The 49,323-nt window shown below is 60.9% G+C and carries 44 protein-coding genes; 15 read left to right on the forward strand and 29 right to left on the reverse strand.

What is annotated here, in order from left to right; all coding sequences use genetic code 11:
- Positions 1–230: 230 nt before the first annotated feature.
- Positions 231–1,607, forward strand: a complete 1,377-nt coding sequence (dbpA, locus tag F451_RS0114025) for an ATP-dependent RNA helicase DbpA (RefSeq protein ID WP_026291770.1) — start codon at positions 231–233, stop codon at positions 1,605–1,607.
- Positions 1,608–1,729: 122 nt separating this feature from the next.
- Positions 1,730–2,395: a 2OG-Fe(II) oxygenase gene (locus F451_RS0114030; RefSeq protein WP_240476482.1), complete on the forward strand. Its 666-nt coding sequence runs from the start codon at positions 1,730–1,732 to the stop codon at positions 2,393–2,395.
- 30 nt (positions 2,396–2,425) lie between these two features.
- On the opposite strand, the gene F451_RS0114035 is transcribed toward F451_RS0114030, so the two are convergent.
- The 4 genes from F451_RS0114035 to F451_RS0114050 all read right to left on the reverse strand — a co-directional run bounded on the left by F451_RS0114035 (position 2,426) and on the right by F451_RS0114050 (position 7,139).
- Complete coding sequence (locus tag F451_RS0114035) at positions 2,426–3,970, reverse strand: carbon-nitrogen hydrolase family protein (protein WP_020682016.1); 1,545 nt, start codon at positions 3,968–3,970, stop codon at positions 2,426–2,428.
- Positions 3,971–4,114: 144 nt separating this feature from the next.
- On the reverse strand, positions 4,115–5,215 hold the full coding sequence (locus tag F451_RS0114040) for an ABC transporter permease (protein WP_020682017.1): 1,101 nt from the start codon (positions 5,213–5,215) through the stop codon (positions 4,115–4,117).
- Positions 5,215–6,183, reverse strand: a complete 969-nt coding sequence (locus F451_RS0114045; RefSeq protein WP_020682018.1) for an ABC transporter ATP-binding protein — start codon at positions 6,181–6,183, stop codon at positions 5,215–5,217. Before F451_RS0114045 ends, F451_RS0114040 begins: the two co-directional genes overlap by 1 nt.
- Positions 6,180–7,139: an HlyD family secretion protein gene (locus F451_RS0114050; RefSeq protein ID WP_020682019.1), complete on the reverse strand. Its 960-nt coding sequence runs from the start codon at positions 7,137–7,139 to the stop codon at positions 6,180–6,182. The genes F451_RS0114045 and F451_RS0114050 overlap by 4 nt, the downstream gene beginning before the upstream one ends.
- Before the next feature lie 167 nt (positions 7,140–7,306).
- Here F451_RS0114050 and F451_RS0114055 point away from each other — a divergent pair, with 167 nt between their 5' ends.
- The 4 genes from F451_RS0114055 to F451_RS25595 all read left to right on the forward strand — a co-directional run bounded on the left by F451_RS0114055 (position 7,307) and on the right by F451_RS25595 (position 11,077).
- On the forward strand, positions 7,307–8,131 hold the full coding sequence (locus F451_RS0114055; protein WP_020682020.1) for an ATP-grasp domain-containing protein: 825 nt from the start codon (positions 7,307–7,309) through the stop codon (positions 8,129–8,131).
- A 418-nt stretch (positions 8,132–8,549) separates the two neighbouring features.
- Positions 8,550–9,437: a DMT family transporter gene (locus F451_RS0114065; RefSeq protein WP_020682022.1), complete on the forward strand. Its 888-nt coding sequence runs from the start codon at positions 8,550–8,552 to the stop codon at positions 9,435–9,437.
- A 50-nt stretch (positions 9,438–9,487) separates the two neighbouring features.
- Positions 9,488–10,405 (forward strand): DMT family transporter, encoded by a 918-nt coding sequence (locus tag F451_RS0114070; protein WP_020682023.1) that lies wholly within the window; start codon positions 9,488–9,490, stop codon positions 10,403–10,405.
- A 156-nt stretch (positions 10,406–10,561) separates the two neighbouring features.
- The gene (locus F451_RS25595) at positions 10,562–11,077 is read left to right on the forward strand and encodes a disulfide bond formation protein B (protein WP_020682024.1); all 516 of its coding nucleotides are present in this window, start codon (positions 10,562–10,564) and stop codon (positions 11,075–11,077) included.
- 53 nt (positions 11,078–11,130) lie between these two features.
- On the opposite strand, the gene leuA is transcribed toward F451_RS25595, so the two are convergent.
- A complete protein-coding gene (leuA, locus tag F451_RS0114080) occupies positions 11,131–12,813 on the reverse strand; it encodes a 2-isopropylmalate synthase (protein WP_020682025.1) in 1,683 nt (560 codons plus the stop codon).
- 677 nt (positions 12,814–13,490) lie between these two features.
- Between leuA and F451_RS25600 the strand changes: the two genes are divergently transcribed.
- From F451_RS25600 to F451_RS0114090, 3 genes are all read left to right on the forward strand, one after another.
- Positions 13,491–14,261: a LysR family transcriptional regulator gene (locus F451_RS25600; protein WP_240476483.1), complete on the forward strand. Its 771-nt coding sequence runs from the start codon at positions 13,491–13,493 to the stop codon at positions 14,259–14,261.
- Positions 14,258–14,437, forward strand: coding sequence for a hypothetical protein (locus F451_RS28445; protein ID WP_240476484.1), 180 nt, complete (start codon positions 14,258–14,260; stop codon positions 14,435–14,437). The genes F451_RS25600 and F451_RS28445 overlap by 4 nt, the downstream gene beginning before the upstream one ends.
- Before the next feature lie 75 nt (positions 14,438–14,512).
- Positions 14,513–14,710: a hypothetical protein gene (locus F451_RS0114090; RefSeq protein WP_156826489.1), complete on the forward strand. Its 198-nt coding sequence runs from the start codon at positions 14,513–14,515 to the stop codon at positions 14,708–14,710.
- Between the two features lie 505 nt (positions 14,711–15,215).
- On the opposite strand, the gene F451_RS0114095 is transcribed toward F451_RS0114090, so the two are convergent.
- The 22 genes from F451_RS0114095 to F451_RS0114200 all read right to left on the reverse strand — a co-directional run bounded on the left by F451_RS0114095 (position 15,216) and on the right by F451_RS0114200 (position 40,455).
- On the reverse strand, positions 15,216–15,920 hold the full coding sequence (locus F451_RS0114095) for a GMP synthase (protein ID WP_020682027.1): 705 nt from the start codon (positions 15,918–15,920) through the stop codon (positions 15,216–15,218).
- A 142-nt stretch (positions 15,921–16,062) separates the two neighbouring features.
- A complete protein-coding gene (locus F451_RS0114100) occupies positions 16,063–17,232 on the reverse strand; it encodes an iron-containing alcohol dehydrogenase (protein ID WP_020682028.1) in 1,170 nt (389 codons plus the stop codon).
- 59 nt (positions 17,233–17,291) lie between these two features.
- Positions 17,292–18,683 (reverse strand): aldehyde dehydrogenase family protein, encoded by a 1,392-nt coding sequence (locus F451_RS0114105; RefSeq protein WP_020682029.1) that lies wholly within the window; start codon positions 18,681–18,683, stop codon positions 17,292–17,294.
- Positions 18,684–18,763: 80 nt separating this feature from the next.
- Positions 18,764–20,143, reverse strand: coding sequence for a glutamine synthetase family protein (locus F451_RS0114110; protein WP_020682030.1), 1,380 nt, complete (start codon positions 20,141–20,143; stop codon positions 18,764–18,766).
- 90 nt (positions 20,144–20,233) lie between these two features.
- The gene (eat, locus tag F451_RS0114115; protein ID WP_020682031.1) at positions 20,234–21,667 is read right to left on the reverse strand and encodes an ethanolamine permease; all 1,434 of its coding nucleotides are present in this window, start codon (positions 21,665–21,667) and stop codon (positions 20,234–20,236) included.
- Positions 21,668–22,192: 525 nt separating this feature from the next.
- The gene (locus F451_RS0114120; RefSeq protein ID WP_020682032.1) at positions 22,193–22,654 is read right to left on the reverse strand and encodes a hypothetical protein; all 462 of its coding nucleotides are present in this window, start codon (positions 22,652–22,654) and stop codon (positions 22,193–22,195) included.
- A 65-nt stretch (positions 22,655–22,719) separates the two neighbouring features.
- Positions 22,720–24,186: an NADH-quinone oxidoreductase subunit N gene (locus F451_RS0114125; protein WP_020682033.1), complete on the reverse strand. Its 1,467-nt coding sequence runs from the start codon at positions 24,184–24,186 to the stop codon at positions 22,720–22,722.
- On the reverse strand, positions 24,183–25,703 hold the full coding sequence (locus F451_RS0114130; protein WP_020682034.1) for a complex I subunit 4 family protein: 1,521 nt from the start codon (positions 25,701–25,703) through the stop codon (positions 24,183–24,185). Before F451_RS0114130 ends, F451_RS0114125 begins: the two co-directional genes overlap by 4 nt.
- Positions 25,700–27,514, reverse strand: coding sequence for an NADH-quinone oxidoreductase subunit L (gene nuoL, locus F451_RS0114135; RefSeq protein WP_026291773.1), 1,815 nt, complete (start codon positions 27,512–27,514; stop codon positions 25,700–25,702). The genes F451_RS0114130 and nuoL overlap by 4 nt, the downstream gene beginning before the upstream one ends.
- Before the next feature lie 129 nt (positions 27,515–27,643).
- Entirely contained in the window at positions 27,644–27,964 is a 321-nt protein-coding gene (gene nuoK, locus F451_RS0114140) for an NADH-quinone oxidoreductase subunit NuoK (protein WP_020682036.1), read from the reverse strand.
- Positions 27,965–28,477: an NADH-quinone oxidoreductase subunit J gene (nuoJ, locus tag F451_RS0114145; protein ID WP_020682037.1), complete on the reverse strand. Its 513-nt coding sequence runs from the start codon at positions 28,475–28,477 to the stop codon at positions 27,965–27,967.
- Positions 28,478–28,651: 174 nt separating this feature from the next.
- Positions 28,652–29,167, reverse strand: a complete 516-nt coding sequence (gene nuoI / locus F451_RS0114150; protein WP_020682038.1) for an NADH-quinone oxidoreductase subunit NuoI — start codon at positions 29,165–29,167, stop codon at positions 28,652–28,654.
- Between the two features lie 32 nt (positions 29,168–29,199).
- Complete coding sequence (gene nuoH, locus F451_RS0114155) at positions 29,200–30,144, reverse strand: NADH-quinone oxidoreductase subunit NuoH (protein ID WP_020682039.1); 945 nt, start codon at positions 30,142–30,144, stop codon at positions 29,200–29,202.
- Positions 30,137–32,911, reverse strand: a complete 2,775-nt coding sequence (nuoG, locus tag F451_RS25605; RefSeq protein ID WP_020682040.1) for an NADH-quinone oxidoreductase subunit NuoG — start codon at positions 32,909–32,911, stop codon at positions 30,137–30,139. Before nuoG ends, nuoH begins: the two co-directional genes overlap by 8 nt.
- Positions 32,912–33,038: 127 nt before the next feature.
- Positions 33,039–34,325: an NADH-quinone oxidoreductase subunit NuoF gene (nuoF, locus tag F451_RS0114165; RefSeq protein WP_020682041.1), complete on the reverse strand. Its 1,287-nt coding sequence runs from the start codon at positions 34,323–34,325 to the stop codon at positions 33,039–33,041.
- Positions 34,326–34,328: 3 nt separating this feature from the next.
- Complete coding sequence (gene nuoE, locus F451_RS0114170; RefSeq protein ID WP_020682042.1) at positions 34,329–34,853, reverse strand: NADH-quinone oxidoreductase subunit NuoE; 525 nt, start codon at positions 34,851–34,853, stop codon at positions 34,329–34,331.
- A 43-nt stretch (positions 34,854–34,896) separates the two neighbouring features.
- A complete protein-coding gene (nuoC, locus tag F451_RS0114175) occupies positions 34,897–36,678 on the reverse strand; it encodes an NADH-quinone oxidoreductase subunit C/D (RefSeq protein ID WP_020682043.1) in 1,782 nt (593 codons plus the stop codon).
- Between the two features lie 12 nt (positions 36,679–36,690).
- Positions 36,691–37,260, reverse strand: a complete 570-nt coding sequence (locus F451_RS0114180) for an NADH-quinone oxidoreductase subunit B (RefSeq protein WP_240476485.1) — start codon at positions 37,258–37,260, stop codon at positions 36,691–36,693.
- Positions 37,261–37,319: 59 nt separating this feature from the next.
- Positions 37,320–37,481 (reverse strand): hypothetical protein, encoded by a 162-nt coding sequence (locus tag F451_RS27785; protein WP_020682045.1) that lies wholly within the window; start codon positions 37,479–37,481, stop codon positions 37,320–37,322.
- Positions 37,478–37,891 carry an NADH-quinone oxidoreductase subunit A gene (locus F451_RS0114190; protein ID WP_020682046.1) on the reverse strand — a complete coding sequence of 138 codons (414 nt, stop codon included), beginning with the start codon at positions 37,889–37,891 and terminating at the stop codon, positions 37,478–37,480. Before F451_RS0114190 ends, F451_RS27785 begins: the two co-directional genes overlap by 4 nt.
- A 343-nt stretch (positions 37,892–38,234) precedes the next feature.
- Positions 38,235–39,407 carry a Glu/Leu/Phe/Val family dehydrogenase gene (locus F451_RS0114195; protein ID WP_420835277.1) on the reverse strand — a complete coding sequence of 391 codons (1,173 nt, stop codon included), beginning with the start codon at positions 39,405–39,407 and terminating at the stop codon, positions 38,235–38,237.
- A gap of 211 nt (positions 39,408–39,618) precedes the next feature.
- Positions 39,619–40,455, reverse strand: coding sequence for a LysR family transcriptional regulator (locus tag F451_RS0114200; protein ID WP_020682048.1), 837 nt, complete (start codon positions 40,453–40,455; stop codon positions 39,619–39,621).
- A 130-nt stretch (positions 40,456–40,585) separates the two neighbouring features.
- Here F451_RS0114200 and F451_RS25610 point away from each other — a divergent pair, with 130 nt between their 5' ends.
- Positions 40,586–42,355, forward strand: coding sequence for a SulP family inorganic anion transporter (locus tag F451_RS25610; RefSeq protein WP_020682049.1), 1,770 nt, complete (start codon positions 40,586–40,588; stop codon positions 42,353–42,355).
- Between the two features lie 131 nt (positions 42,356–42,486).
- Complete coding sequence (locus F451_RS0114210; protein ID WP_020682050.1) at positions 42,487–43,413, forward strand: L,D-transpeptidase family protein; 927 nt, start codon at positions 42,487–42,489, stop codon at positions 43,411–43,413.
- A gap of 179 nt (positions 43,414–43,592) precedes the next feature.
- Here the strand turns inward: F451_RS0114210 and F451_RS0114215 are convergent, their stop codons facing one another.
- Entirely contained in the window at positions 43,593–43,868 is a 276-nt protein-coding gene (locus F451_RS0114215; protein WP_020682051.1) for an Lpp/OprI family alanine-zipper lipoprotein, read from the reverse strand.
- A gap of 102 nt (positions 43,869–43,970) precedes the next feature.
- Positions 43,971–44,528: a L,D-transpeptidase family protein gene (locus tag F451_RS28090; protein ID WP_169434516.1), complete on the reverse strand. Its 558-nt coding sequence runs from the start codon at positions 44,526–44,528 to the stop codon at positions 43,971–43,973.
- Between the two features lie 216 nt (positions 44,529–44,744).
- On the opposite strand from F451_RS28090, the gene F451_RS0114225 reads away from it, so the two are divergent.
- From F451_RS0114225 to F451_RS0114240, 4 genes are all read left to right on the forward strand, one after another.
- A complete protein-coding gene (locus tag F451_RS0114225) occupies positions 44,745–45,638 on the forward strand; it encodes an AraC family transcriptional regulator (RefSeq protein WP_020682053.1) in 894 nt (297 codons plus the stop codon).
- A gap of 163 nt (positions 45,639–45,801) precedes the next feature.
- A complete protein-coding gene (locus tag F451_RS0114230; protein ID WP_020682054.1) occupies positions 45,802–46,689 on the forward strand; it encodes an AraC family transcriptional regulator in 888 nt (295 codons plus the stop codon).
- Positions 46,690–46,830: 141 nt separating this feature from the next.
- Positions 46,831–47,865: an NAD(P)-dependent alcohol dehydrogenase gene (locus tag F451_RS0114235; protein ID WP_020682055.1), complete on the forward strand. Its 1,035-nt coding sequence runs from the start codon at positions 46,831–46,833 to the stop codon at positions 47,863–47,865.
- A gap of 446 nt (positions 47,866–48,311) precedes the next feature.
- On the forward strand, positions 48,312–49,323 hold a 1,012-nt coding region (locus F451_RS0114240), incomplete at its 3' end, for an ABC transporter substrate-binding protein (protein WP_020682056.1).

Below are 49,323 nucleotides of genomic sequence, written 5' to 3' on the forward strand. Positions count from 1 at the left end.
TCGCCCGATTCGGCTATTCCATAAAGACCGCTTTCTGACCGGCTGCCGAAGCGATCCGTTAACTACCACGGGTACGGCACTGGTCGCCCGTTTCGGCTATTCCATAAAGACCGCTTTCTGACCGGCTGCCGAAGCTACCCGTTAACTACCCGTTAGCTACCACGGGTACGGCACGGATCGCCCGATTCGGCTATAATGGCCGCTTTCAGACCGGCTACCGAGGCTACCCGTTGACGCCACTCCCCTTTTCCGACCTGCCACTGCCCAAGGCGATGCTCGATAACCTGAGCAGCATTGGTTATCACGAGATGACGCCCATCCAGCAACAGAGCCTGCCCCTGCTGCTGGAAAACCGCGACCTGATTGCCCGCGCAAAAACCGGCAGCGGCAAGACGGCGGCCTTTGGCATTGGGCTTTTGCTCAAGCTGGAACCCACCAGTTTCAGCCCCCAGGCACTGGTATTATGCCCGACACGGGAACTCGCAACGCAGGTCGCCAATGAGCTGCGCCGGCTGGCACGCTTCCAGGCCAACATCAAGATCATCACCCTGTCAGGCGGCATTTCGATTGGCCCGCAGATCGGCTCGCTGGAACATGGCGCCCATATTGTCGTCGGCACTCCCGGGCGCATTCGCGATCACCTGAGCAAGAAGACCCTCAGGCTCGATCGCATCAAGACGCTGGTACTGGACGAAGCCGACCGCATGCTGGACATGGGCTTTCGTGACGAAATCAAGCAGATCGCCCAGATGACGCCAACCAGCCGCCAGACCCTGCTGTTCTCGGCCACCTACCCGGATGGCATCCAGGCCCTGAGCGGTGAATTCCAGCGCGACCCCGAGATGATTTCCATCGAGGAGCAGCAGAGCCCGCTGAAAATCCAGCAGAGTTTCTTTGAAACCGACCGCGAAGGACGCATGCAGGCGCTGCACCGTCTGCTGCTGCACTATCGCCCGGAAGCGGCGGTGATCTTCTGCAATACGCGGCAAAGCTGTAACGAACTGGGGGCCTATCTCAATAGCGAGGGTTTCACCGCCTCAGTACTGCACGGCGAGCTGGAGCAACGTGACCGCGACCAGGTACTGGTGCTGTTTGCCAACCGCAGCTGCCCGATCCTCATTGCCACCGATGTCGCCGCACGCGGTCTGGATATCGACGACCTGCCCTGCGTGATCAACTACGAGCTGACCCGCGACGCCGACACCCACACGCACCGTATTGGCCGCACCGGTCGTGCAGGGCGGGAGGGGCTGGCACTGAACCTGGTGATTCCCTCCGAAGGTTACAAGGTCAACGCCATCATGGAAGCCCAGCAGGCCAAGGATCCCGACTTCCTGCCCCTGCCCGAGCTCAGCACAGAGCGGGCCGCTCCCGCGAGCATGGTGACCCTGGCCATCAATGGCGGTCGCAAGAACAAGGTGCGTCCTGGCGATATTCTCGGTGCGCTGACCGGTACCTCGGGCATCGCCGGCAGCAGCGTGGGCAAGATTTTCATCTTCGACTTCGTGTCTTACGTGGCCGTTGAGCGAGCAGTCGCTTCCAAGGCTCTGGGTCAACTGCAAAACGGTACCATCAAGGGACGCAAGTACCGCATCCGCAAGCTCTGAGCCTGCGCTGCGGACGTTGGCGTCACCCGCAAAGCCGGGTGACGCCACAAAACGCGCTCCACCGATAGAAAAGGATAGACAAAGGCCTTCTTCAGGCGTAAATAGTGCGTTTTGATCGAATATTGAGCACTTATTTGAACGCCATCTCCCCGCCCGACAGCACGCTTCTGTTCGATCGAATCGCCGATTCCCTGGCGACCACCGGCTACTGCATTTATCCACAGGCTCTGCCTGGCGCTCTGACTGACCGCATGTACCGTTATATGCAGGAACTGGAGCGGGAGGAATTTCGTCGCGCCGGTATCGGCCGGGATCAGGAGCAGCAGCTCAACCGCCAGGTGCGTGGCGATCAGATTCGCTGGCTTTCGGCGGGTCAACCCGACGAGGCGGCCTACCTGGAGTGGATGGAACGCTTACGCATCGGCATCAACCGGCGCCTGATGATGGGGCTGTTTGACTACGAATGTCACTTTTCCCGTTATCCACAGGGCGCCTTCTACCGCCGCCACATGGATGCGTTTAAGGGACGCACCAACCGCGTGCTTTCGACCGTCTGCTACCTGAACCCGGACTGGAAAACATCCAGTGGCGGCGAGCTGCTGATCTATGCCGATGAACAGGGCCAGGAGCCCATCGAGAGGGTCGAGCCCTGCTACGGCACCCTGGTGGTATTTCTGAGCGACCGCTTTCCCCACGAAGTACTGCCAGCGCAGCGCGAGCGACTCAGCCTGACCGGCTGGTACCGGGTCAACAACAGCCTGGGCGGTATTGTCGACCCGCCACGCTAGCCGCGCGGCGGTCCCTTAAGGACTCCGGCCTCAGACGTCTGCCTTGCCGCCCTTGTTGCGCATCGTCACCCGATAGAGGTCATGCCGACGATCGCGCAGATTGGTCACGGATCCTTCGGCGCGCACGACCTTCAGCTTGTCCAGATCCAGGTCCGAGAACATGATCATCTCGGTATTTGGCGTGGTCTCGGACAATACCGCATCGTGCGGGAACATGAAGTCCGACGGCGAGAATACCGCCGACTGGGCGTATTGCACGTCCAGGTTATCGACACTGGGCAGGTTGCCGACGCTACCCGCGATGCAGGCATAACACTCGTTCTCGATCGCCCGTGCCTGGGCACAGTGGCGTACCCGCAGGTAGCTGTTCTTGGTATCGGTCCAGAAGGGCACGAACAGAATCTCCATGCCTTCTTCGGCCAGCAGGCGGCCCAATTCCGGGAACTCGACGTCATAGCAGATAAGAATGCCGATCTTGCCGGCATCGGTATCGAATACCTTCAAGCCTTCGCCGCCCTCGATAACCCAGTCGCGCCGTTCATGGGGCGTGATATGCAGCTTGCGCTGCTCCTCACAGGTGCCGTCGCGGTGACAAAGGTAGGCCACGTTGTAGAGCCGTTCATTTTCAATCAGTGGCATGGAGCCGGTGATGATATTGATGTTGTAGCTCACCGCCATCTGCAGCATGGCTTCGCGGAACTGCTCGGTATAGCCGGCCAGGTAGCGGATAGCCTCGGTACGCTGTGACTGATTGGTCAGCCCCATCAGGGCACCGTTGAAAAACTCGGGGAAAAGCACGAAGTCACTTTCATACTCGGATACCGTATCGACGAAGTATTCCACCTGCTGCAGAATGTCCTCCACCGACTCGATCGTACGCATCTGCCACTGCACCACACCCACCCGAACCTGGGTCTTGCGCACGCTGATCGGACGCGCTTCGGGCTCATACAGTATGTTGTCCCACTCCAGCAGGGTTGCATAGCCTGCGGACTTTTCATCCTCTGGCAGGTAACGCCGCAGAAGGCGCTTGACGGTAAAGTCGTTGGCCAGCTGGAAACTCAGGATCGGATCATAGATTTCCTTGCGTGCCACCTTGCCAATGTATTCCTTGGCCGACAGCTCATCACTGTATTCGTGGTACTTGGGAATGCGCCCGCCGGCAAGAACGCTGCGCAGGTTGAACTGGCGGCACAACTCCTTGCGGGCATCGTACAGTCGCCGCCCCAGCCGATAGCCGCGGTACTCCGGGGTGATCAGCACATCAAGCCCGTAGAGCGCATCACCTTCCGGATCGATATGGATTTCCTGGCCCCGACCGATCAGGTCGTCATAGGTATGGGGGTTACTGAATTTCTCGTAACTGACCAGCGCGGTCAGGGCGATACCCACCACCTGCTCGTTATCGACCACGCAGATCTGGCCTTCGGGAAACTCATCCACCAACTGGTGGATGGTGGATTCGGGCCAGGCACCGCCAATATCCGGGTACACCCGATCCATCAGTACCTGAATCTGGGGATAATCACTGTGGGTGATATTGCGCAAACCTAGCTTGAGATCTTCAAGGCTCATAGGGACTCCATTCGATTCGACCAGCACTCAGACTAACGACTGCACCTGAAGTTGCAACCCTGCAGGCCACTGCCATCACATTTAGACCCATCACCAAGACGCGTAACCTTAATCCGCCTAACAGCCGGTGACCCTGTTCCGATTCTAATCCAGCCGCTTGCGAAAACGCAGCACAGCCAGTGTCATGGTGAGCAGAAACATGCCCAGCAACACCAGCACATCCGGCCAGAGCTGGCCGAGTTCGGCCCCCCGCAGCATCAGCCCCCGAATAACCCGAATGAAATGGGTCAGCGGCAGAGCCTCGGCAATCAGCTGCGCGACCCGGGGCATGCCGTCGAACGGAAACATGAAGCCCGACAATAGAATAGACGGCAAAAAGAAGAAAAACGCCATCTGAATGGCCTGAAACTGGGTGCCCACCAGGGTTGATATCAACAAGCCCAGTCCCAGATTGGCGGCAATAAACAACAGGGCCGCCAGATACACCTCCCCCAACGCGCCGTTGAGCGGCACATCGAACAACTGCGCCCCCAGCAGCACAATCACAGTCACCTGTACCAGGCCAATAAGAATATAGGGCAGCACCTTGCCCAGCATCAGCTCGAGAGAACTGACCGGGGTATTGATCAGCAGCTCCAGATTGCCACGCTCGCGTTCACGCACGATGGCCACGGCGGTAAACATGACCATGGTCATGGTGAGGATCACGCCAATCAGTCCCGGCACCACGAACACCGCCGAGCGACGCTCGGGATTGTAGAAATTACGCACTTCGAACAGCCGTACCACCGGCTCGAGCCGGGCCGCCGTGTCCATCGTCAGGGGCATGGACACCAGCTGCCTGGCGGACGCCAGTATGATGGGGTCGCTGCCATCAACCAGCAGCTGTGCGGCCGGGCGCGTTGTCTGCTGCAGACGGCGCTCGAAGTCCGGCGGGATAAGCACCCCCACATGTATCTGGCCGCGGTCGAGCAGCTCGCGCAGCGAGGCGGCACTGTCAACGCGCGCCACGATGCGCAGTACCTGGGAGGCTTCAAGACGCGACTGCAACTGACGCGACAGCTCGGTACCGGCCTGGTCTGCCACGGCGGCACTGAGCTGGCGCACATCGGTGTTGATGGCATAGCCAAACAGCATGATTTGCAGCATCGGAATGCCAAAGATCATGCCAAAGGTCAGACGATCACGCCTGAGCTGGCGGATCTCCTTGGTCAGAATGGCCCACAGCCGCTGCAGCGCGGCCATCAGGCAGCCTTCTCCGACCGGCTGGCCTGTGTTACCGCCACGAAAACATCTTCAAGGCTCGGCGCCGTATCGTCGCACTGCGCCTCAATGCCCACCGCCAGCAGCAGGCCACGCACATGTTCGGCGGGCCGGCCAACAGTATGGGGCACCAGCACGCGCTGGCGCATGCCTAGCTGGGTAATGCTGCGCACCGTCTCCTGCGCTGCCAGTGCCCGTTGCACCTTCCGGGGCACAGAGGATTCCACCAGTACCACCGCACAGTCCATGTCGGCCATCAGCTGCAGAGGGGCCCCGTCTGCCACCAACACACCCCGGTCCAGTATAGCCAGCCGGTGGCAGCGCTCAGCCTCGTCCATGTAATGCGTCGACACCAGAATGGTGGTGCCCTGTTCGACCAACGCAAAGAGTGCATCCCAGAAGTCACGCCGGCTCTGCGGATCCACCGCACTGGTCGGCTCATCCAGCAACAGCAACTGCGGGCGGTGCAGGGTCGCCGCGGCCAGGGACAGGCGCTGGCGCTGGCCTCCGCTCAAGGTCCCGGCGAAGTGGTGCTGCAGTTCGCCAAGGCCATACTGCTGCAGTGCATCGCTGATACGCGCGCGGCGCAGCGCGCGTGACAGGCCATAGATACGGGCAATAAAGTCGAGATTTTCCAACACCGTCATGTCTTCGTAGAGCGAGAAGCGCTGTGTCATGTAGCCAATCTTGTGTTTCAGCCGTTCGGCATCACCGGGAACCTCATGCCCGAGTACCCGGGCGCTGCCGGCGCTTGGCAGCAGCAGGCCACACAGCAGACGAATGGTCGTGGACTTGCCGGAACCGTTAGGTCCCAGAAAGCCGTACACCATGCCTTTAGGTACCTGCAGGTCGAGCCCGCTGACCGCCACCACATCGCCAAAACGCCGACTCAGCCCCCGCGCCTCGATCGCAAGCTCACTCGTGGAATTCCCCTGCTGTGCGCCGGTCACAGGCCCAGGCCCTCGAAACTGACCTGTACCGGCAGCCCGCCCGGCAGAACGTCAACACCGGCACCGTTAAGCTCAACCTCAGCCAGATAACTCAGCCGAGAACGGTCGCGTTCGGTGAGAGAATTAAATGGCGTAAAGCTGGCGGCGGCACTGATATAGCGGATCTGACCATCAAAGGGACTGGCAATACCGTCCACCTGAATGCGCGCGCGGCTCCCCGTTTGCAAGCGGGCCCGCAGCGGTTCGGGTACATAGACCCGGGCATAGGGCGCCTCGCCTGCCAACAGCACCGCAACCACCTTGCCCACGGGCGGGCGCTCGCCCAGCTCAAAGGGGAGCTCGTCCAGCACGGCGTTACGCGGCGCCTGCAAACGCAGCCGTTCCAGTGTTACCTGCAACTGTGCCAGGCGCGCCTCGGCCTGCTGTACCTGGGCTTCGCCCTGCACCAGCTCTTCCGGCGTACTGCCGTGCAGCAATTCGTCCAGCTGGGCGCGACTCATGCGCAGCTGTGCCTGAGTGCTGCTGGCCCGTGTTCTCGCCCTATCAACAGCCTCAACACTGGTCAGGCGCTGGCGCTGCAACGCCTCGATACGACGCAGCTCCGACACCGCATTCTCCGCTTCGGCCTCGGCCCCTGCCAGACGAGCCCGTGCCACTTCTATACGCTCGCTTCTGGGGCCGCGCCGCAGCTCGGCCAGCCGCCCCCTGGCCTGGACCAGCACTGCAGCCGCCTCGTCCAGACGCGCCCTTACCAGACGGTCCTCCTGCTGCAGGATAAGGTCACCGGCCCTCAGGCGCTGCCCTTCACGCGCCTCAATATGCACTATGGGCTCATTCAGATCAGCAATGAGCTCAACCCGGTCCCAGGCCAGCACGCCATTAATACCAGCGTCCTGCTGCCATTCGCATCCGGCCAGACTCAACAGCAACAGCGCGCCCGCTGCAGTCAATTTCATCCTTAATTCCCCTGTCTCGCTGTCCTTGAATATCGCCTGCGACAGCATCACCCGAGCCGCGCCCGAGGCGATGAAAAAATAGTCTCATACGGGCGTCTCGGACTATTCCCGCGCCCCACGCTCGAGTTTAGAATGCGCGCAACTTTTGCCATTGAGCTTGCCCATGTATGAAACTGGTGTCGTTCGACGCTTTTCGCACTCTGCGCCTTCCTGAGACAAACTACATCAAACCGGAACTCTTCTTCACCCACCTCGCCAGGGTGAAGGAAGCTGACTGGGTCCTGTTCCCGGAGTACTGGCAGGTCAATCCGGTGGTGTTCGCCCTGAAACGGCGTATCTTCCCGAGTCTCGCCTCCTACCTGCTCGGTCACAACAAGATCGAGATGACCCGCGCCTTCATGAGCGTAGCACCCGAGCACGTTCCCTGGACTCTCGTGGCGCCCAATGAGCCGGTCTCGGCTGAGCATCTCTGGCAGCAAATGGCCCTGCCTTTTGTCGCCAAGATCCCGAAAAGCTCGATGGGCGACGGCGTGTTCCTGATCGAAAACCGCGCCGACTGGCAACATTACCTCAACCTGACGCCCAGCCTCTACGTACAGGAGTTTTTGCCCATTGATCGCGACCTGCGCATCGTATGGGTAGGTGACCGGGTGCTGGGCGGCTTCTGGCGCCGGCAGTCCGAACAAGGGTTCCACAACAACCTGTCCCGCGGCGGTCAAATCGACAACAGCCCGCTGCCCAGAGCTGCCGTGGAACTGGTCCGGCGTCTGGCCACGGCTTTGGAGATCGACCATGCCGGTTTCGATATTGCCATGGTGGACGGCTACCCCTTCGTACTGGAGTTCAACCGGCTGTTCGGCAATCGCGGACTGGGGGCCATCAATCACGATATCCCCGGCGTGATTCTCGACTATCTGCAGCGTCGCGCCCGCTGCGACGATCCTGACGACGACCCATTGCGACCGACGCCAATCTGGCCGCTCGCGGTCTGACACCCCGTCGCCGGCCGTCGCACCCGCTACGGCCGACGACGTATCCTGCATCGCAAGACCCAGCCCGTTGTTCTAGTCTTAATCCTGGTTTCACCCGCCGCACCAATAAAGGGCGCAACGACCAGAAAGAGTGCGAACGAGGGTTGACCAAGCAGTCAGTAAAAGCGCATGATTCGGTTCCACTGAACTGGATTGCCCATGATCACGCACTCGATCGTCCGAAAGCTCGCATCCTTCCGACTGGCCTGTGTGGCCCGCTGGATGCGGCCGTCTGCGGTCGGGAACTGAACGGTTTCAGTCAGTAACCGGGGTTCCGAGGCCGCAGCGTTCACGCTTGCGGCCTTTTCATTTTGTGGGCTGCGGGCGCCGTCAACGGCTTCGGGAACAGGGAGTTTCCGTAATCGACAAGGAGAAACAGATGTCCGTGCCAAGCGCTTATCTGGCCGTACTGGCGATCTGGGCCACCACCCCGCTGGGGGTAGCCTGGAGCAGCGAAACCGTCAACCCACTCATGGCCGCCTGGCTGCGCATGGGCATTGCCGCAGTACTGGGCTGGCTGCTGGTGCGTGGACTGCGACTGGACATGCCCTGGCATCGCAGCGCCCTGAGGTCCTACGCTTACGCGACCCTTGGCATCTTTGGCGCCATGAGTGCCACCTACATGGCCGCGCGTTATGTACCCTCCGGCCTGATATCGGTGATCTTTGGCCTGTCACCGGTCATTTCGGCCGTGCTGGCGCAGGCGCTTTTGCGCGAAGCTCCGCTGGCACCGCACCGCTGGCTGGCCTGCGCCATTGCGCTGCTCGGTCTGGGCTGGATCTTTATGGACGACGCGACCCTCAGCCCCGGGACCTGGCCGGGTATTGCGCTGCTGTTACTGGCGGTGATGCTGTTCAGTCTCAGCGGCGTGATGGTCAAGCGGGAGGCACTGGCGATTCATCCGCTGCCCCATACCGTGGGGGCGCTGTTGCTCAGCCTGCCTTGCTACGGTCTGACATGGCTGCTGCTGGATGGAACGGCGCCGACGTTTGATTTTGACAGCCACTCGCCCTGGGCAATTCTGTACCTGGCGGTATTTGGCTCTCTGATCGGTTTTGTCAGCTATTACCACATTCTCAGCAAGCTGCCGCCCAGTACCGTGGCCCTGGTCACCCTGATCACGCCGGTATTCGCACTGCTGCTGGGCAGCCTGCTGAATCATGAAAATATTGGCCTGAGTGTCTGGAGCGGAACGGCCATCATCATGGCGGGTCTGGCCATCTTTTTCTGGGGCCACCGGCTTAAACCTGTCCGGCTGCGCTCATAACCCAGCTTAAACCGGGGGCGCTTGCCCCCGAACCAAAGAGAATCTGTACGATGTCATCATCCAATCAAACAGCGCACGTTCCGCTGGGACACAACGACGACCACGCCAAAGGCATGCTGATTGCCGCCTTCGGTGTACTGGTGCTGAGTTTTGATGCCCTGCTGATCCGCCTGGCAGACAGCTCATCTTATAATGTCACCTTTTGGCGCGGCAGCCTGACATGCCTGGCCACTCTGGTGCTATGCCTGTGCTGGCGCAAACGCCAGCGCTGGCCAGCAACACCGGCACTGTGGCTTGCAGGCATCGCCATTGCGTCCCTCTATGGCGTGAATACCTGGCTGTTTGTCTTCTCCATCAGTCATACCAGTACCGCCAATACCGTGGTCATCCTCGCCAGCTCTCCGCTGTTCGCAGCGCTTTTTTCCCGCCTGTTGCTGGGCGAGCGGGTGCTGCGCCGTACCCTGATCGCCATCGGCGTATCCGTGGCCGGCGTGCTGGTCGTGTTTGCCGGCTCCGACAGCGCCGCCAGCCAGTGGCTGGGGGATCTTGCCGCGCTGACCCTGGCCGCCAGTATGGGTGTCATGTTTACCCTGCTGCGCCGTTTTCCAGCCCTGCCCAGGCTGCCGATCATCGCCATGGCCGGTGCCATCGCCGCTGTGATCAGCTGGCCACTGGCCACCCCATTGGCACTGCAGCCCTCAAGCTATGGCTGGCTTGCGCTCATGGGGCTGCTCCAGATTCCGCTGGCAACCCTGCTGATCATGACGGCTCCACGCTACCTGCCCTCCACCGAGGTCAGTCTGTTCATGCTGCTGGAAACCGTGCTGGGGCCTGTCTGGGTCTGGCTGATACTGGGCGAAACCACCTCGGTCCATACCCTGGTGGGGGGAAGTGCCATTCTCGGCGCCATCAGTGTGAACACCTGGCTGGCATTGCGCCGGACATCGGTTAACGCGGCCATCGCCTAGCAGAAATAGTGACGTGCTACAGCGGTATAAACGGGTCGCCGATCCGGCAGGGCCAGGCGATGTCGCCAAAACGCGTCACGGCGACGCGACGCCCTCTGGAACCAGACCGTGGTTTTATGTTCAGATAGCGCAACGACTTTGCCTAAGGACGCACCCATGCTCAACCAGCTATCAACTCTCGGGCGCAGCGCCTGGTACTGGCTGGCGATGATTCTGATCGGCCTGAGTGCCGAAGGTATCGCGCTTTATTACCAGTACGAACTGGGCTATGGCCCCTGTGTCCTTTGTGTACACATTCGACTTTGGCTGGCGGGTTTCATTCTGGCCTGTGTACTGGGTCTGCTCGGCTGTGGCTGGACCTTCACCCGCAAACTGGCTCAACTGCTGAGCTTTGTCGCGATGCTGGGCATGCTGGAGCGCAGCTGGAAGACGCTCGGCGTCGAGCGCGGCTGGATCGAAGGCAGCTGCAGCATGGAGTCGGGCCTGCCCGCCTGGTTTGTACCGGAGCAGTGGTTGCCGGCAGTATTCGAGATCTGGGAACCCTGCGGTTACACGCCCGAGATGCCGTTTGGCTTCACCATGGCCGAAGTCCTGCTGGTTTTCTCCGCCGTCTTGAGCGTGCTGACCGGGTTGATACTGATCTCCAGGGCACGCCGCAAAAGTTATTTCTGATAAGCGCCCGGCAATAAAAAAATCCCGTGCACCGATGCACGGGATTTTTTGTTTCAGGCCGCGGCCACCTGGCCCTCGCTCCCTCCTCTGGCCACGGCACCCAGGATCGCATTCAGGGATGCGGTGACGATATCCTCGCTGACCGCCACTCCGCTGTAGCGGCTGCCGTTGAATCCCATCTGCACGAAACTGATCGCCTCGGCGCCTTCGCCGTGGGTGTCGCCCAGCGCATGTTCGCTGTATTCCACCAGTACCGCCGGAGCCTGCATCTCGCGGTTCAGCGCATCGACAAAGGCACCCACGACACCGGTGCCCGTGCCCGCCACCGAGCGGGTTTCACCCTGCCAGTGAATAGCCGCGCTCAGGCGATCCTGACCCTGCTCACGGCTGAGCTGGTAGCTCAATATACGCGCACCACTGTCGGCTGCGTCCAGGTAGGTCTCGTTGAAGATCCGCCAGATCTGGGCACCCGTCAGCTCGCTGGACGACGCCTCGGTGGCCTGCTGCACCTTGGCGCTGAACTCGATCTGCATCCAGCGAGGCATCTGGATACCGTATTCGCGCTCCAGCACATAGGCCACGCCGCCCTTGCCGGACTGGCTGTTGATGCGGATCACCGCCTGGTAGTCCCGCCCCAGATCTTCCGGATCGATGGGCAGGTAGGCCACTTCCCAGGGCGCGTCAGGCTGGCGCCGAGCCAGGCACTTGCGAATGGCATCCTGGTGACTGCCCGAAAAGGCCGTAAAGACCAGCTCACCGGCATAAGGATGACGCGGATGCACCGGCAACTGGGTACAGGCTTTCACGCACTCGACAATCTCGTCCATGTTGGCCAGGTCCAGCTGCGGATCCACACCCTGGCTGTACAGGTTCAGTGCCATGGTGACGATATCCATGTTGCCGGTACGTTCGCCATTGCCCAGCAGCGTGCCCTCGATGCGATCCGCACCGGCCATGACGCCGAGCTCAGCCGCCGCCACGCCGCAGCCGCGGTCGTTGTGGGTGTGCAGGCTGATGATGATCGAATCACGTCGGGCAATATGATCGCAGACCCACTCCACCTGATCGGCAAAGACATTGGGGGTCGACATCTCCACCGTGGCCGGCAGGTTGATAATGACCTTGTTCTGCGGCGTTGGCTGCCATACGGCGGTCACCGCATCGCAGACGTCCACCGCGTAGTCCATCTCCGTGCCGGTGAAGCTCTCGGGGGAATACTGAAACACCCACTCAGTTGCGGGATTCTCCGCCGCCAGGCGCGCAACGGTGCGGGCACCGTTGACCGCAATCGCCTTGATACCCTCGCGATCCAGTCCGAACACCTGTTCGCGCTGCACGGTGGAGGTTGAGTTATACAGATGCACAATCGCCCGGCGTACTCCGCGCAGCGACTCAAAGGTACGCGCGATCAGCTCATCCCGCGCCTGGGTCAGCACCTGGATGGTGACATCATCGGGAATCAGGTTGTCATTGATCAGGGAGCGGACAAAGTCGAAGTCCGGCTGGGAAGCGGCGGGAAAGCCCACCTCGATTTCCTTGAAGCCCAGCTTTACCAGCAACTCGAACATGCGGCGTTTCTGCACCACGTTCATGGGCTCAATCAGCGCCTGGTTGCCGTCACGCAGGTCGACGCTGCACCAGCGGGGCGCGCGATCAATGATCTGGTCCGGCCAGCGGCGGTCGGTCTTGCGAATGGGGGCAAAGGGGCGGTACTTACGGTGGTCAAACGAGTTCATGCGGTTTCTCCGGGTATCGATACGGGTCGCGATAAGAAGTCGCGAAGGTGGCAGAAGCCAGGCTACCGGGCGCCACTGAAACTCGTGGCCCGGCAACCGCGTCAAAGTCGTATCGATAGCATGCTGAAATACTGCACAAGCTCACCCTGAACACTGAAAAATGGGAGTGAAACGCTGAACACCTTCACCGGGCTCGGTAGCCCTGATTCTTCGGCCCTTGTGGGGCACGGCAGCGCAGGCAGGACCGGCTCTCTTATGGGGAGTTCCGGACGCCGGTTCTCTTGATGGGAGCTCCGGTTGCCGCAAGCGCTGGGGGGATCAGCGATTTCGTGAAGCCATTGTAGGGGTATTGCGGGGGTGAATGTGTGCAAAGGCGCCACCACAAACACGCAATATTAGAGCTAAACACCAATAATTATTATATAAGTAGATTATTAATGCACTTATAAATCTTTAACAGTATATTACCAACTAATTATCTATCATAAACCGCGATTTTGCGTCGTTACTGGTACACTCAAGCGGGCATAACATGCAGGGGAACCAGGCGGTCGCCCCTCAGCAACCCGATGCCCGAAAACAATCGAGACCCGCCCTGGCGTCACGGTTGCCAGCGGCGGGGACACAACAATAAGGGAGCGGAATCCGTTACCTGCCCTCATTCACAAAGGACTTTTATGGCGTCTTCCTTTGGCTTTGACCTGCGCACTCTGGAGGCTTTCGTCCAGATTGCCGAGTCCGGTAACCTGACCCTGGCCGGCCAGCGCCTGGGCATGAGCCAGTCGTCTTTATCGCAAATCCTTACCAACCTGGAAGCCGAGATGCGCGTCGAACTGATGGATCGCAGCGTCCGGCCCATGGAGATCACCACTGCCGGGCGCTACCTGTACGACCGGGCCCAGAGTTTGCTGCAGGAAGCCCGTCTTACCAGTCAGAAGATGCGCAAGGCCGACTACAAGTTGCTGCGCCACGTAAAGATCGCCCTGGTGGATTCCATTATCACCGCCGTGGGCAAACCCCTGATCGACGTACTGCGCCAGCGCACCCAGAGCTGGGCGGCCATCACCGGACAATCCCACCTGCACGCCCATATGCTGCTGTCACGCCAGGCGGACATCATCATCTCTGATGATACGCTGTCCGATCACTCGGACCTGGACCGCCACCGCATACTCAGGGAACCCTTTGTACTGGCAGTGCCCAATGATTATACCGGCCCCAAGACACTGGCCGACGTCCTGCAGCGGCTGGATTTTATCCGCTACAGCACCAGTTCACTGATCGGCCAGGATGTAGAGCTTTTTTGCGCCTCGCCCGCCAGGAGCCGCCGCTGCGCCTGCAGCTGGACAACTCCTTCGCCGTCGTGTCAGCCGTGGCCAGTGCCATCGGCTGCACCATCACCACACCGCTGTGTTTGTTCCAGAGCGGCATCCGCCAGCACCAGGTGACGCTGCTGCCACTGGGACAGGGCTTTGCCCGCGAGATCACCCTCACAACGCGCAAGGGCGAGCTGGGCGACCTGCCCGGCATGATCGCCCGCGACTGCCGACGCATCCTGCAGGACAGTTTCGTGGCCGAGATCGGTGCCGAATACGCCTGGCTTACCCCCCAGATAGAGGTGTGAATCGAATGTGGGCTCCCACAGAAGTTCGCGAGTGCTGCCAAGGAAATGGCCGCGGGAAAACTCCGGGTGCCAGGCATGCATTCCGCAGGACAGTTTCGCCGATATTCGCCCACAGAGTGGGCTCCCACAAGAATCGGTCTAGCGGTCGTAGAAAAAGTTGATGATCCAGCGCATCACCAGGACATCGTCGACCCTGGCATCATTCCGCAGGACAGTTTCGTGGCCGAGATCGGTGCCGAATACGCCTGGCTTACCCCCCAGATAGAGGTGTGAATCGAATGTGGGCGCCCGGTCTCCGGGCGAACAGGGTCGGCACCGCCGATATTCGCCCACAGAGTGGGCTCCCACAGAAGTCGGCTCAGCGGTCGTAGAAAAAGTTGATGATCCAGCGCATCATCGTCTTCGGCATGCATCCCGCAGGACAGTTTCGTGGCCGAGATCGGTGCCGAATATGCCTGGCTTTCACCCCAGACAGAGGTGTGAATCGAATGTGGGAGCCCGGTCCCCGGACGAACAGGGTCGGCACCGCCGATATTCGCCCACAGAGTGGGCTTCCACAGAAGTCGGCTCAGCGGTCGTAGAAGAAATTGATGATCCAGCGCATCATCGACCTCGGCATGCATTCCGCAGGACAGTTTCGTGGCCGAAATCGGTGCCGAATATGCCTGGCTTTCACCCCAGACAGAGGTGTGAATCGAATGTGGGAGCCCGGTCCCCGGGCGAACAGGGTCGGCACCGGCAATATTTGCCCACAGAGTGGGCTCCCACAGAAGTCGGCTCAGCGGTCGTAGAAGAAATTGATGATCCAGCGCATCACCAGGACATCATCAACCTCGGCGTTGAGTGAATGCAGCGCCTCGCGCACCCGGCTGGGTGCTATGCGGTTCTGGCGGCTGAGGGTCAGTTCGCGAGAATAATCGCGGGAAAACTCCGGGTGTCCCTGCACGCTGATCAGGTGATTCTGGTACTGCAGCATGTAATACGGGCAGAAGGCGCTGCTGGCCAGCACTTCAAAGCCCTCCGGCAACCGGCTGACCTGATCCTGATGGCTGACCACCAGGTCGATAGCGGGCTTGAACGGTTCCATCCAGGGCTTGCGCACATCGACCTGATTGAAGGATACCCCCACGCCCCAGCCACGATCCGATTGTTCAACCTCGCCACCGAGCGCCCGGGCCAGTAGCTGATGGCCAAAACAGATACCGGCGAACTTTTTCTTGGCCGCATCCAGGCGACGAATAAAATCCTCCAGCTCCCCCACCCAGGCCAAGCCATCGAGCACGCCGTGGCGACTGCCGGAGGTGATATAGGCATCACACTCATCGATATCGGCCGGCAGCTCACCGAGCCTGGCATCGTAGACCGCAAACTCAAGCTCCGGGTCGACCTTTAGCATCAGGTCCCGGAACATCTGCGGATAATTGCCAAACCTCTGCTGCAGCTTATCCTGCACATCGTCGCACTGCAGAATGCCAATTTTCATTGCGTTTTCCTCTTTACCAGGCCATCCGGCAGGCTTCCCTGCCCGCCTGTGAAGCGCCCTTGAAACGGGGCATATTTTTTAAAACACCTTGGTTTTCAAGAGCTCGTATTGACCCATGGCCAATGGTGACGTCTTCCTGCAATCAGAGTTCGCCGCGAATAGCCCGTCCGCACAGCTCGCTGTACTGGACCGCACTGAACTGGATCGGGTTGCCGCCGGCAGACGGGTCCTCGGTGGCCATACGGCCGATTTTCTCCAGCTGGCCCGCGTCGATACCAATCTCGCCCAGGCTGTGGGGAATGCCGACCTGGGCGCGCAATTCCAGCACCCAGTTGAGGAAGCCATCGAAACTCGTATCGGCCAGACCAATGTAGCGCGCAGTGCGCTCGATACGCTCGCTGATGACTTCACGGTTGGCCTTGAGTACATAGGGCATCAGGATGGCGTTGAGCAGGCCATGGTGGGCATCGAACAGGGCGCCCAGCGGATGGGCCAGCGCATGCATGGCGCCGAGCCCCTTCTGGAAGGCTGTCGCCCCCATGGAGGACGCCACGATCATCTGCATGCGCGCTTCCAGGTCCTGGCCATAGGCCACCGCACGGGGCAGAAAATCACACACCAGGCGGATTCCTTCGATGGCAATGCCCTCGGCCATGGGATGCCAAAATGGCGAGCAGAGCGCCTCCAGGTTATGCGACAGCGCATCCATGCCGGTGGCGGCGGTGACCTTGGGCGGCAGGCCGACGGTCAGCGCCGGATCCAGAATCACGATGGACGGCAGCATTTTGGGATGGAAGATGATCTTCTTGATGTGCTGTTCGTCGTCGGTAATCACCGAGGCCCGGCCAACTTCAGAGCCGGTGCCGGCGGTTGTGGGCACCGCGACAATGGGGGCCACCGCATCGGCGTTGACGCGGGTCCAGTTGTCGCCGACATCCTCGAAATCCCACAGTTCAAGTGTCTGGCCGGCCATTAGTGCGACCGCCTTGGCGGCATCCAGTGCGGAGCCGCCACCAAAGGCGATGACGCCATCGTGCTGACCCGAGCGGTAGGCCGCCAGGCCATCATCGACATTCTTGCCGGTGGGGTTGCCCTTGATATTGCTGAACAGCCCGATGCGCAGCCCAGCCGCGCGGCACTGCGCCTCGGCCTCAGCCACCATGGGCAGCGCTGCAAGACCCGGGTCGGTGATCAGCAGGGGCGCCTGCATGCCGAGCGCCCTGCAGCACTCGGCCAGTTCGCTGATGCGCCCGGCGCCGGCTCGAATGCTGTTGGGGTAGTTCCAGTTACCACTCAGGTTTTCGTAGTTCATCGTCGTTGTCTCGGCTTGAGGTGACAGGCCAGGGCCTGTCACCGGAATCAGTGGGGCGCTCAGATCTCGGTCTTGAGATGGAACGACTTGGGCCTTGTCAGGTGTTCGAAACCAACCACCGACAGGGTGCAGCCGCGGCCGGAATGCTTGACCCCGGTCCAGGCCAGGGCCGGGTCCAGGTAGTCGCAGCGGTTGATAAAGAAGGTGCCGGTGTCGAGCTGCTCGCCAATCGCCACGCCCGCATCCATGTCGCGGGTGAAGACCGACGCCGTCAGGCCGAACTCGGAGTCGTTCATCAGCGCGATAGCCTCCTCGTCGGAGCTGACCTTCTGGATGCCGACCACCGGGCCGAAGGTCTCTTCGGTCATCACCCGCATGCCGTGGTTTACATTCGTCAGTACCTGGGGCGCCAGATAGGCGCTGCCGGGGGCGTCCAGCGGGAAGTCGGCCGGATCGATATGGGCCACGGCACCGGCCGCGACCGCATCGCTCACTTGGGCGCGAATGAAGTCGGCGGCACTGGCGCGTACCACGGGCCCGAGGGTGGTTTCGGGATCGTCTGAGCGGCCCAGCTGGTATTGTTTTACCAGCGCCACGGCCTGTTCGACGAAGCGCTCGTACACTGACTCATGCACATAGATGCGCTCGATGCCGCAGCAGGACTGCCCGGAGTTGAAGAAGGCGCCATCGATGGTGGTTTCGACGGCATGATCGAGATCGGCATCCTCGCGGATATAGGCCGGGTCCTTGCCGCCGAGCTCCAGCCCGACACCGATGAAACGCCCGGCCGCGGCCCGCTCGACCATGGCGCCGCCGGGCACGGAACCGGTGAAGCAGACATGGTTGACGCGCGCATCCCGAATGACCCCTTCGGTGTCGGCATGGGCCAGGTGCAGGTACTGGAACACGCCCTCGGGCAGGCCGGCGGCCTGGAAGGCTTCGGCAAAGCGCTCGGCGCACAGCGGCGTCTGGGCCGAGTGTTTCAGCACCACGGTATTGCCGGCCAGTATCGCCGGCACGATGGCGTTCACCGCGGTCATGTAGGGGAAATTCCAGGGCGCGATCACGAACACCACGCCCACGGCCTCACGGGTGATGTAGCGGGTGAAACCGGTCTTTTCCGGCAGCTGGATCGGCTGCAGCGCCTCGGCGGCCACCGAGATCATGTAGCGTGCGCGCTCCTCGACGCCACCGACCTCGCCGGCGGCATAGCGGATCGGGCGGCCCATCTGCCAGCACAGTTCGGCGGCGATTTCGTCCTTGCAGGCCACGAAGGCGTCGACCATGCGGCTGCAGATCGCGCTGCGCTCCTCCAGCGGAGTGCTTTTCCAGGCCTTGTGCGCACGGGTGGCGCGGGCCAGGGTCGTTTCAATCTCGGCCCCGGTGGCGTAGTCACGTACCACGTATTCGGAACCGTCGATCGGGGACAGGGTTTTCAGCTGTTGACTCATCTTGGTACTCGTCTCACTTCAGGCACCCACAATGCGGGGCGGATCATCGAATAAGGGTCTGGCCTCACGGCAGTCCAGCGCTAGATAATTTCGAAGTAGCGCTGCAGTTCCCAGTCACTGACATGCTTGCGGTATTGCTGGTTTTCCCAGATGCGGGTCGCCGCGTAATGCTCGACAAAGGCTTCGCCGAACAGCTCCTTTGCCACCTCGGAGTCGCGCAGTGCCACGGCGGCATCATGCAGCGACAGCGGCAGCGCCAGGCTTTGCGGGTGCTCCTGGTTATAGGCATTGCCCACCACAGCAGCTTCAGGCTCGACCTCGTTTTCGATGCCCCAGAGCCCTGCTCCCAGCGCCGCCGCCAGGGCGATGTAGGGGTTGGCATCGGCGGAACCGAGGCGGAATTCCACTCGCTGGGACTTCTCGGAACCCGGTATCACCCGCAGTGCCGTGGTGCGGTTTTCCACCGCCCAGGTCGCATCGGTCGGCGCCCAGAAACCGGGGATCAGGCGGGAGTAGGCATTCACCGTCTGCGCCAGCATGGCCAGCAGTTGCGGCATCAGCCTCTGCTGCCCGCCGATAAAGTGGCGCTGCTGCCGGCTGATGTTGTGCGCCTGACTCGGATCATGAAACACCGAGCCTGATCCGTCCTTGTGCCGCAGCGACATGTGGATATGCCCCGACTGCCCCGGGTAGTCGTTGGACCACTTGGCCATGAAGGTGGCCATCATGTTGTTGCGCTGCGCCCAGACCTTGGTGAAGGTCTTGAACAGTGCCGCCTTGTCCGCCGCATCGCTGGCGTTATCCACGATCAGTGCCGCTTCCAGCACGCCGGGGCCGGTTTCGGTATGCAGGCCCTCGATCGGGAAATCCATCTGCCGCGCGAACTCCAGCAGGTCGTGGTACAGCTCGGCATGCACGGAGTTGCGCAGCATCGAATAGCCATGAAAGCCCGGTGTAATGGGTTTCAGGTCGCGATAGCCTTTTTCGCGGATCGAGTCCGGCGTCTCGTTGAACAGGAAGAATTCGTACTCAAAGGCCGCATAAGGCTCAAAGCCCAGCTTGTCGGCCCGCTTGAGCACCCGTTGCAGCAGGTTGCGCGGGCAGATGCTGTCGGTCGGCGTATCGAACTCACAGAGGAACAGCAGCATGTCCTTTTCAAATGGCAGCTCGCGGCAGCTCTGGGGCAGCACGCGAACCGGCGCATCCGGGTAGGCAGTGTGCCAGCCGGTATAGGTGACGCCGACGTTTTCGTACAGCTGGTCATTGGAGTCCCAGCCCAGCACCACGTCGCAGAAGGCAAAGCCGCTGTCCAGCGCACTGAAGAACTTGTCCTTGCACATGTACTTGCCGCGCATGATGCCGTCGACATCATAGAGACCTACCTTGACGTCGCGCAGGCCACGCTCTTCCACGATTCGCTTGGCGTCGGCAACCGTTTTTACATCTCTGGGATTCATCATCTCGATTGTCCTCGGGGAAGGCCGACCGCATCGGCCCCCGGTTTTTATTGTCGTGCCCGCGGGCCCTTGCGGCCCGCGCGGCGGTTTCGCTCAGCTCAATTCGGATTCGGCCCGTGCGATGGCTTCGAACTCTTCCTCCGGCGCCCGGGCCACCAGACGGTGGCGGCTGTAGAAGGCAAAGTAGGCCACCATCACCGCATAGAAGACGCCACTCCAGATGGCCGCTTCCGTGCTCACCAGGAAGGTGGACGCAAAGGCCGCAATAGAGAGCACGAAGGCGATGCCGGAGGTCACTGCGCCACCCGGCGTTTTGTAGGGGCGCTCCAGATCGGGCTCCTTACGACGCAGAATCATGTGCGACAGGGTCATCAGGGCATAGGAAATGGTCGCGCCAAACACCGCCATGGTGATCATCAGGTCCCCCTCGCCGGTCAGCGACAGTCCGAAACCGATCAGGCCCGGTACCACCAGCGCCATGGTCGGCACCTTCTTCTTGCCGGTCACCGACAGCCAGCGCGGCAGATAGCCGGCACGGGACAGTGCAAACACCTGACGTGAATAAGCATAGATAATGGAAAAGAAGGATGCGATCAGGCCGAAAAGCCCCACCACGTTGACGAAGGTGGCGGCGCTGGAATCTTCGCCGTAAACCGCCTGCAGTGCGCCCACCAGCGGAGCACCGTGATCCTTCATCAGATCGGCGCCGGCTACACCCGGCGCCAGAAACAGCACCAGGATGCCAAACACCAGCAGCACGGCCATGGCCGTAATGATGCCGCGGGGCATGTCCCGGGCAGGGTCCTTGCATTCCTCCGCCGCCAGCGGCACGCCTTCCACCGCCAGGAACAGCCACATGGCAAACGGCAGCGCCGCCCAGATACCCATGTAGCCCTGCGGCAGGAAGCTGCTCGCGCCGGTCGCGGCGGTATTGATGCTGACATCAAACAGGTTATCTACGCTGAAATACGGCAGGGTGCCGACGATGAACACCAGAATGGCGGCAACGGCAAGGCCGGTAATGACCATCATGATTTTCAGTGCTTCGCCGGCGCCCCACAGATGAATGCCGATAAAGAGCGCATAGAAGGCCGCATACACCAGCGGGCCGTCGAGTCCGAACAGCTCATTCACATAGCCGCCGATAAAGATCGCGATAGCGGCCGGCGCTATGGCGTATTCCAGCAGGATGGCGGTGCCGGTCAGGTAGCCGCCCCAGGGTCCCAGCGCCCGGCGGGCAAAGCTGTAGCCGCCGCCGGCGGTGGGCAGTGAGGCCGACAGTTCGGCCAGCGCCAGCACCTTGCAGCTGTACATCAGGGCCATCAGGATGGTGGCGATCAGCATGCCGCCAAAGCCCCCCTGCCCCAGGCCGAAGTTCCAGCCGGCAAAGTCGCCGGAGATCACGTAGGAAACCCCCAGGCTCGCCAGCAGAATCCAGCCGGCGGCGCCCTGTTTAAGCTGGCGTTTGTCGAGGTAGTCGCTGGAAACAGACTCATACCCCACCGAGGTGGTTGTCATCTCTGTCATCGAAAAAACCCTCTGCGATCCCGGCAACCGGGTCGACGTGTTGTTATTGTAGGTGTCGCGCAAAACAGCCCGCAGGCTGTCCCGGCAAGACGGGTACGCCAGTTACTCTAGCCCCGTCGGGTCTGTAGTACCTAAACAGGTTAAAAGCGGCCAATAGGGTAGTATCGATTTTTTTAATACTTGCTTTTTTCTTTAGCTATCAGTGTATTACATACGACACGAGCTGACCCAGAGGCGAGAGGCGAGAGGCGAGAGGCGAGAGGCGAGAGGCGAGAGGCGAGAGGCGAGAGGCGAACGATAGACGGCGGCGCAGGCGCGGTACAGGCAGCGCGCCGGGAAACATCGGTGAAATATGCAGGCTTGCGCAATTGGGCGGACGCGGCACCGCGACGCCGCTGGCCCGAGCCGGATTACAGTCAGCGCAGCGCGACCGCGCACCGGTGGCGCAGTCTCAGCGCAATGCTTTGCTGCCCATCTGCCTGACGGGACTACAGCCCAGCTGCGCCCTGGCAGGCACAAGTCAGGCTAGATATCATGCAGCGAGTTGAGTGTCTGGGTAAATTTCCGGCGCTCCAGCGCTTCCAGCTGCATGAGATCTGTGAGGTATTCGTTGGCATTGGCGGCCTCGATCTCCTTGCATGCCCCCTCAAACAAGTCCACCAAATACTCATCGATGCGCAGGCCAATCTCACACACCTGATCGGCATTTGGATTTGGGTACTCTTTCGCGAGCGCCGCGACGAACGCTTTGGGGGCATCCTCCAAGGTGTACTGAATATAGGTGGCCAGCACGCCCGGCGTACCGGAGCGAAGCCGCTCCTTCAAGCTGGTTTCCATCTGCTGCTCATGCTTGATCATGTAGTCCAGCAAGAGCCTGGCCCTGGCATCCCCGCTACGCTGTTCAAGTTCCCGGTACAGTCCCGCTGCTTCCTGGTGCATGTTGATGGCATTCTTGACCAGGTCTCCCACGGTCTCGAAATTTTTCATGATGTACTCCCCCCAAAATAGTCCGGTGCAGTGCAAAGCATCACCTTAACTATAAGCAGTTTTGTCTAGAACAGCGGTAACCACTGCATCACCGGCAATGGATAGATACCCAGCAATACCAGCAGTAACGTCAGACCGTATATCAGCCAGCGTCCGCTGTGATAACGCAGGCCACGAACAGACTCATCCTGCTGCAGCAGGACCAGAATGATGCGCAGATAATAGTAGAGGCCCAGGGCACTGCCCAGCACCACGACCACGAGCAGCCACCAGAGCCCGGCCTGGGCACCGGCAGCAAGAATGTAGAACTTGCCAATAAAGCCGACCGTGAGCGGAATGCCCGCCAGCGACAGCAAAATCAACATAAAACAGCCACCCAGAACGGGTTCGCGCCAGCACAGCCCGCTATAGCGCTGCAGCCGATAATCCCGGGATTCGCCGACGCCGCCGGACAGGGTGCCAATCATCGCAAATGCCGCCAGAGTGGTGAGGCTGTAAGCCAGCAGATAGAAGGCGCCCGCCTGCAGCGCGAACTCGCTGGAGTCGGCCTGCCCCGTGGCCAGGAACACCACCAGCAAATACCCCAGATGGGCAATCGAGGAATAGGCCAGCAGGCGTTTCATGTCATCCTGACGCAGGGCCAGCAGGTTGCCCACCAGGATGGACAGCATCGCCAGCACCCTTAACACCGCGGCAATCTGTTCGCTCTGCAGCGCATCACTCATCAACAGATAGCGCAGCAGCACCGCCACCAGCGCCCCCTTGGATAGCGTCGCGATCAGAGCCGTGAAGGGTGTCGGCGCCCCCTGGTACACATCGGGAGTCCACATATGAAAAGGTACCAGCGCCAGCTTGAAGGCGACACCGATCAGCAGCAACGCCAGCCCCGCCAAGGGCAGCAGGCCAGCCGCCGGAATGTCCACAGGAAGCGACAAACGGGTAAATGCCAGCGTACCCGATTGCAGATACAGACAGGCCATGCCAAACAGCAAAAAGGCCGACGCCACCGACGACAGCACAAGGTATTTCAGCCCGGCCTCAAGGCTCGGCAGCTGCAGCCGGTCCGAGCCCGGCGCTGCACCACAGGGATAGGCCACCAGCGCAAAACTGGCCACACTCATCAGCTCCAGACCGATAAACAGCGCCGCCAGATGCTGTGCCGAGGCCAGTACCAGCGCCCCCAGCAGGCACAGGGCAAGCAGCACGTAACACTCCTCCACCGGCACCGCCAGATGCTCGCGCCGCCCGAAATACTGTGCCGCCATCAAGCCGACACACATGGCCACCAGGATGAAAAGCGCGGCAAAAAAGCCGAAAAAAGCATCAATACGCAACAGCGGCGTGACCTCAACCCCAGAGGCCTGGAGATCCAGATTGCCACCCAGCGACAGCAGCGCCGCCAGCAGGCCCAACTGATAGACCCAGAACAGCAGGCGGCGCTGCCGGCAGAACCCTGCCAGCAGCATGGTCACCACGATGGTCAGCGCCACCAGCAGCAACGGCAACAGCGCCCGCAACTCGAGCAGGGTCATGGCAGTTGCTCCCTCGATTCCCGTTGCACTACCTGATCAGTCCCGCCCGTATTCGGCATCACACGCTCAGCCAGAATCGTCGCGACCGGTCGCTGCACCATATCCAGCACAGGCTGCGGATGCAGACCAAACACCAGCAGCAACAACGCCAGACTCGCCAGAATGCCCCATTCACGGGCCGAACAGTCATGCGTTTTTGCCTGCGGTGCCGCAGCCCCCCACAGACTGCGCTGCACCAGCAACAGGGCATAGAGCGCAGCCCCCACCAACCCAAACAGTGCCACCAGCGTAATCGGCCAGTCACGCTGAAAGGCACCGGCCAGGATCAGGAACTCGGCCACGAAATTCGCCAGGCCCGGCAGCCCCAGGGACGCCAGCGCAAACAGCAGGGTAAAGCCCGACAGCCGTGGCAGCAGCGACCAGAGCCCGCCCAGCTCACGCAGATCACGGGTATGCCAGCGCGCGTATACCATGCCGACGATGATAAACAGCGCCGCCGTGCTCAGGCCATGTGCCAGCATCTGCATCACGGCACCCTGCAGCGCCAGATCATTCAGCGCGTAGATTCCCAGCAGCACGAACCCCATATGACTGACGCTGGTATAGGCCACCAGCCGCTTCATGTCGTGCTGGGCAAACGCCAGTTTGGCGCCGTACAACACGCCCAGGGCACCGAGCCCCATGGCCAGCGGCGCAAACTCGGCGCTGGCGTCGGGGAACAGCGGCAGCGTAAAGCGCAGCAGGCCGTAGGCGCCGGTCTTCAGCAGGATCGCGGCCAGCAAGACACTGCCCGCCGTCGGCGCTTCGGTATGGGCATCCGGCAGCCAGGTATGCAGTGCCACCATGGGCAGCTTGACCGCAAAAGCGATAAAGAATCCCAGCATCAGCCAGAACGCCGGTAGCGGTGCCAGCTGCAGACGTAAAAGATCACCATAGTCAAAGCTCATGACACCGGTCTGCCCGTAATGCACAAACACCAGGCCAAGGATCGCCACCAGCATCAGCAGACTGCTGGCCTGAGTGAAAATGAAAAACTTGGTGGCGGCATAGTGACGGTTTTCATGGCCCCAGATGGCAATCAGCAACACCATGGGAATGAGCATCAGCTCCCAGAACACAAAGAACAAAAACAGGTCCAGTGCCAGGAAAACACCGATGATTCCGGCGACCGACAACAGCAGGTTGCAATAAAAAAAGCCGACCCGCTGATCGATATCACGCCATGATGCCAGCACCGATACGGCGCCGATAAACAGCGTCAGCCACAGCAACAGCGCACTGAGGCCATCCAGGGCGAAATGCCAGCTGATACCCAGCACCGGCAGCCACTCAGTCTGGAACTGCAGCCACCAGAGCCCGCCCGCCGGTGCTTCATGGGGCACCTGCCAAAGCAGCAGGGCCTCGAGACCCAGTACGACAAGACTCAAGCCACGCGCGAGACCGCAGCGCCAGCGCTCTGCCAGCCAGACCAGCACGGCCCCCAGCAGCGGGATCAGAATCAGCAGCACCAGGCTCATAGCGTCACCACCATCAGCACCAGTACCGCCCCCATGGCAATACCGGCAGCGTAGCGGCGCAAACGCCCGTTCTGGGTGATCGAGAGCCAGGCGTGAGCGCAGCCGCTGAGCCAGGCCACGAACTGCACCGGCTGATCGGCCAGATCCTTGCGGTTAAGGCGCGCCAGCAACAACAGCGGCCGCACCAGCAGGCCATCATAGAGGGCATCGAAGCCCCAGCCGGCACGCCAGCCACGCGCCAGTGCACTGTCGTTCCAGCGCTGTCGCAAGCCCCGGCCATAACGCCACAGCAGCGCGCCTGTTACCAGCCCCAGCCAGGGCATGATCAGGATGGCACCATGCACCGCCGCCGGCACCTCGGTCGCAGCCAGCGGTGCAAAGACCGCCCCCAGCGGTTGCGGAATCAGCGCACCCAGGAGTGCCAGCAGACAGAGCAGCGCCAGCGGAACTACCAGCGTCGGCCGCATATCGGGGCGGGGCTCGGTGACCACCTCGCCGAAAAACAGTTTCAGGAACAGCCGCAGGCTGTAGAGCGCCGTGATCCCGGCACCAGTCAGCGCCAGCCACCAGGCCAGACTGCCCCCGTGCAGCCCATAGGCCTGCAGCAGGATCGCATCCTTGCTGTAAAAGCCGGATGTCAGCGGCAGTGCAGCCAGCGCGGCGCAGCCGATGGCAAAACAGAGCGCACTGAAAGGCAGCCGGTGCAGCAATCCGCCCATGCGGCGCAGGTCCTGTTCGTGGTGCAGGCTCAGGATCACCTGGCCCGCGGCCAGGAACAGCAGCGCCTTGAAGAAGGCATGGGTCATCAGGTGGAAGATCGCCGCCGAAAAGGCGCCTGCACCCAGGGCAAAAAACATGTAGCCAATCTGGCTGATGGTGGAATAGGCCAGCACCCGCTTCAGGTCATGCTGCACCAGCGCACTGCAGGCGGCCAGAAACAGCGTCAGGGCCCCGACCAGCGCCACCAGCTCCATAATCCGGGGCGCCAGCAGGAAGATGCCCTGGGTCCTGGCGATCAGATAGACGCCGGCGGTCACCATGGTCGCGGCATGGATCAGTGCGCTGACCGGCGTAGGACCGGCCATGGCATCGGGCAGCCAGGTCTGCAGCGGCAGCTGCGCGGACTTGCCCACCGCCCCGCCCAGCAGCAGCAACGCCACCCAGAATGGCCAGTCCGTTGCGACCCACTCCAGCTGTGCACGCTCAATCACCGTCTGGATATGCAGGGTACCGAACTGCTGGATCATGATCAGCAGGGCCGCCGCCAGGGCGATATCCCCGATCCGTGTCACGACAAATGCCTTGCGCGCGGCATAGCCATTGGCCGGTTCCCGGTACCAGAAGCCGATCAGCAGAAAGCTGCAAAGCCCCACGCCTTCCCAGCCGAGATACAGCAGCAGGAAATCGTCCGCCAGCACCAGCAGCAGCATGGCGCCCACAAAGAGGTTGAGATACCCGAAGAAGCGGGCATAGCCCTCATCGCCGGCCATGTACGCGGCGGAATACAGGTGAATCAGCGAGCCGACACCCGTAATCACACCGATCATGACCGCACTGAGGCCATCGAAATAGAATCCGAAAGCGATCGTCAGTCCCGCACTGCTGAACCAGGGCTGCAGCATGACCGACACGGCAGTGCTTCCTGCCGACACGAAACCTGCAATCAGCAAAGCAGACAACAGTGCCGCACCGAGCACCGACCCAACGCCCAGCAGGGTCACCAGACGCGCGCTCATGCGTCCGCCCAGCAATAGCAGCACCAGGCTGCTGAACAGCGGCAACGCAGGTATCCAGCCCATCCATGCGGTCATGCTACCTCCTCATCCTGTCCAGGCGGTTGGTACCGGCACTATCGATTCCACACTGTTCACAATCCCGAAACAGTGGCATGTTCAGCGCTGGCCGCATTCGTCTTGCTGTCCCGCTCAGACGCATCATCGTTACCCTCGCATGCCGTCAAGGCTGTCGATATCAAGGCTGCGACGGCGTCGATAAAGCTGCACCACCAGCGCCAGGGCAATGGCCACCTCGGCGGCGGCCAGCGTCAGGATCAGGACAAACATCACCTGACCATCGGCATTGCCGTGTACAGCCCCCGCCAGCACGAATACAAAGGCCACCGCGTTAAGCATCAGCTCAAGCGACATGAGCACAAAAAGCAGGTTGCGCCTGGTCAGCACCCCGGCCAGCCCGATGCAAAACAGCACGGCGGCAAAGAGCAGGCCATGCTCGACGGGAATCACCAGCCCTGGGCTCTCCATTTATCCCTCCTCCCGTGGTCGATGCTTCAGGGCGCGGGTCAGGTGCCAGGCACCGACGAGCGCCGCCAGCAAGAGCATGGATGCCAGCTCCACCAGCAGCATGTAGGGACCATAGAGCGCGCGCCCCACCGCCACCGCATCGACAGCCGCCGCATCCCCGCTGGCCAAGGCTGCCGGCAGCAGCAGATAGCCCAGCTGTGCCAGCAGTACGGCACACAGCAGCGCTGGTCCCCGCCATATCCGGCCCGAGAGCCAGGCCCGTTCCTGCCCGACGGCACTGTCGCCCTGGTTGAGCATCATGATCACGAACACCATCAGCACCATGATGGCACCGGCATAGATAATGACTTCCAGTGCCGCGGCAAAGGGCGCGCCGAGCATGAAGAACATCAGCGCAATGGCCAGCAGTGTAACGATCAGGTACAGCAGCGCATGCACCGCGTTGACGCCACGAATCACACGCCAGGCGGCCAACAGGGCAATGAGTGCACTCAAATAAAAAAGTAGTTGCATTCCATCCTCCCAGGAGTGTGTTGGGCTTAGCCGATCGTAGCGAGGGAAAGACCGTTTTGAGGCAGTTTTTGAGCTCTTTTAAGGCGAATAGTGGTTCTATTTAACGAAAAAGAGCACAAAAAATGACCAGAATCGGCTTTTCCGCAGTAGATTAGTGTTAAGTCCGACAGACTCCTATGGCAGCAGGCTTTTTACGTTGATTGGCTCGGCTTCGTGGGCCGCCTGCCCCTTGTCCTTGCCCCCGATGGCCTTGCCGGCCACGCGATAGAAGCTGTATTCGGGGTACTTCCCCGGGCCGCTGATGAGCAGGTCCTCTTTCTCGTACACCATGCTCTGCCGGTCGTATTCACACATTTCGAAATCCGGCGTCAGCTGAATCGCCAGGGTCGGGCAGGCCTCTTCACAGAGGCCACAGAGGATGCAGCGCGAAAAATTGATGCGAAAGAACTCGGGATACCAGCGGCCCTCGGCATCCTCGGTCTTTTGCAGGGCGATGCAGTCCACCGGGCAGGCCACCGCGCAGAGATTGCAGGCAACGCAGCGCTCCTCACCGTCCGGGTCCCGGGTCAGCACGATGCGGCCCCGGTAGCGCGGCGCAAGATAGGGTTTTTCCTCCGGATACTGCACCGTTTCACGCGGCCGCACCGTATGCTGCAGCACCTTCCAGAGCGATCTAAGCTCACTGAACATGGTGGTCTCCTCCCCGTCTGCCGGCGTCGTTATTAAAGCAATACCCAGCCGGTGACCGTCAGATTGAGCAACGCCAGCGGCAGCAGGCATTTCCAGCCAAAACACATCAGCTGGTCATAGCGCGGCCGCGGCAATGCCGCCCGCATCAGTACAAACAAAAACACGAAAGCCGTGGTTTTCAGCACAAACCAGAGCCAGCCGGGCAACACCGGGCCCAGCCAGCCGCCAAAAAACAGCGTCGTCATGAGCGCCGACACCAGAATCACGCCGAGATACTCGGCCAGAAAAAACATGCCGAACTTCATGCCCGAATACTCGGTATGAAAACCCGCCGTGAGTTCGTGCTCGGCTTCCGGCAAGTCGAACGGCAAGCGGTGGCTTTGGGCGATACCGGCGACAAAAAACAGCAGCATGCCGAGAAACTGTGGCACACAGAACCAGAGTTCCTGCTGCGCCTCAACGATCCGGCCCAGGCTAAAGGACCCTGCCTGCAACACGACCCCAAGCAGCGACAATCCCATGAAGACTTCATAGCTGAGCGTCTGGGCGGCCGAGCGCAGTGCACCCAGCAGCGCATACTTGTTATTGGAGGCGTAGCCGCCGAGCAGAATGCCGAAGACGGCCAGCGAGGTCATGGCGAGGAAAAACAGCAGGCCGACGTTCATGTCGACCAGCGGAAAAGCCGGGGTGAACGGAATGATGACAAAGCTCAGCAGCACCGTGACCAGGACAATGGCCGGCGCCAGCACGAACACCGGCCGGTCGGCAAAGGGCGGCACGAATTCGTGCTTGCCGAGCAGCTTGAGCATGTCCGCGACGACCTGAAGCACGCCAAAAGGCCCAACGCGGTTCGGCCCGTAACGGTCCTGCCACAAGCCCAGCAAGCGTCGCTCCAGCCAGGTGAGCAGCGCTGCCGAGACCACCAGCAGACCCAGCAGCGACAGCACTCGAAGACCGATTACACCCAGCTCAGCCATGACCGCCTCCCTTATCGCTGGCGATCAGATGCACCGGGCGTGGCAGTGGCTGCAGCGCCGGCCTGAGGCTTAACGCGGGCGACGGATCGGTTCCAGCCAGCCAGAATCCGGGCCGTTGCGGTATGGCAAGGCTGCCGGCCGGCAGGCTTGGGTCCACCTGCACATAGAGCGTCTGGCTGCAGTCGCCGTAGTGCAGCTCCAGGCTATCCCAGCTGTTCACTTCCAGCCGGCGGGCACTCTGCGCATCAATACCGAGTACTGCAGGTCCGGCCCGCTCCGCCACGGCGGGCGCATAGCCACTCAGCTCCTCGACAAACACCTCGTAACACGGGATCAATTGCCACTGCTGTGCAGAGTCCCGTGTGGACAGCGGGGATGCGGGCGGCTGATCGAGCGCCTCGAAATGCAGCCTGACCAGGTCCGCCGTTTCACGCCAGTCGCCCCCGGCTTCCTGCTGGAAGCGGTTCAGCGCCTGGCCGGAATTCCAACCGGGCGCCCAGACGCTTGCCCGCGCGGCCCCTGGGCCCGGCACGCCCTCCATCGAGAATCGATACGGTGAGTCATGATCCGCGGGAGGCGGAAACTCGCGCACCTGCCGGTATGCATGCATTGCGGTACGGCCGCTGGCGCGAGCGCTTTGGCGCTGGAATCCGGCGCCATGAATACGCGCCTCGACGCCAGGGCCGGCCCGCTCAATATCGGCGAATATGGGAACGGCAGCCGCCAGGCTGTGCCGCACAGCATCACTGTTGTGCCAGCCTGCCAGCTGCGCCCAGCGGGCATGCGGGCCCGAGCTCTGCTGCCGGGCGGCCGCGCGGCTCAACTGCTGCCAGGGCGGCGCACACTCGGTGCTCTGCACCGCCTGGAACCGCTGTGCGATACCTGAGGCATTGACCAGGGTGCCCTGCTGTTCAAACTGTGTCGGCACCGGAATCAGGGCATCCGCCCGCTGTACCGTGTCGGTGTCAAGGCACTCCAGCACCAGCCAGTGCTCGGCGAGGCCCCGCAACCGCGCCAGGGCGTCGGGGGCGAGGCGGCGCTGCAGATTGTTTTCCAGAATCACCAGGCTGCAGGCTTTGCCCTGCGCCCGCGCCTGCTCCAGCGCCACCGTGAGCTCATCGAATCCCTGCTGGGCCAAGGCGGCCAGCCCCACGCTGTTGCTTTCCATAGCGCCCACATAGAGCAGCGGCTCGTGCCCGCGGTCACGCAGCGCCTGCTCGAGTTCGGCCAGGGCATCGAGCTGGTCCGGCGCCGCGAGCCCGCAGCCTGCCAGCAACAGCGGCTGGCGGGCCTGGCTCAGCATCGCGGCGGCGTCCTCAATCCAGGCCAGCTGCGCAGCAGTCAAGCCAGTGCCCGCCTCTTCGCCGGCAACGTAATGCGCCAGGGCGCGGGCCATGCGGGAGATCTCATCCACGGGTGCGCAAAACAGCCGCTCGGTGATATCGTCCAGCGCAGTGCCACAGGGCACCAGTTGCCATAACGGGCTGCGCGTATGCTGGCCCAGGTTACGAACTGCGGCATCCTGCCAGGGCGCTATTTTCTGTTCTCGAGCCCGGGCGAGACTGCGGTTACGCACCAGCTGGCGCAGCGACAGGGCCAGGCGAGGCGATGTTGCGGCAACATCCTCACCAATGATCAGGGCCGCGTCGGCCTGTTCAATGTCACGCAAGGTCGCATAACCTGAATCGCGCCGGGCAGCGAGACTCAGGTAGCGCCGCAGACACTGCAATTCCCCCGCGGCGATACCGGCGAAGAAATGCTCCGGCCCAGCCAGGGTACTGAGGGCAAAGTTGTTCTCAAGCGAGGCGCGCGGCGAGCCGATGGCAAACACTGCGTGGGCGGGATCCCGAATGCGTTCAAGCAGTTCGTCCAGCAGTGCGCTTGCATCGGCGATATCAGTGCCCTCTGCGCTGCGCCGATACCCCTGCCTCAGTCGCTCAGGCGCATTGCTGTAGTCATAGCCAAAGCGGCCCCGGTCGCACAGAAAATAGCCATTGAGCTGATGATGGTAACGGTTGCTGATGCGCAGGATACGGTCATAGCGCTGCGCCGGTGTGGTATTGCAGCCCACCGCACAGTGCGCACAGACGGAGGGCGCGCACTGCAGATCCCATTTGCGGCTGTAGTGGCGGCTGTAAGTACGGTCGGTAAAGACGCCGGTCGGGCACACTTCGACCAGGTTGCCGCTGAACGGGCTATCGAGCACACCATCCTGCTCACGGCCAAAATAGACATGATTGTGCGACGCCTGGGCACTGAGATCCCGGCCACCGGCATAGTCCTGATAAAACCGGACACAGCGGTAGCAGGCGATGCAGCGGTTCATTTCATGGTTGATGAACGGGCCCAGGTACTGGTTGCGGTGGGTGCGCTTCAACCCTCGATAGCGACGCAGGTTATGGCCGCTCATTTCGGTCATGTCCTGCAGATGGCACTCGCCGCCTTCTTCGCAGACCGGGCAGTCGTGCGGGTGGTTGGTCATCAGTGCCTCGATCACCGAGGCGCGAAAGGCGCTGGCCTGGGCCTCGTCCAAGCCGATGCGCATGCCGTCCTGGATGGGCGTCATGCAGGCCACGACCAGGCGACCGCGGCTGTCGTTTTCGTCCATGTACTGGGTCACTGCGCACTGGCGACAGGAGCCCACCGAGCCCAGCGCCGGATGCCAGCAGAAATAAGGCAGATTCAGACCCAGCGACAAGATCACCTGCAGCAGATTGTGCTGCGGGTTAACTTCGTATTCCCTGTCGTCGATCAGAATCCGGCTCATGGCGACCTCAATGGTGGCGAAAAGCGCTTGCCCCTAAGCTTAGTCAAAGGTCTGGCTATTCGTAGGAGCCGCGCCTCGCGGCGAACAGGTGCGGCACCCTCCGACCATTCGCCGCGGGGCGCGGCTCCTACGACAACGAGCTCCGATAGGGGCAGCTGTGCTCTTCGATATGCCGTTCGAAATCGCTGCGAAAGTGCTTCAGCGCACTTTGCAGCGGCTCCATGGCGCCCGGTGCCAGCGCGCAGAAGGTTTTGCCCGGCCCCATGAAACGGCAGTGCTCCGCCAGCGTATCCAGGTCCTCGTGGCGCCCCTGGCCCGACTCGATCGCCTCCAGCAGCTGGCGGGTCCAGGGCAGGCCGTCGCGACACGGCGTGCACCAGCCACAGGATTCCTGGGCAAAGAAGCGTTCGAGGTTCAGCACCATGCCCACCGGACAGGTGCGGTCGTCGAGCACGATCAGGGTGCCGGTCCCCATGCGGCTGCCCGCCTTGCCGATACTCTCGTAGGTCATCGGCAGATCCAGGTGCTCCGGCAGCAGGAAGTCGGTGGACCCGCCGCCCGGCAGAAAGCCCTTCAACTGATAGCCCTCGCGCATGCCACCGGCACAGCCTTCAAGGATCTCCCGTATCGGCGTGCCCATCGGCAATTCCCAGGCGCCGGGCCGGCACACTCGGCCGCTGACGCCAAACAGCTTGGTGCCGCTTTCCTCACCCAGGCCCAGCCCCTGGTGCCAGTCGCTGCCGTGGCGAATGATGTGCGGCACATTGCACAGCGTCTCGACGTTGTTGACGACCGTCGGCTGGCCCCAGGCACCGCTGATTTGCGGAAAGGGCGGCTTGGCCCGTGGCGTCGCACGCTTGCCTTCCAGCGCATTGATCAGCGCGGTTTCCTCGCCGCAGATATAGCGCCCGGCGCTGATGTGCAGGTGTAACTGCAGGCTGTAATCACTGCCCAGAATATGCTCGCCCAGCAGGCCCGCCGCATAGGCCTCACCAATCGCGCTGCGCAGTCGCCGCGCCGCATCAACATATTCACCGCGCAGAAAGACATAGGCCACGTCGGCTTCGATCGCGTAGGCGGCCAGCATAAGGCCCTCAAGCAGCTGGTGCGGATGACGCTCAAGCAGCAACCTGTCCTTGAAGGCACCGGGCTCCATTTCGTCAGCATTGGCGACCATGTATTTGGGATGCGGCGCGCCTTCGCCACGCGGTACCAGGCTCCACTTCACACCGGTGGGAAAACCTGCCCCGCCCCGTCCGCGCAGGTTGGCGTCCTTGACCCGCGTCACGACCTCATCGGGGGCCATCCCGTCAAGCGCGGTTTTCCATGCCGTGTATCCACCCAGGTCGCGGTATTCCGCCAGGGTCAGGGCCGAGCCATCCGGCTTCAGGTGCTGGGTCAGCGGGCGTTCCATCAGCTACTCCTTGTCCTGCCCGGAAGCCGGGGGCTGCAGCAGCGCAATCAGGCTGTCGGGGTCAAGGTCATGGTGGTGCCGGTCACCGATCATCAGCGCCGGCGCATGGTCGCAGTCACCCAGACAGGTGATGGGCAGCAGCGTGTATTCGCCGTCCGCGCTGGTCTGGCCAAAGTCGATGCCCAGCTCGGCCTTAATCCGTGCCCTGAGTGCATCGCAGCCCAGCATCCAGCAGGTCACGCTGTTGCACAGGTAAATCACCTGGCGCCCCACGGGCTGGCGAAAAATCAGGTTGTAAAAGGTCGCCACCGCATCGACCTGGGCGGCCCCCAGCCCCAGGTAGTCGGCAATCGCCGCCACGCTGTCGTCGGACACCCAGCCACGGTGCTGCTGCACGATCCGCAATGCCTCGATGCACAGTGCATCGCGCTGCGGATAGGCCTGGGCCTCCCGTTCGATACTCTCGCGCTCGGCCGGGCTCAGATAGTTATTCGACCAGCCCCGGTCGCGGGCAAAGATTTCGGCCATGTCCAACCTCCCTTCCTTTTCGGCAAGAAGTGTGGGTCTTTTGTCACCGGTCCACATCGGCCATGACAAAGTCGATACTGGCAATAATGGCAATCAGATCGCTGACAAAGAGCCCCCGGCTCAGTAACGGAATCATCTGCAGCTGCGCAAAAGACGGCGTGCGAATGCGTGTTCGGTACGACTGGGTCGAGCCGTCACTGACCAGATAGTAGGCGTTCAAGCCCTTGGTCGCCTCGATCGTCACCATCGCCTCACCGGGCGGGATGACGGGCCCCCAGCTGCTGTTGACGAAGTGCTGGATCAGCGTCTCGATATCCGCCAGGGTGCGATCTTTGGGCGGTGGCGTTGTCAGCGGATGCTGCGCCTTATAGGGCCCCTCAGGCATGTTGTCCAGGCACTGGCGGATGATGCGCAGGCTCTGGCGCATTTCCCCGACCCGCACCAGGCAGCGGTCGTAACAGTCGCCATGACTGGCAGTGACCACCTCGAAATCGAACTGATCGTAACTGCTGTAGGGCCGCTTTTTGCGCAGGTCCCAGTCCAGCCCGGTGGCCCGCAGGCCGGGTCCGCTGGCGCCCCAGGCCAGGCCCTCGGCCGTGTTGTAGACGCCGATGCCCTGAGTACGGCGTTTCAGCGTACCGTTGCCCAGCACCATGGTGTCGTATTCGGCCAGACGGCCGGGCAGGTAGTCGATGAACTCCCGGATCATTCGGTCCCAGCCACGGGGCAGGTCCTGGGCCACGCCGCCGATGCGAAACCAGGCCGGGTGCATGCGGCCGCCGGTGATCGCCTCGACGATGCCGAACAGCTTTTCACGATCGGCAAACATGTAGAACACCGGCGACATCTGGCCTACGTCCTGGGCAAAGGTGCCGTAGAACACCAGGTGACTGGCAATACGGAACAGCTCGGCCATCATCACGCGGATCACCTGGGCCCGCGGCGGTACTTCAATGCCGGCCAGCTGCTCGACGGCCAGCACATAGGGCAGGTTGTTCATCACACCGCCGAGGTAATCAATACGGTCGGTATAGGGAACGTAAGAGTGCCAGGCCTGGCGTTCGCCCATTTTTTCGGCGCCACGGTGGTGATAGCCGATATCGGGCACCGCCTGGACAATTTCCTCGCCATCCAGCTGCAGCGCCACGCGAAACACCCCGTGCACGCTGGGATGGTTGGGGCCGAGGTTGAGGAACATGAAGTCACTGTCCTCGCTCTGGCGCTGCATGCCCCAGTCCTCAGGCCGGAAACGCAGTGCCTCCTGCTCGGTATCCTGGCGAGCGTCGTTCAGGCTGAAGGGCTCCACCTCGGTGGCGCGGGCGTAATGGTCCTTGCGCAGCGGATGCCCTTCCCAGGTGGGTGGCAGCAAAATGCGGCGCAGGTGCGGGTGGCCGTCGAAACGGATGCCGAACAGGTCCCAGACTTCACATTCGTACCAGTTGGCGTTGGGCCAGATATCGCAAATGCTGGGCAGCGACAGCGCCGGCTGCAACAGGGCCACCTTGATCCGAATATCCCGATTGCGGCTGACCGAGAGCAGCTGGTAAACGACGGTGAAATCCGCCGGCGGCTGGCCGTCGCGATGCTCGCGCAGGCGCTCGTCAATGGCCGTGAGATCGAACAGCATCTCGAATCCCTGACTCTGCTGCAGATGCTGCAGTAGCGCTCGAAGCTGGTCGCGCTCAACCCAGAGGGTCTCGATACCATCGACGGTGGGCTGCGCCTGCAGGGCGCCCTCTTCGAACCGGGCTTGCAGAGCCGGCTGCAGGGGTGAACGGTCAGCCCCGTTCAGGGCCAGGCTTTCATCTTCAGACTGAGAGGGCATGGGCTTGATCCATCACACGCTGTCCGGTGAGCGCAGGGTCGTCGCCTGCTGACGCTGTTCCCTGAGACGGTCGCGCTGGCTGTCCTGCGGGGCTCGGTAAACCTTGTGTCCTTCGACGACCCAGCTGAGCGGGCGCCGCTCCTTGCCGATCGAATCCTGCAGCAACATCAGCCCCTGCAGCAGCGCTTCAGGACGCGGCGGGCAGCCCGGCACATACACATCCACCGGCAGAAAACGGTCGACGCCCTGCACCACGCTGTAGATATCGTACATGCCACCGGAGTTGGCACAGGATCCCATGGAGATGACCCAGCGGGGTTCCAGCATTTGCTCGTACAGCCGCTGTATCACCGGTGCCATTTTCAGAAACACCGTGCCGGATATCACCATCAGGTCGGCCTGGCGCGGCGTAGCCCGAATCACCTCGGAGCCGAAGCGGGCGATATCGTGGCGCGGCGTGAAGGCCGTCGCCATTTCCACATAGCAGCAGGATAGGCCGAAGTTGAATGGCCATACCGAGTGCTTGCGCCCCCAGGACAACAGCTCTTCCAGTTTGGCCGTCAGCACGCTCTGGCGAACCATGTCCTCGTAGGCGCGGTCACGGTCCGTGGCAATGGTATCGGCCTTTGTCAGATTCCAGCTCATGGACTGTACTCCTCATCCTTCAGGCTGCACTGATGCGGCCCCCAGTCCAGCGCACCCTCGCCCAACTTGGCCGTCAGCACGCTCTGGCGAACCCTGTCCTCGTAGGCGCGGTCACGGTCCGTGGCAATGGTATCGGCCTTTGTCAGATTCCAGCTCATGGACTGTGCTCCTCATCCTTCAGGCTGCGCTGATGCGGTCCCCAGTCCAGCGCACCTTCGCGCCAGAGATACAGCAGCGCGGCCAGCAGAATCAGGATGAAGATCAGCGCCTCGACGAAACCGGCCAGCCCCACGGCATCGAAGGCCACGGCCCAGGCGTACAGAAAGATCACTTCCAGATCAAAGACCACGAACAGGATCGCGACCACAAAATAGGCAATGGACAGCCGCAGGCGCGCCGAACCCACCGCCACGATGCCCGATTCAAAAGGTTCGTCCGTCGCCCTGTCATGGTGGCGCGGTCCAAGAAAATGCGACATGGCAAGCATGGTCGCGGTAAGGAGCAGCACAGCCAGCGCGTAAACGAGCAGCGTCCAGATGTCCTGGGATGTCAGAGAGGTCGCAGACATAAGCAGTGACCTTGCAGGCGAATGACGCCCTAACTATAGAAGGCCAGCCGCAAAACCGCTCATCGCAGCGCGATCGCTCGTGCGTGGCGGATTCAGGTCGGGGCCCAAATCCCCTCGGGGGCCGGACGAACCGTTTGACGTTCCATGTGGAACGCCATCACCTGCGGTGCACAGCCTGCCTACTGATGGTTTCAACGCTGAAGCATGTCCATCCCGACGGGGATGCGCTGGAAGTACGGAGAACTGGAGATCACCGGCTGACTGGCCATCGATACAGAGCCCGGGATCAACAATTTGAGCCCGGCAACAAGCCAAAACCGAACACAGGGGCAGGTTCTCCCTGTCAGGCGCTGTTTTGCGCGTCACCATTCTGAAAATACTCCTTGGTGCCGTGGGCCTGGACCGCCTGACCAATACGCCGCAATGCCAGCACATAGGCGGCATTGCGCAAGGTTCGCTGTTCCGATTCGGCAATGCGAAACGTTTCATGCACCGCGGTGGTCATCCGCGCTTCCAGCTCTTCACGCACCCGGCCCAGGCTCCAGGGGTAGCCGGAGCGATTCTGCACCCATTCGAAATAGCTGACGGTGACACCGCCAGCATTGACCAGCACATCGGGAACGATGGTTAAGCCGCGCTCAGCCAGGCTGGCCTCGGCTTCAGAGCGAACCGGACCATTGGCGACCTCGACAATGGTTTTGGCCCGAATGCTGTCGCAGTTATGCAGACCGATCACGCCTTCGATAGCAGCGGGTATCAGCAGATCAACATCCAGCGCCAGCAACTCATCGTTGCTTATCTCAACATGTTCCACCAGCTCGCATACTGACTGTTCACAGTACACAGCCCGAACCTGTTTGCTGTTCTGCTTCTCTTCCCAGAGGCTATCGATATTGAAACCCTTGTCCGAATAGATGCCGCCCTTGGAATCACTGATGGCAACAATGTTGTAGCCATCCTTTTGTAGCAAGCGCGCAACATGATAGGCCGCTATACCGAACCCCTGGATCGCCACGCGTATTTTGTCAGGTTGCCAGTTGTGCCGGGCGGCAACTTCCCGAATACACAGATAGGCGCCCCGGCCCGTCGCCTCCTCACGTCCCCGGCTACCGCCCAGAGCGATAGGCTTCCCGGTAATAACGGCGGGCGCGCGAACACGCTTGATGGCCTCGTATTCATCGACCATCCAGCCCATCACCATCGAATTCGTATAAATATCAGGTGCGGGGATATCGCTATCGGGGCCAATAAAATCAGCCATGGAGCGCATGTAAGCCCGGGAGAGTCGCTCCAGTTCCATCGGCGACAGCTCTTTAGGCTGCACCACGACACCCCCCTTGGCGCCCCCAAAAGGCAGATCCAGCACCGCACACTTGATGGTCATCCACAGTGCAAGCGCCTGAATCTCCGCCCGTGTTACCTGTGGATGAAAACGAATCCCCCCCTTGGTCGGACCAAGTACATCGTTATAGTGGCAGCGAAAACCCTGGAAATAGCGCATCGAGCCGTCGTCCATGCGAACCGGTAACGCTGTCTCCAGGGTGGCAACCGGGTGTAACAGCGACTCCACCACGTCCGGCATGATTCCAGCGTCTTCGCCCAGCTCGCGAATACGCGCCAGGGCATCCTGAAGTACATCCTGATTCGACATGACACTCTCCTGCCAGCAGACCGGCGTTACGTCTTGCGGAAAGCCCCGCTACCTGGCGTCCCGTGCAGTTCCTTTTTCAGGATAGACGCTTGAGCAGATCTGCCACCAGCTTGTGATGCTCGCCATGCAATCCATAGGCGGCGTAGGCCTTCATTTCGATCTGCGGTGCATCCTCTACGGCAAACAGTTTCTGCTCTGTGAGCAGCGGCTTAACGCTATCCAGCGGCAGATATGCCGCTCCGCCGCACGCAAGAATCAGGTTAAGTGCCAGCCGGCCACTGTTGACCCGCCCCCTTGCCAGTAACCGCTGCGGGAAATGGCCCTCATGCAGGCTCGCAAAGGTCGTGCCCCACTCCACCCGGATATAGTCCTCGCCAATGGCCGACTCAACCGACTGCCGGGCTCGATTGGACACCAGCAGCAACGGCACACTGGCAACTTCTTCGACCGCAACACCCTGTATACGCGGAGGCTCATACATGAAGCCGACATCGATCATGCCCCGCTCCAGTTTTTCCACCACGCGCAGCGGTGTGCTTTCCTCTGCGCGCAGTCCCAGCCGCGGAAAATCCCGGTAGATACCGTTGAGCCAGTCCTGCAGGAAGATATCCCACAAACTGGCCACGCCGGCCACCACCAGCCGACGCTGGTGCCGTTCGCTCAGCGCCGTGTCCTCATAGGCGCGTTCCCAGGCGCCAAGAATAAAGCGGGCATGACGCTCCATGCGCTCCCCGGCGGGGGTCAGGCCAATCCGGTGGTGCTGGCGGGTAAAAAGCGACAGCCCCAGATGTTCTTCCAGCTGGCGAATACGGGCACTGACAGTGGAAGCCGATACACAGAGGTTTTCCGACGCCCGGCCGAAATTGCGCGTACGACTCACTTCCAGAAAGGTTTTCAGCAACAGGGTATCCATGCTTGGTACTCTTTTTCGGCGGGCTCCGTTCAATCTTCGATTTTATTGTTCGTAACTTCCAGTATTTTTCGTTTTTCAGGACGGCAAAAACGCTCTACCCTGCCTAATCTAGACCTTTAACGGAGCGATCATGAAGCGCTGGCTGTCACTAGGCGCCCCCTTCCTCAGCTGGGGGCGCTCCATCAATCAACGTACTCTGCGCGCTGACGTGATGGCCGGCATCACCGGTGCGGTCATCGCGTTACCGCAGGCCGTCGCCTATGCCTTTATTGCCGGGCTGCCGCCCGAGTATGGTCTGTACTCAGCAATCATTATTTCGGTGATTGCCGCACTGTTCGGCTCCTCCTGGCATATGGTATCCGGTCCGGCCGCTGCGATTTCGATCGTGATCATGAGCGTCGTCAGCGGGCTTGGCGAGCTGGATCCTGCACAATACCTGAGCGCGGTACTGACCCTGACTCTGCTGGTCGGCCTGATGCAGCTGGGCATGGGGATCCTGCGCCTGGGGAGCCTGGTTAACTTCATCTCCCACAGCGTGGTAATCGCCTTCACTGCCGGTGCGGCAATACTGATTGGCGCCAGCCAGCTCAAGCATGTCCTGGGTGTCGCCGTTCCAGGCGGCTTGTCATTTATCGATGGCCTCCTCGCGCTGCTTGATCAGACCGATGCCGTGAACTATATCTCCCTCGGCGTCGGCGCAATCACCCTGTTGTCGGCACTGCTGGTACGCAGGCTTAATCGCCGCTGGCCCCATTTGCTGATTGGCATGACCGTGGGCAGCGTCACCTGCCTGCTGTTGAATGGCGCCGACCAGGGCGTTGCACTGGTCGGCGCGCTGCCCGGCACCCTGCCTCCGCTGTCGCTGCCTGACTTGTCTGCCAATACGATTCAACCGCTGGCGTCCGGCGCCTTTGCGCTGGCGCTGCTCGGCCTGATCGAAGCGGTATCCATCGCGCGGGCCATCGCGCTGCGCTCGCAACAGCAGATCAGCGGCAACCAGGAGTTTATCGGCCAGGGTCTGGCCAATACCATCGGCAGTTTTTTTTCCTGTTTCGCGAGTTCAGGCTCTTTTACACGCTCGGGTGCCAACTATGATGCCGGCGCCAAAACCCCACTGGCCGCTGTATTTTCAGCGGGTATCCAGGCAAGCGTCTTGCTGCTGGCGCCAGGCCTTACAGCGTATCTCCCGCTGCCCGCCATGGCGGGAGCCGTGTTACTGATCGCCTGGAACCTGATCGACCTTCATCATATCCGCCAGATTATCAAGTCCAGCCGCAACGAGACCCTGGTGCTGACAGTCACCTTCCTCGCCACTCTGTTTGTAGAGCTGGAGTTTGCCATCTACATTGGCGTTTTCCTGTCACTGGCACTTTACCTGCGCCGCACGTCCCGTCCCAGCGTGATGGAAGTTGCGCCCATACCCGATCACCCCCGCCGTCAGATCAAGAACACGCAGCGTTTTTCACTGCAGCAGTGCCCGCAGCTGAAGATCATCCGTATCGACGGATCGCTGTTTTTCGGTGCCATTGACCATATTCAGCAACGTATTCGGGCCTTGAGCAATGAAGGCGATACCAACCGTTTGCTGATCATCGGCAAGGGCATCAACTTTATCGATGTAGCCGGCGCCGAGATGCTGATCCAGGAGTCCAGGCGCCTGCAACAACGCGGCGGCAAGCTGATGTTCAGCTCCCTCAAGGGCACGGTGATAGACGAATTGCGCGCCAATGGCTACCTGCAAAGGATTGGCGAAGAACTGTTCTACGACTCACCGGAAGCAGCACTGAGCGACTCGGTCGTGAAGCTGAATAAGGAGGTTTGCCAGCGCTGCTCGGCACGTATTTTCAGGGAGTGCGCCACGCCCACCAACAGCGAGATGATTCCTGTCACCCGGTTGTAACCCCGCGAACACAGGCTGCCAACCCTCACAAAAATTGCACAGGGTCGAAGTCGACGCCGCTGCCCCTGTGACGCACGGAGGCAACGGCTTATACTGCAGGCATCAACCGGTTAAGAAATGCGGACCCTCCCATGATCGACTCCCGAGCCTGCCAAAGGCTGCTCTGCGCAGCACTGGTCCTGCTCAGCGGCACACTTGCCCGTGCCGAAACCTTTATACTGCCGCCCCCGGATCAGGACATCGTCGGCGAAGTGCGCATTACCCGTGCACGCCAGTCCGATACCCTGCTGGACATCGCCCGGGCCTTCAATCTGGGCTACGAGGAAATTGTGCGGGCCAACCCGGGCGTGGATCGCTGGCTGCCGGGCCAGGGCACCGATGTGATACTGCCCAACCAGCTGATCCTGCCCGATGCGCCGCGTGACGGTATAGTGCTCAACGTGCCGGAAATGCGCCTGTACTATTACCCCAGACCCGAGCCGGGTGAGACACCGGTGGTGATCACGCACCCCGTCAGTGTCGGCCGAATGGACTGGACAACACCACTGGGGAAAACCACGGTGATCCAGAAGCAAGCCGATCCGCCCTGGTATCCGCCCGCTTCAATCAAGGCCGAACATGCCCGCAACGGCGATATTCTGCCCGACGTGGTACCCGGCGGACCCGGCAATCCGCTGGGGCGCTTTGCACTGCGCCTGGGTATTCCGGGCTATCTGATTCACGGTACCAACAAGGAATATGGCATCGGCATGCAGGTGACGCACGGCTGCGTGCGCCTGTACCCCGAGGATATCGAACGGCTTTACAGCCTTGTGCCGGTGGGAACACCGGTGTACATCATCAACCAGCCGGTCAAGATTGGGCGCCACTCGGATGGCCTCTATGTCGAGGCCCATCCGGCGATGGATGAGCTGTCCGACACGGGCGCAAACCTGCAGGCGCAAACCCTGCTGAGCATCGCCGCCACCGCGGAACAGCAATACACTGAAATAGTGCCCTCTGCCATTCAGCTGGCACTGCAACAGTCTGACGGCATACCGCTGCGCATCAGTCGTTAGGAGGCTATCCGAGGGAAAGGGTACAAAAAATGCCTCTATTGACCAGTGGAGTGGAAATTTTTCGCAGAAATGCAGGAAGCAGAGCAACAGACGGAGCCGTTGCCGAGCAGATCAGTATGAAGTCCGGCAAGCGGCAGGGGCCTGTGGGCCGAACGGCGCACAGGCCCCGTCGCACGGGGTTATTTCATCATGGATTTCTGGAACATGCGGTTAATTTTTTCTTCCGTCGCCATACTGCGGGCGTTGGCTTCAGCGGCCATGGCCTTGGCTTCGTTCGCCACGCGCAGCGCTTCATCGGCGGTCGCCTTGGCGCTCTCTGCGCTCGCTTGAACGCTCTGCATATCCTGTTCGTGCACTTGCTGCATGGAACGCATATCACCTGAGCTGGCACAGCCAAAAGACAGGGCCGCAAAGGCAGCGAGGGCAGACACTTTCAACATATCGCGGGTCCTCATTTAAAACTCTCCTTATTTCGCTGGAAAAGAAGTGGCAACCGATTAGATTGTACGCCCAGCATGGATCAGTACACCACAGGGACCAATCCGTAAGCCCCATTCCTAACGAATTTCCACCCGGGTGCCCGGCGCCACCCATTTGACCAGACGCCGCATCTCGGCATCGGTCAGCGCCACACAACCATCGGTCCAGTTGAACAGGCCATGTACCTCAGGATCGCCGCCCCCGAGTCCGTGGATGCCGATCTGTCCGCCCAGGGGCGTATCCTGGGGCGGTGTGCGACCGGCATCCAGTGCCGCGATAATGCGTGCGTGGGTTCGGCCGTCAATGCGCTTATCCTGCAGTGCTGCCTGGGCATACGCCCGGTTCGGATAATCCAGACCGATAAAGAGCCCGAATCGACTCTGGCGGTTAAACCAGCTCACTCGAAAATCGCCCAGCGGCGTCTTGCCGTCGCCGCGATGCAGCTTAAGCCCGGCCCCGGCAACGCCCAGGGCGATACGACTGAAATTGTCCAGTACCCTGTCACCTTCCAGTACCTGCAATGTCTGAGCCTTGGTATCGACCTGAACCCAGACATCGGCCACAGCGTGGCCCGCAAGCGTCCCGCAGAACAACGCCGCCAACAGCCACTGTCTAGCACGCTTTGTGACGGTCACGCCTGCCTCCCAACCGATGTATTCCCACGCTCTGAGCTTAGATAATCCGTGTTCGCGCAACAATGGGCACGTCCTCCCGCCCGCGCGATATTGGCTGACACTCGACACCTTGGCCAAGAATAAACCGTTGCTGCACGGCAGTAACGGTTTATGCTTGTTGATACAGCGCCCTGAAATACAGACACTCAAGCTTTGGAACTCTAACGACACGCCATCATGACCGACAAAGCACGTCTTCAGCCGGAATTTGAGCGGGTTGACCAGCTGGGGGACGAATCCATCCGCTACCTGCAGCACGGCTATCCCTGTGAACTGGTGCGCTGGCACTATCACTCGGAATACGAGCTGCACCTGATCAAGGCCACCAGCGGCAAGGTCTTCGTAGGCGACTATATTGGCAACTTCAACGCCAACCAGCTGATTCTGGTCGGGCCCAACCTGCCCCATAACTGGATCAGCCAGTTACCGGAAGGTGAGTCCGTGGCACTCAGAGACCGGGTCATCAATTTTTCCCATGAACTGATCGAAACCTGCAGCACCACCTTTCCGGAAATGCAATCGCTGGCACCCTTCTGGGAGCGCGCTCAGTACGGTATAGAGTTCCTCGATCCCGCCATGATTCACCAGGCCGATGCCCTGTTCGAAGACCTGGCCAATGCCCGCGGTTTTCGCCGCCTGACCCGCTTCTGGACGCTACTCGACCTGCTTGCCGCGACGTCGGAGTACCGGGTGCTGTCATCGACCAACTACATCCCCATCGCCGACAAGAAGACACTTGAGAAGGTCAACGAGGCTGTGCAGTACATCGTCGCGCACTACAATCAGGATCTGGCGCTGGAGGATGTTGCGAGCCGGCTGGACATGGGACCGAGCTACTTCTCGAAGTTCTTCAAGAAGGCCACCGGTCGGCGCTTTATCGACTTCGTCAACGGCCTGCGTATCAACCTCGCCTGTGAGCGTCTGGCCCACACCGACGAGCCCATCACCGATATATGTTTTTTCGCCGGTTTTAACAACATCGCCAACTTCAACCGACGCTTCCATGCCATCAAGGGCATGACGCCATCCGAATACCGCCGCACGTCATCGGATCTGCTCTACCGCGGCTAGGAGGCTCCCCGAGCATGCAGTATCACCGTTAGACGGCACAATAATTCGAGGCTGTTAACGCGGGGCACTTGCCAACCAGGATAAAAGTGACATTCAATGCGGGTCGTCCCCGACGACGCACCGGCCTGTGACCAAGATGTCAGTAACGTTCAGGAAATCCCTCATGCAGTCTGACCCGCAACACCAACCAGACTATGAATGGGTCGAAAAGCCGGCCTGTGAATCAATTCACTACATTCAGCACGGCGTTCCCAGCACACTGATTCGCTGGCATCATCACCGGGAATTTGAACTGCACCTGGTACGCTCGACCTGTGGAAAAGTGTTTGTCGGCGACTATATTGGCAACTTTCGGCCGGGCAACCTGGTGCTGGTCGCACCGGACTTGCCGCACAACTGGATCAGCGACCTTGCCGATGGCGAAACAGTGCCACTCAGAGACCAGGTGATACATTTCCCCGCCATGCTGCTGAGCGACGCTCAGGCCCTGTTCCCGGAAATGCGCGCGTTAGCACCGCTGTTGGAGCGCGCAAAACGGGGCCTGGAATTCATCCATCCAGATACGCTTGCGCAGGCAGCAGAGCTGTTCGACGCTATCGCCCAGGCCCGGGGGCTGGAGCGCCTGGTCCGATTCCTGGCCCTGCTGCAGCTCCTGTCCAGTACAGAACACTATCGCACCTTGTCCAGTGCCTGGCATCAGCCCCTCACCGACAGTAAAAACCTGGACTGGCTGAACAGGGCCGCCGACTACATCCTGCAACATTACCAACGCGAACTCCCGCTGGATGAGGTTGCTCTTTACATGCAGACGAGCCAGACCCAGTTTTCAAAACGTTTCAAACGGGTGTCGGGGCACAAATTCGTGGATTTCGTCAATATGCTGCGTATCAACCGGGCCTCTGAAATGCTGGCATACAGCGGCACCCCCATTACCGAAATTTGCTTCGCTGTAGGCTACAACAACATCGCCAACTTCAATCGCCGTTTTCTGGAGTTCAGGGAAATGACACCCAGCGAATACAGGAAATCAGTCCCTCAGCGCCTGCTTTGATTGCGTCAGTGCCGCCACCGGCAAAAAAGTACAGCCCCTTCGCCGCAGGGTATTTTTACTTCGTTTAAAAAAAATCTCTAATGAGCCCCTCACGCAGGATGTCCGCATAGACGGCACATCGAAAAAAATACCGGGGGCGCCATGCAAGCACTGATTTTGGAACATGCAGGAAAACTGTCAATTCGCAATATCGCAATTGATCGGGTTATGGGCAGGGACGACGTGAAGATTGCGATGCGCAATGTCGGCGTCTGTGGCAGCGATGTGCACTACTACAAGCACGGCGCCATCGGCCCTTTTGTGGTACGCGAGCCCATGGTTCTTGGACATGAGGCGTCCGGCATCGTCACGGCGGTGGGTGGCAACGTGACGCACCTGCAACCCGGCGACAGGGTCTGCATGGAGCCCGGCATCCCTGATTTGAAATCCCGCGCGACACTGGAGGGAAAATACAACCTCGATCCGGCGGTCCGCTTCTGGGCCACCCCACCCATTCATGGCTGCCTGATGCCTGAAGTCGTACATCCCGCCAACTTTACCTTCAAACTGCCGGACAACGTGAGCTTCGCAGAAGGTGCACTGATTGAACCGCTGGCCACTGGCATGCAGGCCGCCGACAAGGCGCGCATTCGGCCGGGCGATGTTGCCGTGGTCATCGGTGCCGGCACCATTGGCATACTCACTGCACTCTGCGCACTGGCCGGTGGTTGCAGCCGTGTCATCATCGCCGACCTGGTGCAGGAAAAGCTGGATATCGCCGCGCGGTACGATGCCGTTACGGCCGTTAACATAGCCCATGACAACCTGGCGGAGTCAGTTGCAAGCCTGACCGAGGGCTGGGGGGCGCAGGTTGTTTTTGAAGCTTCAGGTAGCCCCAAGGCCTATGCAAACCTGTTTGACCTGGTCTGCCCCGGTGGCTGTACAGTGCTGGTCGGCATGCCGCCGCAAGCGGTAACGCTCGATATTGTGGGCATGCAGGCAAAGGAAATCAGAATAGAGTCCGTGTTCCGCTATGCCAACCAGTTTCCCCGCGCCCTGGCGTTGCTGGGCTCAGGCAAGCTGGATATCAAGCCCATGATTTCCGGTATATTTCCGTTCGAGCGGGGTATCGAGGCATTCGAAAGGGCCGCCCGGGCAGAACCCGGTGACGTCAAGGTGCAGATCAGCTTCGAATAGGCAAGCTGAGCCTTGATCCGCCAGGAGTCACCGACTGCTACCCGTGAATCATTACCCGTATTTAGGTAACGGCGCCAAGACCCTGAATACACCCTCACGCCGAAAACTTCACTGCCGGGACAGCGGGCGTATGTACCGCCGCACGATGTCCCGCACGCGTTACCCGCGATCAAATACGTACTTTTATGACTCAAGCCTGAAAAAAAAACCTTAAAACGCCGCACAAACAACCAAATACGGCAGCTTGACCATATTTCAAATATGACAAATGGCAAAAAAGTATAGATTTGGCTCGACAGGGTATTTGTGCCGCCGACCCTGTTCGCAGTGTAATAGCGTTGTCTTGAGAGACTTCCGATACGCACTGCGGTGCCGTGATTTGAAGTTTCAAGCGCAGGATTACTGATACACCGACCGAAACCATAATCATAATAGAGGTTCGTCACGTGAAGAATTCACCCATTCGCTCGGCCCTGTTTGCCGCCACCCTGGCTGCAGTTTCAGGCACCTCACTTGCCAGCACCACCGTCACTATCGGCACCGTTAACAACGGTGACATGATTCGCATGCAGGAACTGTCTGCGGCCTTTGAACAGGCCAACCCGGACATCAAGCTGGAGTGGGTGGTGCTGGAGGAGAACGTGCTGCGTCAGCGTCTGACCACCGATATCGCCACTGATGGCGGTCAGTTTGATGTCATGACCATCGGCATGTACGAAACCCCGATCTGGGGCAAAAAAGGCTGGCTCAAGCCCATGGACAACCTGCCGGCGGACTATGACCTTGAGGATATTTTCCCGTCGGTGCGTAACGGCCTGTCGGCAGAAGGCACGCTCTATGCGCTGCCGTTCTATTCCGAAAGCTCCATGACCTATTACCGCAAGGACCTGTTCGAGGCGGCAGGCCTCAGCATGCCCGAACAGCCGAGCTGGGAGCAGATGCGCGACTTCGCCAAGGCGTTGCACAAGCCGGAGCAGGATCAGTACGGTCTCTGTCTGCGTGGCAAGGCGGGCTGGGGCGAGAACATGGGGATCGTGACGACCCTGGCCAACAGCTTTGGTGCACGCTGGTTCGACGAGGGTTGGAAGCCGGAGTTCACCGGCGAAGCCTGGACCAATGCGATCGAGTTCTATGTCGATGTCCTGAACAAGTACGGCCCGCCGGGAGTATCCTCCAACGGCTTCAACGAATCCCTGGCACTGTTCAACTCCGGCAAGTGTGCCATGTGGGTCGATGCCACCGTGGCTGGTTCCTTCGTCACCGACACGAAGGAGAGCGTGGTTGCAGACAAGGTGGGCTTTGCATTGGCTCCGAAGCAGGTAACCGAGAAAGGCGCCGGCTGGCTCTGGTCCTGGGCGCTGGCGATTCCGGCCAGCTCCGATGCCAAGGACGCCGCCACCGAGTTCGTTACCTGGGCCACCTCCAAGGGATACAGCGATCTGGTCGCGGAGAAGTTCG

This window comes from Marinobacterium rhizophilum DSM 18822 (assembly GCF_000378045.1).
In the GTDB taxonomy this organism is placed as follows: Bacteria; Pseudomonadota; Gammaproteobacteria; order Pseudomonadales; family Balneatricaceae; genus Marinobacterium_A; species Marinobacterium_A rhizophilum.

What these genes read in the sequence shown, in the direction of transcription:
- F451_RS0114190 (WP_020682046.1), bottom strand. Translation starts at nt 37,891, where the DNA reads ATGTCTGCGACCTCTCTGACATCCCAGGACATCTGGACGCTGCTCGTT.
- F451_RS0114100 (WP_020682028.1), bottom strand. Translation starts at nt 17,232, where the DNA reads ATGAACTACGAAAACCTGAGTGGTAACTGGAACTACCCCAACAGCATT.
- F451_RS0114125 (WP_020682033.1), bottom strand. Translation starts at nt 24,186, where the DNA reads ATGACCCTGCTCGAGTTGCGGGCGCTGTTGCCGTTGCTGCTGGTGGCG.
- F451_RS0114130 (WP_020682034.1), bottom strand. Translation starts at nt 25,703, where the DNA reads ATGAGCCTGGTGCTGCTGATTCTGATCCCGCTGCTGGGGGCCGTGCTG.
- nuoE (WP_020682042.1), bottom strand. Translation starts at nt 34,853, where the DNA reads ATGGCCGAAATCTTTGCCCGCGACCGGGGCTGGTCGAATAACTATCTG.
- F451_RS25595 (WP_020682024.1), top strand. Translation starts at nt 10,562, where the DNA reads ATGCTCAACCAGCTATCAACTCTCGGGCGCAGCGCCTGGTACTGGCTG.
- F451_RS0114035 (WP_020682016.1), bottom strand. Translation starts at nt 3,970, where the DNA reads ATGAGCCTTGAAGATCTCAAGCTAGGTTTGCGCAATATCACCCACAGT.
- F451_RS0114200 (WP_020682048.1), bottom strand. Translation starts at nt 40,455, where the DNA reads ATGGATACCCTGTTGCTGAAAACCTTTCTGGAAGTGAGTCGTACGCGC.
- F451_RS0114065 (WP_020682022.1), top strand. Translation starts at nt 8,550, where the DNA reads ATGTCCGTGCCAAGCGCTTATCTGGCCGTACTGGCGATCTGGGCCACC.
- F451_RS27785 (WP_020682045.1), bottom strand. Translation starts at nt 37,481, where the DNA reads ATGAGCTGGAATCTGACAAAGGCCGATACCATTGCCACGGACCGTGAC.
- F451_RS25600 (WP_240476483.1), top strand. Translation starts at nt 13,491, where the DNA reads ATGGCGTCTTCCTTTGGCTTTGACCTGCGCACTCTGGAGGCTTTCGTC.
- F451_RS0114110 (WP_020682030.1), bottom strand. Translation starts at nt 20,143, where the DNA reads ATGATGAATCCCAGAGATGTAAAAACGGTTGCCGACGCCAAGCGAATC.
- nuoG (WP_020682040.1), bottom strand. Translation starts at nt 32,911, where the DNA reads ATGAGCCGGATTCTGATCGACGACAGGGAATACGAAGTTAACCCGCAG.
- nuoH (WP_020682039.1), bottom strand. Translation starts at nt 30,144, where the DNA reads ATGGCTGAGCTGGGTGTAATCGGTCTTCGAGTGCTGTCGCTGCTGGGT.
- F451_RS0114235 (WP_020682055.1), top strand. Translation starts at nt 46,831, where the DNA reads ATGCAAGCACTGATTTTGGAACATGCAGGAAAACTGTCAATTCGCAAT.
- eat (WP_020682031.1), bottom strand. Translation starts at nt 21,667, where the DNA reads ATGACAGAGATGACAACCACCTCGGTGGGGTATGAGTCTGTTTCCAGC.
- F451_RS0114195 (WP_420835277.1), bottom strand. Translation starts at nt 39,407, where the DNA reads ATGGACGACGGCTCGATGCGCTATTTCCAGGGTTTTCGCTGCCACTAT.
- nuoF (WP_020682041.1), bottom strand. Translation starts at nt 34,325, where the DNA reads ATGGAACGCCCGCTGACCCAGCACCTGAAGCCGGATGGCTCGGCCCTG.
- F451_RS0114230 (WP_020682054.1), top strand. Translation starts at nt 45,802, where the DNA reads ATGCAGTCTGACCCGCAACACCAACCAGACTATGAATGGGTCGAAAAG.
- F451_RS0114225 (WP_020682053.1), top strand. Translation starts at nt 44,745, where the DNA reads ATGACCGACAAAGCACGTCTTCAGCCGGAATTTGAGCGGGTTGACCAG.
- F451_RS0114120 (WP_020682032.1), bottom strand. Translation starts at nt 22,654, where the DNA reads ATGAAAAATTTCGAGACCGTGGGAGACCTGGTCAAGAATGCCATCAAC.
- leuA (WP_020682025.1), bottom strand. Translation starts at nt 12,813, where the DNA reads ATGAACTCGTTTGACCACCGTAAGTACCGCCCCTTTGCCCCCATTCGC.
- F451_RS0114180 (WP_240476485.1), bottom strand. Translation starts at nt 37,260, where the DNA reads ATGGTTCGCCAGAGCGTGCTGACGGCCAAACTGGAAGAGCTGTTGTCC.
- nuoI (WP_020682038.1), bottom strand. Translation starts at nt 29,167, where the DNA reads ATGTTCAGTGAGCTTAGATCGCTCTGGAAGGTGCTGCAGCATACGGTG.
- nuoC (WP_020682043.1), bottom strand. Translation starts at nt 36,678, where the DNA reads ATGCCCTCTCAGTCTGAAGATGAAAGCCTGGCCCTGAACGGGGCTGAC.
- nuoK (WP_020682036.1), bottom strand. Translation starts at nt 27,964, where the DNA reads ATGGAGAGCCCAGGGCTGGTGATTCCCGTCGAGCATGGCCTGCTCTTT.
- nuoJ (WP_020682037.1), bottom strand. Translation starts at nt 28,477, where the DNA reads ATGCAACTACTTTTTTATTTGAGTGCACTCATTGCCCTGTTGGCCGCC.
- F451_RS0114090 (WP_156826489.1), top strand. Translation starts at nt 14,513, where the DNA reads ATGCATTCCGCAGGACAGTTTCGCCGATATTCGCCCACAGAGTGGGCT.
- F451_RS0114070 (WP_020682023.1), top strand. Translation starts at nt 9,488, where the DNA reads ATGTCATCATCCAATCAAACAGCGCACGTTCCGCTGGGACACAACGAC.
- F451_RS0114050 (WP_020682019.1), bottom strand. Translation starts at nt 7,139, where the DNA reads ATGAAATTGACTGCAGCGGGCGCGCTGTTGCTGTTGAGTCTGGCCGGA.
- F451_RS25610 (WP_020682049.1), top strand. Translation starts at nt 40,586, where the DNA reads ATGAAGCGCTGGCTGTCACTAGGCGCCCCCTTCCTCAGCTGGGGGCGC.
- nuoL (WP_026291773.1), bottom strand. Translation starts at nt 27,514, where the DNA reads ATGACCGCATGGATGGGCTGGATACCTGCGTTGCCGCTGTTCAGCAGC.
- F451_RS0114055 (WP_020682020.1), top strand. Translation starts at nt 7,307, where the DNA reads ATGAAACTGGTGTCGTTCGACGCTTTTCGCACTCTGCGCCTTCCTGAG.
- F451_RS0114210 (WP_020682050.1), top strand. Translation starts at nt 42,487, where the DNA reads ATGATCGACTCCCGAGCCTGCCAAAGGCTGCTCTGCGCAGCACTGGTC.
- F451_RS0114095 (WP_020682027.1), bottom strand. Translation starts at nt 15,920, where the DNA reads ATGAAAATTGGCATTCTGCAGTGCGACGATGTGCAGGATAAGCTGCAG.
- F451_RS0114105 (WP_020682029.1), bottom strand. Translation starts at nt 18,683, where the DNA reads ATGAGTCAACAGCTGAAAACCCTGTCCCCGATCGACGGTTCCGAATAC.
- F451_RS0114040 (WP_020682017.1), bottom strand. Translation starts at nt 5,215, where the DNA reads ATGGCCGCGCTGCAGCGGCTGTGGGCCATTCTGACCAAGGAGATCCGC.
- F451_RS0114215 (WP_020682051.1), bottom strand. Translation starts at nt 43,868, where the DNA reads ATGAGGACCCGCGATATGTTGAAAGTGTCTGCCCTCGCTGCCTTTGCG.